Genomic DNA, 56449 nt, shown 5'->3' on the forward strand with positions numbered 1-56449 from the left:
GCAGCAGCGGCAGGCCCACGACGTTCTTCTCGGTCTTGCCCGGACCGGGGAACTGGGTGTGCTTCTGGTAGAAGACCAGGATCAGGTGGACGGTCACCAGACCGACCATGATCGCCGGGATCAGCAGCACGTGGATGGTGAACAGGCGCGGGACGATGTCCTCGCCCGGGAACTCCCCACCGAACAGGAAGAACTGCACGTAGGTGCCGACCAGCGGGATCGCCAGGACGACGCCCTCGGCGATGCGCAGACCGGTACCGGAGAGCAGGTCGTCGGGCAGCGAGTAGCCGGTGAAGCCGTTGACCATGGCCAGCACGAGCAGCAGGAAGCCGAACAGCCAGTTTATTTCGCGCGGCTTGCGGAACGCCCCGGTGAAGAAGATCCGGAACATGTGCACGAACAGCGACGACACGAAGATCAGCGCCGCCCAGTGGTGGATCTGACGCATCGCCAGACCACCGCGGATGTCGAAGCTGATGTCCAGCGTCGAGGCGTACGCCTGCGACATGTGGATGCCCTGCAGCGGTACGTAGGAGCCGTCGTAGACGACCTCCTGCATGCTCGGCTTGAAGAACAGCGTGAGGAACACGCCGGTCAGCAGCAGCACGATGAAGCTGTACAGCGCCACTTCACCGAGCATGAAGGACCAGTGGTCCGGAAAGACCTTGCGCAGGTTCTTCTTCGCCGCGCCGTAGATGCCCAGCCGGCTGTCCAGCGCGTCGGCCGCGCGAACGGCCGCGTTGTCCGGGATCGGGGTGCTCTTGTCGGCCCCGCCCTTGGGTTGTTCGCTCGACATCAGCCACGCTCCCAGAAGCTCGCGCCGACCGGTTCCGCGAAGTCCTGCGACGCGGCGAGGTTACCCGCCTCGTTCACATGGATCTTCAACTGCGGCAGCGAGCGAGCGGCCGGGCCGAATACGACCTTGCCGTCGTCCGCCAGGTCGAAGGTGGACTGGTGGCACGGGCACAGCAGGTGGTGCGTCTGCTGCTCGTACAGGCCGATCGGGCAACCCACGTGGGTGCAGATCTTCGAGTACGCCACGATGCCCTCGTGGCCCCACGCCAGTTCCTTCTTGGACTTGACGTCCTTCGGCTCCAGCCGGACCAGCAGGATCGCGGACATGCCCGCCTTCTCCAGCCAGCCGTGCGAGAGCTCCTCCTTCTGACCGGCCGGGCCGTACTTCTCGACCAGACCCTCGGGCAGCGCCATGGTGAGCGAGCCCTTGACGATGTCGTCCGGCTTGATCGGCAGGCCGGTCGCCTCGTTGATCAGCTCCTTGCCCGGCTTCCACTCGGTGTGCCGGAGCTTGGTGCCGGGCATCGGGCCGAGGTCGCGCAGCAGCACGACGCCGGACAGCGGCACCAGGGCCATCGCGCCGATCATCGTGCGCCGGATCAGCGGCCGACGGCCGATCACCGAGTCGGAGGCGCCCTGGGTGAACTCGCGGATCGCGTACTCGCGGGTCTCCGGGTCCGAGGTGAACTCGTGGCGCTCCTGGACGATCTCCTCGTCCGTCATCAGCGTGCGCGCCCAGTGGATCGCGCCGGCGCCGATGCAGAACAGCGCGATGCCGAGGGTGCCGCCGAGGGCGGCGTTCTGGGCACCGATCTTCCCGAAGAAGAAGATGTCGATGATGCGGTCTTTGTCGATGCCGACGTACGACCAGATGAAGCCGATCGTGGCCAGCATCGAGATCACGAAGAGGAACGCGACCTGACGCTCGGCGCGATTGGCCGCCTTCTCGTCGATGTCGGTACGGCGCGGCTCGTGGGCCGGCAGGCCGGGGTCGGCGAACGGGTCGCTTTCCGCCGGAACATGTGCCGAGGCGGGAACCTCGGGCAGGTGCTCTTCGGGCACTTCGGATTTGTCCTGGCTACTCATTTGGTCCTGGCCTTGGGGGTCCGGGCGGCAATCCAGATCGCACAGCCGATCAGCAGGCCGAGCGCGATGATCCAGCCGAAGAGGCCCTCGGAGACCGGGCCGAGGCGGCCGAGACCGAGACCGCCGGGGTTCGGCTCCTTGTGCGTCGTCTCACGCACGTAGGTGACGATGTCCTTCTTCTGCTGCTCGGGCATCGTGCTGTCCGGGAACGAAGGCATGTTCTGCGGGCCGGTGAGCATGGCCTCGTAGATGTGCTTCGGGTCCACGTTCTTCAGCGGCGGTGCGAACTTGCCCTGGGTCAGGGCGCCGCCCTCACCGGAGAAGTTGTGGCACTGCGAGCAGTTCGTGCGGAACAGCTCGGCGCCGTTGACGATGTCGCCGTCGGGGGCGTACATGTTCGCCGTCGGGATCTTGGGGCCGACGCCGAGGGAGGCCACGTACGCGGAGAGCTGCTCGATCTGCGCCGGGGTGTAGACCTCGGGCTTGCGCGGCGCCTGGGCGCCGGGCTGCTGGAGGGGCATCCGGCCGGTCGACACCTGGAAGTCGACGGCGGCCGCGCCGACGCCGACCAGAGGGGGACCGTCCGAGGAGCCCTGGGCGTCGAGCCCGTGGCAGGTCGAACATCCGCTCAGGTAGAGCTTCTTGCCCGCTTCGACCGCGATGGAGGCAGAGTCGTCGGCCTCCGCCTTCTTGGCGGGCGCGAACGCGGCGTACAGCCCCCCCGTGGCCGCGAGCGCAAAAATGAGTACGACGATCGCCGCCAAGGGGTGGCGTCGCCGCGCGGAGAGCTTTTTCACGGATAACCCCGGTCCAATGTCGTCTGCGTAGGAAGTGTCGGACGTCTACCTGATGACGTAGATCGTGAAGAACAGACCGATCCAGACCACGTCGACGAAGTGCCAGTAGTACGAGACGACGATTGCGGCCGTGGCCTGCTCGTGCGTGAACCGTCGGGCCGCGTAGGTGCGTCCGAGGACCAACAGGAAGGCGATCAGACCGCCCGTCACGTGCATGCCGTGGAAGCCGGTGGTCAGGTAGAAGACCGAACCGTAAGCCGACGACGAAAGAGTCGTGCCCTCCTTGACCAGCTCCGTGTACTCCATCACCTGACCGCCGACGAAGACGGCGCCCATGATGAAGGTGATGATGAACCACATGCGGAGCTTCTTGACGTCACCGCGTTCGGCCGCGAAGACGCCGAGCTGACAGGTGAGCGAGGACAGCACGAGGATCGTCGTGTTGCCCGTCGAGAACGGGATGTTCAGCTCACCGGCGTGCTCGCGCCAGGCGTCCGAGCCGGTGACCGACCGGATGGTGAAATACATCGCGAACAAGGCCGCGAAGAACATCAGCTCCGACGCCAACCAGACGATCGTGCCGATGCTGACCAAGTTGGGACGGTTGAGTGTCCCGTGTGTCCCGTGTGAGGGGGGCCCGGTTTCTAGTGAAGTTGCTGTCGCCACGGCGGCCATTATTGCGGTCGCCGGATCTGCCCACACTTCGGGGGGTAACCCTCGTTGAACGTGTCGGGGTTAGGCTCTGGTTCCGTGAGTGGCTCCGCAGGCGATGCCGGGATGTTCCTGGCACACGCGACCCCAGGGAACGTCCCGCCCGAACTGACCCCCATTCGGCTCCTGACCGGGTGGGTGTTCGAGCCGATCCCGATCCTGGTCGCGATGGTGTTCGGCGGGCTCTATCTGTACGGGGTGCACAAGCTCAGGGCCCGTGGGGACGCGTGGTCGCGGTGGCGCACCTTCTCGTTCCTGGGGTTGGGTCTCGGCACGTTCCTGATCGCGACCGAGTCGGCGCTGGCCGCCTACGACACCGTGTTGTTGAGCGTGCACATGGTGCAGCACATGGTGCTGGCGATGATCACGCCGATCTTCCTGGCGCTGGGCGCGCCGATCACCCTCGCATTGCGCACCCTGCCGACCAAGTGGCGTAATCGGCTCAACGCCCTCCTGCACAGCAGATTCTCGAAGGTGGTCACCTTCCCGGCCTTCGCCGGCTTCGTCTTCGTGCTCAATCCGTTCGCGCTGTACTTCACGCCCTGGTACGAGCTGACGCTGCGGAACACGTTCATGCACGACATGAATCACGTGCACTTCGTGATCATCGGCTGCATGTGGTTCTGGCCACTGCTCGGGCTCGACCCGATGCCGCGCGCGAGTCATCCGATGCGGTTGCTGGCGGTCTTCGCGACACTGCCGTTCCATGCCTGGCTGGGCATCGCGATCATGAGTTCGTCCACCGTGCTGGCCGGTGACTGGTACAACGACCTCGGTCGCGACTGGGGCGCGAGTCCGCTGTCCGACCAGGGCACCGCCGGCGGGATCCTGTGGGGCAGCGGCGACATCATCGGACTGCTCGTCTTCCTCGTGTTGTTCGTGCAGTGGGCCAAGGCGTCCGAACGCGAGGCGGTGCGCGAGGACCGGCGGCTCGATCGACTCGAACTGATCGAGGCCGGGCGCAAGGCCCGGGAGGAGCGGTTGGCGCGTGAGGCGGCGGCGGGCGGCGAAGGCGCCGAGGGCGCCGAGGGCGCCGGAAAATCCGTCGCGAAGAGCACTCTTGCGGGTGACTCTGCCCGAACGGAGGACGGCGATTCGGCCGTCCGGGTGGCCCGCGGGGTCGAGCCGAGGCCGGCGGGCGCGGCCGAGTAGCGTCGCGACATGATCCTCGAACGGTTCCTCCGCCGGCGGCGTGCCGAGCCGGTGCCCGCGCTCGTCGACGACGGCACGCTGGTCGTGGTCGGCTCCTGCTTCGATCCGGCGCGTGCCGACTCGGCGGTGGTCGCGGAGATGCGGGCGGCCGGAGTGGCGGTGGAGACCGGTCCGTTCGTGATGCGGCACCTGGTGACCCTGCCGGATCACGACGCGGTCGCGGAGGCGACCCGGATCCTGGCAGCGGACGGGTGGGCGGTCACGGTCGTGGCGGCCGACGAGCGGCCGCTGCGGGTGCGGATCGCGCGGCAGCAGGTGCTCACCGGCCTCGAACCGGCCCGCGAACGCACCCGCATGGCGGGGCTGGCGCAGCGGTTGGGCGGGGACGCCGAGGGCTACGAGGTGCTGGCGCGCGGGTGAGTCGGGCGGAGCCGGGTGGTCGGGCCGGGATCGGAGCGTGACGAGCCCCACATTCGCGCCGGGAAAAGCGCTAACATCCTGGGCGGATCCAAGTTGTCGTCCCGTACCCGGACTCAGGCAGGTGGACATGACGCGCGGCGAGACCATGACCGTCCTTGTGTACAGCGACGACCGCAACACCCGTCGGAAGGTCACCCTCGCGCTCGGGCGCAGGCCCGCCGTCGACGTACCGTTCGTGGAATACCTGGAGTGCGCCACCGAGCCCGCCGTGATCGAGGCGATGGACAAGGGCGGCGTGGACCTCGTGATCCTGGACGGGGAGACCGCCCCCGCCGGCGGCATGGGCGTGTGCCGGCAGCTCAAGGACGAGATCTACAACTGCCCGCCCGTACTCACCCTGGTCGGTCGCCCGCAGGACGCGTGGCTGGCCACCTGGTGCCGGGCCGACGCGGTGGTCGCGCATCCGCTGGACCCGCGCACGCTCGCCTCGGCGGCGGCCGACCTGATCCGCGGGCGGATCGCGGGACGTCAGCCGGCCTGACCGCATCGCGGATAACCGTCGGGCAGCGGCGGCCGCGGTCGGTACGCTGGCGCCGACTCATCCGATGACACTGCGGGAGCGGACCATGGGCGCCTCGGCCTCTACGTACCAGAGCGGCGGCAACCCGGCGGCCCGTTCCTGGCGCGACCTCCTGGCCTCGCTCATGCGGGGTGACGACCTGCCGGCGGATGCCACGGCGTGGGCGATGGACCACATCATGACCGGCGAGGCCACGCCGGTGCAGGTGGCCGGGTTCGTGATCGCGCTGCGGGCCAAGGGCGAGACCGTGGACGAGGTCTCGGGCCTGGTGCGGGCGATGTACGAACACGCGTCGACCATCGAGGTGCCCGGCCGCACGGTGGACATCGTCGGCACCGGCGGCGACCTCGCCCGCACGGTGAACATCTCGACCATGTCCGCGATCGTGGTCGCGGGCGCGGGCGAGACCGTGGTCAAGCACGGCAACCGGGCGGCGTCGTCGGCCAGCGGCGCGGCCGACGTGCTCGAAGCGCTCGGTGTGGTGCTGGACCTGACCCCGGATCAGGTGGCCCGGACGGCCCGGGAGGCGGGCATCACGCTGTGCTTCGCGCAACGTTTCCACCCGTCGCTGCGGCACGCGGCGCAGGCGCGGCGCGAGCTGGGCGTGCCGACCACGTTCAACTTCCTGGGTCCGCTGACCAATCCGGCACGGGTCCGGCACCACGCGATCGGTGTCGCGGATCTGCGGATGGCGCCGATCGTGGCCGGTGTGCTGGCCGATCGTGGGGCCACCGCGCTGGTCTTCCGCGGTGACGACGGGTTGGACGAGTTGACCGTGACCACCACGTCGCAGGTGTGGATCGTGCGGGACGGCGCCGTGCGCGAGGACCGGGTGGATCCGCGTGATCTGGGCATCGCGTTGAACGGGATCGAGACGCTGCGCGGTGGCGACGCGACGTTCAACGCGGAGGTGGCCCGGAAGCTGCTCGCGGGGGAGAAGGGCGCGGTGCGCGACGCGGTGTTGTTGAACTCGGCGGCGGCGCTGGCCGCGCTCGGCCCGGGAGACGGATCGCTGACGCAGCAGTTGGCGGCCGGGATCGAGCGAGCGGCGGAGGCGATCGACTCGGGGGCGGCGCAGGCGGCGCTCGATCGATGGGTGGGCGTGACGCGGTCGTTCGCGCGGGAGTAGCCGGAGGCGGATGTACGCCGGGTGGGCCGAGGGCGGCCTGCCCGGCGTCGTCGTGTTCGGGCTCCGTCGGGCGTCCGGGCGGTGTCCAGCATGTGGAACCGGTGGGGTGGTCGTTGCGCGCGGCGATTCCTGCGGTAATAATTCTGCGCAGGTCACGAGTGACAGTGGAAAGCCCCGGCTTGCTGTCCGGCAACCCTCGCTCCGCGGTGGGGTGCCCCGGGTGATGACACGGTCGGGCGTCGTCAGGCGTCCCGGCAAGCGCGGACCCCTGGTGTGGCGGCAGGCAATTGCCCTATGCGAACCGGGTCCTGTACCTGGGGAGCATGTGATGGCGTGAAATCTCTTTCTCGAAACGGGCTGATCGGCCCATTCCGTACGCGCTGATTCGTCGCGCGTCGCTTTTCCGAGACCACATCTCATCCGGGGATCACTCCGCGCTGCTCAGATGTCGACTTCTCGACATGGCATTGCGCGAGCCGGTCTCCGTCTGCCGAGGAGATTTCCCATGACCGCCGGTACCACTTCCGCTGCTTCCGTCGCCTTCGACGCCGATGTCGCCATCGCCGCCCCGCTGCCCGTGGTCGGGCGGGATGTGCTCGTTCCGCTGGTCACCGGGGGCGAGGTGGAGTACGCGGCGCTCGACTACGGGGCCAGCGCGCCGTGTCTGCAGCGGGTGTGGGACGACGTGGCCGGCTATCTGCCGTACTACGGCAGCGTGCATCGCGGCGCCGGCTACCTGTCGCAGTTGTCCACCGATCTGTACGAGCAGAGCCGGGCCACGGTCGCGGAGTTCCTCGGGCTGCGGGGCGACGACACGCTGCTGTTCACCCGGGGCACCACCGACTCGCTGAACCTGCTCGCCTCCGTACTGCCGCGCGGCACCCGGGTGTTCGTGTTCGAGACCGAGCACCACGCGGCGCTGCTGCCGTGGCGTCGGCATGCCGGGGTGACCCAGTTGGCGGCGCCGTCCTCGCCGGCGCAGGCGGTCGCGGCGCTGGAGGCCGCGCTCGAAGGCTCCGGCGACGGGCCTCGTTTGGTGTGTGTGACCGGTGCCTCGAACGTGACCGGCGAGCTGTTCCCGGTGGCGGAACTGGCCGAGGTGGCGCACCGGTTCGGGGCGCGGATCGTGCTGGACGCGGCGCAACTGGCGCCGCACCACCCGGTGTCGGTCGCGGACCTGGACGTGGACTGGATCGCGCTGTCGGCGCACAAGCTGTACGCGCCGTTCGGCTCGGGGGTGTTGGCCGGGCGCGGGGACTGGCTGGACGCGGCGGAGCCGTACCTGGCGGGCGGCGGGGCGAGCAAGGCGGTCTCGCGCGACCACGTCGAGTGGCAGAGCGGCGCGGCCCGGCACGAGGCGGGGTCGCCGAACGTGATCGGCGCCTACGCGTTGGCGTCCGCGTGCCGGGCGATCACCGAGGCGGGGCCGGCGGCGCTGGTCGCGCGCGAAGAGGCGTTGTTGGCGCGGTTGCGGGCGCGGTTGGCGGAGATTCCCCAGGTGCGGACGCTGGAGCTGTTCGGGCCCGAGTCGGCCCGGGTGGGCGTGCTCTCGTTCGTGGTCGAGGGGTGGAACAGCTCGCGGTTCGCGGCGGTGTTGTCGGCGGAGTACGGGATCGGCGTGCGGGACGGGCTGTTCTGCGCGCACCCGCTGGTGCGGCACCTGTTGGGCGGGCGGGCCGATCAGCCGACCGAGTGCGGGTCGCCGGATGCGCCGGAGGGGCAGCAGAACCTCAACGCGATCCGGGTCAGCTTCGGTCTGGGAACGCCCGTCGAACACCTGGACCGCTTCGCGGCGGCAGTGCGGGAGTTGGTGGAGCGCGGAGCCGTCTGGAACTACACGGTGGATGGCGGGCGGTGTGTCCCGGACGCGGACCCGCGCGGCGAGCGCTCGTTGCCCGCGGCATAGGGCTTTGCCGCCGGCTCGACGGGTGGCGGAACAGGTGAGCCTCGAGGCACCCGTCGCCGTAAGGCCCGTTCGAGCCGTCCTCAAACGCCGGACGGGCTGGGGCGGTTGGCCGGGCGGGGTCGGTTGCGGTGTGGGTGATGTGGCCCGGGTGGGTTGTCCTCAAGCGCCGGACGGGCTGGGATGGTTGGCCGGGCGGGGTCGGTTGCGGTGTGGGTGATGTGGCCCGGGTGGGTTGTCCTCAAGCGCCGGACGGGCTGGGATGGTTGGCCGGGCGGGGTCGGTTGCGGTGTGGGTGATGTGGCCCGGGTGGGTTGTCCTCAAGCGCCGGACGGGCTGGGGCGGTTGGGTGAGCGGGGTTGACTGCGGTGCGGCCTGATTTGGCCACGGGCCGTCCGGCTTCGTTGTTCCCAGGCGCGTCAGCGCCCGCGAACCGGGCCGCCCACGCGATCGACGCGCGCAGCGCGGAGAGCGGCGGAGCCGCCGCTTGTCTTTTGGGCTGGGCGACCCGGAGCGAAGCGGAGGGGCGCACAGCCGCGAGCGGGGTGCCGCTTTTCTGCGGAGGAGCGAAGCGGGGGAGCAGAAAAGCGGTGCCTCGCGAGCCGGCGCGAAGCGCCCAATAAAAAGCCGCCGCCGCCAACACGACCCCGGCCCCACCCTCGGCTCGCGTCGCGTCTCGGGCCCCGCCCTCCGCTCCCGTCACGACCCCCGCCCCGCCCTCCGCTCCCGTCGACTGCGGCCCAGCCCAGTCGTCCTCAAGCGCCGGACAGACTGAGGGGATCGTCCGTACAGGCCGGAGTGGTTGCCGGACGGGCCTCGGGCTCGTCCGGCTTCGGGTTATTCGAGGCCGATGGCGAAGGCTGCTTCGAGGTCGTGTTGGGAGTAGGTGCGGAAGGCGATGTGGGTGGTGGTGGCCTCTACTCCCGGGACCTTGTTGAGGCGGCCGGGGATGACGTCGGCCAGGTCGTCGTGGGCGCGTACGCGCACCATGGCGATCAGGTCGAACTCACCGGTCACCGAGTAGACCTCGCTCACACCCTCGATCGCGGCGATCGCCTCCGCGATTTCCGGGGTCTGGTCCACACGCGTCTTGACCTGCACGATCGCGGTGATCACGGGGTAGTCCTCCGGCTGTCGACGACAAGGTGCCCGAGCTTAGTCGGCGCGCCCGTCGGTGCGGGGTCGCCGGCGCGACCATGTGTACTCGAATCCGGGTCACGGGTCACCCGATCGGAGTGGTTTGGCGCTCGCGGACGCCCGGTGCCGGGGGCGGCCCAGGGCCAGGAGGTCGGCCAGTTCGTGGCGGCCGCTCGCGTGCATCCGGTCGATGAACGCGCCCAACACGTGTGCCGTCGCGCGTGCGTCGGCCAACGCTCGGTGGGTCGGGTCGGTGGGCGCCTCGAAGTAGCGTGCGAGGGTGCCCAACCGCAGGTTCGGCAGTGTCCCGGCGGGCAGCAGCGCGCGGGCCAGGGCGAGGGTGTCGACGACCCGGAAGTCGGGCCAGGCGTGGTCGCACGCGATGCTCGCGGTACGCAGAAAGCCCACGTCGAAGGGGGCGTTGTGGGCGACCAGGATGGCGTCCTCGGCGAAGTGGGTGAACGCCGGCAGCACCAGGCGCAGCGGCGGCGCGTCGGCCACCAGGTCGTCGGATATCCCGGTCAGGTCGGTGATGAATTCCGGGATCGGCACCCCGGGCGCGACCAGGGTCGCGAACTCGCCCAGGCGGTCCGCCCCACGCACCCGGACGGCGGCGATCTCGGTGATTCGGGCCTCCCGCGGATCCAGGCCCGTGGTCTCCAGATCGACGACCGTGAACACCTGTCGCTCCACCTCGTCACGAATCGCTCGGGATCCGGGCATGGTTCGCAACTCGTGGCCCGGGGCGATACTGTCCGGCGGGCGGGAACGCCGCGGCGGGTCGGCCGCCGGCAAGCCCTGTCCCGCCGAACCTCGTGACCGGCAATCCCGGTGCGCGGTGCTGCTCATGTACCGGACGGTACGTTTCCGGCCCGACACGGCCGCGCCCAGGTACCTCTCGCAGCCCGGCATCATGGGGTGTACGCGGCCGACGGTGAACGGGTAAGGCTTCGCGGACCGAACCAGGAAAGGAACACGCATGTCGATCCAGGCCCCCACCGAGGACACCCGGTGGCGTTGCACGCTGTGCGGCAACCTGACCCGGTTCGACGTGACGCGGACCACCAAGGCCGTGGAGTTCACCCACCTCGACCTGGCGGGCGCCCCCGGGTCGAGGAGCGCGAGATCGTCTCGGACGAGATCGAGTCGGTGCGCTGCCGCTGGTGCAACGCGACCGATTCCGTCGAACTGGTGGCGCGCCCCGACGCGACCTGAGCGCCGAGACCGGCCGGGGACAATGGGACTGTGCATCGTTTCGGCATCGGGGCGGCCCGGCGCGACCGTCGGCGGTGCGGAACACGCCATGATCAAGGCGTCGGCGTCCCGGCAACGGTGACGCGGGGAGGGGCCTCGAGGGAACGGGAAGGACCGGAGGAGCAGTGAGCGGACCGGATACCCGCGCGGACGAGGTCACGCCTGCGCACGCCGCCGACGCCGCCGAGGCGGTGCCGGCCGCCGAGCCCGACCTCGACGCGCAGTCCGGGACCGCGGCGGCGACCGATGCGGTGACCGATGCGCAGCCCGTCGAACCGGGTCGGCAGGCCGGGGCCAACGGGCTCGTCGAGTCCGCGACGGGTTCGCCACGGTCCGCGGAGTCCGAGGGGGCCGTGCATCACGCCGTCGCCTCGGAGGCGCACGGGGCCGCCGAGCCGCCGGCCGGTACACATCCCGCCGGTGACGTTCCCGCCGGGGCCGTCGAGGCGGCCGCGAGCGTCGAGGCGGCCGTCGGCCCCGAGGCGGAGCGCCCTACGTCCGAGGCGCCGGTCGTCGAGCCCGAGGTGTTGACCGGGCCGTTGCCGGAGGCGGTTCGGGTTCGGGTGATCTCGGTGGCCGCCGACGCGCTCGGCACGATGACCGCCGACGAGGTCCCGGGACCGCTGCGCCGGTTCGCCCGGTTCACCCACCAGCGCCGGGCCAAGTTCGCCGCGACGCCGCTGGCCGCCGCCCTCGAGAACGATCCGGTGTTCCGCCAGCGCATAGCGGAGCGCTTCCGCAAGGGCCTGCCGGAGATCTCCGAGGCGCTCGAAGCGGGCAAGGTGCCCGCCGCGGCCGACCCGCTCGACGTGGCCGCCGCCGCCTACCTGCTGCGTCCGCGCGGCTGGGTCCGGCTGATCGAGACCGCCGGCGACGCGGCCAAGGAGGCCGCCGCCGACCGTGCCGAGGCCGAGGCCGCCGAGACGTTGTCCCGCCTGGAGCACGAGGTCGGCGTACTGCGCGCGGCCTCGAAGACCGAGCACGAACGGCTGCGCGCCGAGTTGGAGACGGCCCGCAAGGAGGCCGACCACCTGCGCCGCCAGGTGCGCGGCCTGCAGGGCAGCGCCAAGCACGAGGAGAAGGAGGCCCGCCGGGCCCGCTCCGAGCTGGACGCGGTGCGGGTCGAGGCGCAGGCCGCGATCGCCGCCGCGGAGAAGGAGGCGCGCCGGCTGCGCGGCCGGGTCGCCGAGGTCGAATCGGCCCTGGAGGCCAGCCGCCGGGCGGCCCGCGAGGGACGCAGCATGGAGGACACCCGGGTCCGGCTGCTCCTGGACACCGTCCTGGAGGCGGCCCAGGGCCTGCGTCGCGAGCTGGCGCTGCCCCCGGTCGGGATCAGGCCGGCCGACATGGTGGACGCGGTGGTGCCGGGCGCGTCCGGGATAAAGGACATCGCGCAGCGCGCGCTGGAGGGTGACGACCCGGCCCTGCTGGATCAGTTGCTCGCGTTGCCCCAGGCGCACCTGGTGATCGACGGCTACAACGTGACCAAGACCGGCTATCCCACGCTCGCGCTGAACAAGCAGCGCGATCGGCTGGTCGGCGGGCTGACCGGGCTCGCCGCGCAGACCGGCTGTGAGGTGACCTGCGTATTCGACGGCGCGCAACTGGACGCGCCGGTACTGCTCGCTCCCGCGCGCGGTGTGCGGGTGATGTTCAGCAAGCCGGGGGAGACGGCCGACGAGCTGATCCGCCGGCTGGTCCGGGCCGAGCCGCCGGGCCGACCGGTCGTGGTGGTCTCCACCGACCGTGAGGTGGCCGAGGGCGTGCGCAAGGCGGGTGCCCGCCCGGTGCCCTCGACGATGTTGCTGCGCAGGCTCACCCGCGGTTGACCGCACCGTGTGTCGGTAGTGCTCCCTACCGTTGACAGGGAAGGTCGACGAGGGAGAGGAGTCACATGCGCATCGCCTGTCGTACACACCGCGGCCGAGGACGCGCCGCCGCCGCCGGCTGCGCGATCCCGGCTTCGATCGGGCCGGCCCTGGTCGGCGCCCGAACCATCGGCATCGACATATCGCCCGAATTATCGAATACCGCTTCTTTCGGCGAGTTCGGCGACTTCGACTTCGGTGATCCCGGTGCTTCCGGCGACTTCGGCGATCCCCCCGACCCAGGGTCGCCCCCCGACCCCGCCGGCCGGCCCGACTACATCGAGTTGGACGAGGAGACGCTGAGCGCACTGCGCCTGTTCGCGGCGGAGGGGATGTTCGCGGCGCCGAGCGGAGCGGCGCGGGAGAGCGGCGAGCCGCCGGGCATGCGGCGCCCGGCCGACCGCCGGGGGTGAGCCGGGCGGCGGGACCGCTCCGGGGCGGGTCGGCGGTACCCGTTCGCCGCAGCCCCGGTCCCCGTTCCGGGCGGGGAGCGCGCGGGCCCACGTTACGATCGACCGGTGGATGACCCGAATCGGGCCGCGCGCCGGATCCGCAGCCTGCTGCCCGTCCTGGTCGTGGTGTGCGCCCTCGCCCAACTCGGGGCCGTCCTCGGGGTGACCCGATTCGTCGCCGACACGGTGACCCACACCCCACCCGGCGTCCGCGCCGGCCGCTCCGCCGGCCCCGGAGCGAGCGGCGACGGCGAGCAGCACGCGAACGCCCGCCGGACAGCGATCGGCGCCCTCCTGGAACGGCGCGCGAACGCGTTCCGCACCCGGGACCGCGAGGCGCTCTCGTCCACCCTCGACCCGCAGAACCCGACGTTTCGGCAGAACCAGATCGGCGTCTTCGACAACATCGCCGAGGTGCCGTTCGCCGCGTGGGAGTACGAGATCGTCACGCCCGACGCGTTCGACCTCTCCGCCGCACGCAAGAGCGCGCTCGGCGCGCCCGTGTTCACCGCCCAGGTGGACCTGCTCTACCGGATCACCGGACACGACGTGGCGCCGGTGCGGGTGCCGCAATTCCTGACCTTCGTACTGCGCGGCGGCACCTGGTACCTCGCCGCCGACGGCGACGGCGCCGCGACCGGGATGCGCACCCCCGCCCAGGTGTGGGACCTGGGCCCGGTCACCGTGGTCCAGGGCACGCACAGCATCGTGCTCGGCATCGGCACCCGCGCCGCGCTGCGCGAGTTCGCGGACACCACCGACAAGGCCGTGCCGCAGGTGAGCGCGGTGTGGGGCGAGTCCTGGCCCGGGCGGGCGGTGGTGGTGGTGCCCGGCACCCAGGCGGAGATGGCCCGGCTGCTCGGCGCCGAACCGAGCAAGTACGCCAAGATCGCCGCGGTCACCACCGGCGAGCGCGGCGCGGCGGCCGACGCGGCCGCCGCCGACCGGGTGATCGTCAACCCGGACGCGTTCCGCGAACTGGGCGACCTGGAGCGCCGGGTGGTGATGACGCACGAGATCACCCACGTCGCGAGCCGCGCGTTCACCCGGGCGTGGACGCCGACCTGGCTGTCCGAGGGGTTCGCGGACTACGTCGGCTACCTGGAGTCGGCGCAGACGATGCGCACCGCCGCGCCCGAACTGCGCCGCGACGTCAAAGCGGGCAAGGTGCCCGTACAGCTGCCCGCCGACGCGACCTTCGAGACCACGCAGGAGGACCTGCCCCAGGCGTACGAGATGGGGTGGCTGGCCTGCAAACTGATCGCGGAGCGGTGGGGCCGGGCCAAGCTGGTCGAGCTGTACCGTACGGTCGGCGCCGAACGGCCGCCCGGGGTCGGCGCGCCCGACGCGGCGTCGGCCCTGTCGTCGGCGATGGTGTCCGTCCTGGGCACCGGTCCCGACGCGTTCACCAAGACCTGGCTCGACTACCTGCGGACGCAGGCCGAATGACGGGGGCACGGCGGGCATGTCGGTCCAGAGGTTGTTGCTGATCTGCCTGATCTGCACGGGTGTGGTGCTGCTCGTGGCGGTCGCGGTGACCACGCCGTGGCGCCCGCTGCCGGAGCCGCCGGGCGGGTTCACCCACCCGGATGCGGCGCGGGACTTCACCGCCGCCGAGATCGCTCGCGGGCAGGCGCTGGCGCGGGCCGCGCGCCCGCCCGCCTACCTGTCCATGGCGCTGTCCCTGGTGGTGTCCCTCGTGCTCGGGCTCACCCCGGCGGGGGCGCGGATCATCGAGGCGGTCGCCCGTCCCCTGGGCGGCGGCTGGGCCTGGCGGATCCTGCTCGGCGGGCTGGTGCTCGCGCTGATCGGCCGGCTGGCCACGTTGCCGTTCGCGGCCCGCCTGGAGGTGGTCCGGCGGCGCTATGGGCTGTCCGTGCAGAGCTGGGGGAGTTGGTGGGCCGATCTCGGCAAGGGCTTCGCGATGTCCACGGGGCTGCTGCTGGTGGTGGCGCTCGCCCTGTACGCGCTGATCCGGGCGCTGCCCCGGGCCGGCTGGCCGATCGCGGCCGGCGGGGGCGCGCTGCTCGTGGTGGCGGTCTCGTTCCTGTACCCGCTGCTGGTCGAACCGGCCTTCAACAAGTTCCACTCGATGCCCGACGGGCCGCTGCGCACCTCGCTGTTGCAACTGGCCGAGCGGGACGGGGTGCCGGTACAGGACGTGCTGGTCGCGGACGCGTCGCGGCGGACCACCGCGCTCAACGCGTACGTGTCCGGGTTCGGCTCGACCCGGCGGATCGTGGTCTACGACACCACCGTGCGCGACGCGGATCCGCGCGAGGTGGAGTTGATCGCGGCACACGAACTGGGCCACGCCAAGCGCGACGACGTGCTGCACGGCACGCTGATCGGCGCCGCCGCGATGGCCGCCGGCGTCTGTGGGCTCGGCCTGCTGATGTCTTGGTCACCGCTGCTGCGTCGGGCCGGCGCGGACGCCGCGGGCGACCCGCGCTCGCTTGCCCTGCTGCTCGCGGCGGTCGCGGTGATCGGCACGCTGGCGGGCCCCGGCGAGATGCTGATCAGCCGCCGTCTGGAGGCTCGGGCGGACGTGCACGCCCTCGATCTGACCCGCGACCCGGAGGCGTTCATCCGCATGCAGCACAACCTGGCGGTGACCAACCGCTCCAACGTGACCCCGAATCCGATCCTGCAATTCCTCTTCGCCTCCCACCCGTCCGCCCCCGAACGCATCGCCTCGGCAAGAGACTGGGAACGCCTGCACGGCAAGGGGTAGCGGCGCGGCCGCTCAGGGGCCGGGTTGTATGCGAACGACGGTCACGAGCAACTGTCCCGCAGATACCTGGTAGACGACGAAGATGCTGCGGCCGAGCGTCGCCTCGCGCCGGTCCCTGGAGTAGGTCGCGCTCGACCCGCATCCATACGGGTCGCGGGCGATCGCCGCCATCCCCGCGTCGAGGTCGCCGCGCTGTGCGGGAGTGAGTTGTCCACGGACCTTGTCGCAGTCCGGGGTGTACTCGACGCGAAAACTCATCCCGATTCACCCGCTTCGGCTTCCCGGCGCTTTTGCTCGACGAATTCGCGTTCGCGGCGCTCCAGCATCTCGAAGACGGCGCGGTCCTCCTCCTCGGCCGTGGTCGGCTTGAGCGCCCACTTGGCCAGGAGCGCGAACAGTTCGTTCGCCGGGCAGTCCTCCACCGCCTCGTTGAACTCCTTGTGCCACTCCTCGGGCAACGATTCCCGGATGGTCCGCACAGTCGCGGGCAGTTCCACGACGGCACCACCGATGTGCGTCTTGAATGTCGCCGGCATGGCACACACCTCCGTCGAGAGTCGTTTCGGTCGTCGTGTTCCAGTGTGCTGTGGTCGGTGCGTCGTGCACAGGCGTGTAGCCGGTGCGTTGGGGGCTTGTGATGGTGTCGAAGGGGCGTGGCGTGCCTACACGGTGGACTTCGCCACCGGGCGGTGCGGGTCCGGCGGGGTCGGAGGCCGCTTCGTCGGGGCCGCCGTGGTCGGCTCGTCGATGGCGCGGCTCGCCTGCCACAGTCGTCGGGCGGACCACACCGTCGCCGTCACCAGCAGGGTGTTGCGGGCGGTCAGGGCCAGGACCGCGTGCGGCTCGCCGCGGAGGAGTTCGCCGAACCAGATCGGGAATTCCAGGGTGGTCAGCGGCGTCGCGCACAGCAGCAGTAGGGCCGGCGGGCGCTGGGTGGTGTCCGGCCGCAACAGACACACCGCCGCCAGGCCGATCAGCCACACCAGATATTGCGGGCTGATCACCCGGCTCGTCGTCACGAAGATCAACATCGCGCACAGCGCCGCGTCGGGCGCCGTGGTCGCGGTGAACCGGCGGGCCCGCACCCGCCACAGCAGCAGCCAGCCGAAGCCGAGCACGCTCGCCAGGAGGCTGAGTCGGCCGACCGCGGTGATGTAGGGGCCGTGGAATTCGAGCGATCCGTAGCTCTCCCGGACCTGCCCGCTCCACCCGCACCACGAGGCGAGGTGGAACGGCACGGCGAACACCGACTCCACCTCGATGCCGCGTTCGCGCTGGTAGCCCAGGAACGCGAAGGCCCCCGGCAGCGCGGCGGCGAAGCCGAGCACCACCACCGCGGCGCCGAGCAGGGTCCACGCGTACACCCGGGCCGGCCCGCGCCGCCCGCGCAGCCCCACGAAGATCAGCGCCGGCCACAGCTTTATCGCCGTCGCGAAGCCCGCCAGCAGCCCCGCGAACCGGTGCCGGTCGGCGCGCCGACCCGTGATCAGGATCAGCGCCGCCACCGTCGGCGCGGTCACCGCGAGGTCGTACCGGGCCAGGATCATCGGCCCCAGCAGCGGCACCGCCACCACCCACAACGCCGCGCCGTACGGCGGGACCCCGCGCGGGATGCCCCGGGCCAGCAACCACACCACCGCCGCGTCGGCGACGAGCATCAGCACGTACACCGACGTCGCGTAGTCGAACGGCAGCAGCCCGGGCAGCAGCAACACCCCGGCCGCGCCCGGCGGGTACTGCCAGCGCACGTCGTCCACCGGAAAGGTCCCCGAGCGCAACACGTGGAACCACTCGCGGTAGATCGCCCGTGCGTCACCGGTGACGAACGGCCAGGGATTGGGCACCACTTCCATCGCCGTCAGCAGCAACACCGCCCGGGTCGCGGCCCAGACGAGCACGACGGCCCAGAGCGCGCCCGACGGCGTCCGGAACGGGTTCCGGGCGTGGTGCCACGAGGGAAGGCTCACCGAGGGATCGTACAGAGAGCGCCCGCCTCGACCGGATCCTTCCGCGGGACGGCGCGTCGGGTCTGGGATCCTCGTTCGTGATGAAGACCTTGATCGTCACCAACGACTTCCCGCCCCGCCCCGGCGGCATCCAGTCCTTCGTGCACTCCATGGCGCTGCGTCTGCCCGCGGACGGCGTCGTGGTCTACACGTCCTCGTGGCGGGACCGGGCCGAGACAGTCGCGTTCGACGCGGCGCAGCCCTTCCCGGTGGTGCGGGATCGTACGTCGATGCTGGTGCCCACGCCGGGCGCGGTGCGCCGGGCCCGGGAGATCGCCCGGGCCGAGGGGTGCGACACCGTCTGGTTCGGCGCGGCGGCGCCGCTGGGCCTGATGGCGCCGAGCCTGCGGGCGGTCGGCGTGGAGCGGCTTGTGGCCACCACGCACGGGCACGAGGCGGGCTGGGCCGTACTGCCGGGCGCCAGGCGGCTGTTGCGGCGGATCGGCGAGGGGGTGGACACGGTCACCTACCTGGGCGAGTACACCCGGGGCAAGATCGCACCGGCGCTCACCCCGGCCGCCGCCGCGCGCATGGTGCAACTGCCGCCCGGCGTGGACGAGAACGTGTTCCGCCCGGACGTCGGCGGCGCCGAGGTGCGGGCCCGACACGGCCTGAGCGATCGGCCGGTCGTGGTCTGCGTGTCGCGGCTCGTGCCGCGCAAGGGCCAGGACGTCCTCGTGCACGCGTTGCCGAGGATTCGCCGCCGGGTGCCGGACGCGGCGCTGCTGATCGTCGGCGCCGGGCCGTACCGGGACCGCCTGGAGACGATGGTCGACCAGGTCGGCGTGCGCGACTCGGTGGTGTTCACCGGCGCGGTGCCGTGGGCCGAGTTGCCCGCGCACCACGAGGCGGGCGACGTGTTCGCGATGCCGTGTCGCACCCGGCGTCGGGGCCTGGACGTGGAGGGCCTGGGGATCGTCTACCTGGAGGCGTCGGCGGTGGGCCGGCCGGTGGTGGCGGGCGATTCGGGCGGCGCGCCCGACGCGGTGCTGGAGGGGGAGACGGGCCATGTGGTCGACGGCCGCTCGCCGGCCGCCGTCGCCGATCGGGTCGCGGGCCTGCTGGCCGACCCGGAGCGGGCCGCGCGGATGGGCGCGGCGGGCCGCGGCTGGGTGGAGCGGGCCTGGCGGTGGGACCTGCTCTCGGAACGACTCCGGGGACTGCTCGACCCGAAGGCGGGCTGAGGGCGGACGCGCCGAGGGCGGGCGGCCGGGACCCCGGAACCGCCCGCCCTCGCTCGGGTGTGCCCGATCCCGCCCGCCGGCGGGTGCTCAGCCCTCGTAGATCTTCTCGATGTCCTGCTCGAAGTCCTTGAGCACCAGATTGCGCTTGAGCTTGAGGGACGGCGTCACATGGCCGCTCTCCTCGGTGAAGTTGATGGTCAGCACGCGGAACCTGCGCACCCCCTCGGCACGCGAGACGGCCTTGTTGCCCTCGTCGACCGCGTCCTGCACGGCGGCCAGCAGGTCCGGGTCGTCGGCGAGATCGGCGACCGTCGCGTCGGCGGGCTTGCCGTTCTGCTCCTTCCAGGTCGGGAAGGCCTCCGGGTCGATGGTGATCAGCGCGCCGACGAACGGGCGGCGGTCGCCGACCACCATGCACTCGCTGATCAGCGGGTGGGCCCGGATCCGGTCCTCGATCAGGGCCGGCGCGATGTTCTTGCCGCCCGCGGTGACCAGGATCTCCTTCTTGCGCCCGGTCACGGTCAAAAAGCCCTCGTCGTCCAGGACGCCGATGTCGCCGGTGCGGAACCAGCCGTCGTCCTCGAACGCCTCGGCGGTGGCCGCGTCGTTCTTCCAGTAGCCGGTGAACACGTTCGGACCCTTGGCCAGGATCTCGCCGTCCTCGGCGATCCGGACGGCCGAGCCCGGCACCGGCCGACCGACCGTGCCGATCCGGATGCCGTCGGCGGGGTTGACCGTGTGCGCGGCGCAGGTCTCGGTCAGGCCGTAGCCCTCCAGGACGGTGAAGCCGATGCCGCGGAAGAAGTGGCCGAGCCGGGTGCCCAGCGGCGCGCCGCCGGAGATGGCGTGCGTTGCCCGGCCGCCGAGCGCGGCGCGCAGCTTGCCGTAGACCAGCTTGTCGAACACCTTGTGCTTGATCCGCAGGCCCAGACTGATGCTCGCGCTGTCCATGCCCTCGCTGTACGCGATCGCCGTCTCGGCGGCCATCTCGAAGATCTTGCCCTTGCCGTCGGCCTGAGCCTTGGCCGAGGCCGCGTTGTAGACCTTCTCGAACACGCGCGGCACGGCGAGCACGAAGGTCGGTTGGAAGGTCTGGAGTTCGCCGGTGAGCTGCTTGACGTCCGGACAGTGCCCGATCCGGACCCGGGCCATGATGCAGCCGATCTCCAGGATCCGGCCCAGCACGTGGGCGAGCGGCAGGAACAGCAGGCAGCTCGACTTCTCCGGGACGAACAGCCGGTTCAGCAGCGCGACCACGTTGCCCAGCTCGGCCTGGAAGTTGCCGTGCGTCAGGACGCAGCCCTTGGGCCGCCCGGTGGTGCCGGAGGTGTAGATGACGGTGGCGACCGAGTCGGCGCGCAGGCCCGCGCACCGCTCGTCGACCACCGCGTCGGCCACCTCGCGCCCGGCGGCGGTGAGCGCGGGCACCGCGGCCTCGCCGTCGCCCTCGTCGATCCGCCACACGTGGGCCAGCTCCGGCAGCCGCTCGCGCGCCCGGTCGACCGCGCCCAGGTGCGCCGCGTTCTCCACGACCACCGCCCGCGCCCCCGAGTCGGACAGGATCCACTCGATCTGCTCGGCCGAGGAGGTCTCGTACACCGGTACCGAGATCGCGCCGGCGCACCAGATGGCGAAGTCGAGCAGCGTCCACTCGTAGCGGGTGCGCGACATCAGGCCGATCCGGTCGCCGGGTTCGATGCCCGCCGCGATCAGGCCCTTGGCCACCTCGTACACCTCGGCCAGGAACCGGGTCGAGGTCACGTCCGTCCAGCGTCCGCCCACCTTGCGGGCCAGCGCCGCGGCATCCGGTGCCTCTGCGGCGTTGCGCTTGATGAGGTCGGTCAGGTTGCCCTCGGCGGGAACCTCGGCCAGGGCCGGGACGCTGCACTCGCGCACTGATGCTCCTCGTTGCGGTCTCGGCGCCGGAGGTCGGCGCTGCCGGTGCCGGTGTCGGTGTTGCCGGCCGTCTCGGTGGCTGTCCATCTTGCCGACTCGGTGACGGGGGCAGACGTTACTGGCAAGTAGGTCTGGGGGACAGGGGTCGTGAGGATCCTGTGCCCGGTCTCACGCTACGGACAAGCCCACATCCGTATCGACTCGGAATTCGTGGCGGGGCCGACGAGCATCCGTCCCGATTCGACCGGGCATGTCGAGAGTATCGATTCGGCGTGCGAGGCGGGTGTGACGGAGGCAACCCCCCGGTGTCGTCGGTTTCGCTTCGGAGCCGTCAGTACAGTGACCGACATGCGGGTCCACGTGGTGAGCGACGTCCACGGTGCCGCCGAGGCGCTCGCCCGCGCGGGCGACGGCGCCGACGCCCTGGTGTGTCTGGGCGATCTGGTGCTCTTCCTCGACTATCACGACCTGGACCGGGGCATCTTCACCGACCTGTTCGGCGTGGAGAACACCCGCGAACTGCTCGCCCTGCGCAACGCCCGCCGCTTCGCCGAGGCCCGGGCCTTCTCCGGCTCGTTGTGGGCGGGTGTGCCGGGCGGCGCCCGACAGGCGATCGAGGCGGCGGTGCGCCGCCAGTACGCCGCGCTGTTCGCGGCCTTCCCCACCCCCGCCTACGTCACCTACGGCAACGTCGACGTGCCCGAACTGTGGCCCGACTACGCGCGCGAGGGGGTGACCGTGCTCGACGGCCAGGTCGTGGAGATCGGCGGTCGCACCTTCGGCTTCGTCGGCGGCGGGTTGCGCACCCCCATGCACACGCCGTACGAGATCTCCGACGAAAAGTACGCGGCCAAGGTCGCCGCGGTCGGTCGGGTCGACGTGTTGTGCTGCCACATCCCGCCCGCCGTGCCGGACCTGACCTACGACGTGGTCGCCCGCCGGTTCGAGCGCGGCAGCGAGGCGGTGTTGCGGGCGATCCACGAGACCGAACCCGACCTGGTGCTGTTCGGACACGTGCATCAGCCGCTGCGCGCGCGCATGCGGATCGGGCGCACCGAATGTGTCAACGTGGGGCATTTCCAGGCCACCGGGAAACCGTACGTCCTCACCTGGTGAGCCGGTGCCGCGTCCTCGCAGGTCGGGCACGATAACCTTCGAGCGGATCGGCTGTACTCGACCGTCCCAGCGGTTGTCGAGACGGCCAACAACGGCTACGCGAGCTTCCGGAGGACTCCTCACGATGGCTGAACGGACCAGCTCGACCATCACGATCGACGCCACGCCGGCCGAGGTCATGGCCGTCATCGCGGGGTTCGAGGGCTATCCCGAGTGGACCGGCGAGGTCAAGGAGACCGAGGTCCTGGAGATCGACGAGTCGGTCGGGCGCGCGGTGCGGGTGCGGTTCAAGCTCGACGCGGGCGTGATCAGCGACGAGCACGTGCTCGGCTACACCTGGGAGGACGACCGCGAGGTGCGGTGGACCCTGGTGACCAGCCAGATGCTCAAGGCGCTCGACGGTCGCTACGCGCTGAGCCCGATCGCCGGCGGCACCGAGGTCACCTACGAACTCACCGTCGACGTCAAGATCCCGATGCTGGGCATGCTCAAGCGCAAGGCGGAGAAGGTCATCATCGATCGGGCCCTGACCGGGCTCAAGAAGCGCGTCGAGAGCTGATCCGGCGGTGACGCGGGTCCTGCTGGTCACCGGTCTCCCGGGTGCCGGGCGCACGACCGTCGCGGCGGCGACGGCGGTGGCCGCGGCGCGGGCCGGGCGGCGCACGCTGCTCCTCGCCGCCGACGGCACGCGCGACGTGGACACGGTGCTCGACGTGCCGGTCGGCGCCGATCCCTTCGACGTGCTGCCCGGGCTGACCGTGCAGCGGGTCGCGGTCCGGGCCGAGTTCGAGCGCGAGTTCCTGCTGGTGCAGGGACAGCTGGGCGCGGCTCTCGGGGTGGTCGGGGTGGAGCCGCTGGACCCCGAGGAGATCACCGTGCCGCCGGGCGCGGGGGACGTGCTGGCGCTGCGCGTGCTGGCGCGGGCGGTGGACGCGCGGCGCTACGAGTTGATCGTGGTGGACCTGCCCGCCGCCGAGCGGGCGGTGCCGGCGCTTGCCGTGCCGGAGGGTCTGGCCCGCTACGTGGACCGGCTGCTGCCGGTGGAGCGGCAGGCGGCGCGCGCGTTGCGGCCGGTGCTCGCGGCGGTCGCCGGGGTGCCGATGCCCGACGACTGGGTGTACGACACGGCCCGGAGGGTGGCCGCCGAGCTGGAGGTGCTGCGCGCGCTGGTGGCGGCGCCGACCACGACCGTGCGGCTGGTGGTGCGGCCCGGGACGGTCGCGTTGGCGGCGGCGCGGCGGGCCGCCTCGGCGCTGGCGCTGTACGGGCATCGCATCGAGGACGTGATCGTGAACGGGGTCGGCGCGGCCGACTCGCCCGATCCGGCGGTGCGGGCGCGGGCCGAAGTGGCGCGCGAGACCGTGGACGCGCTGTGCGCGCTGTTCCCGCGCGTGCCGTTGGCGCAGGTTCCCACGCTGGCCGCCGAGCCGCTGGGTGCGAGCGAACTCGCCGACGTGGCGGCGCACTTCGGCCCGGTGGGCCCGGGCGGCGCGGCCGACGACGACGGGCACACGATCGAACGCGACGGCGAGCGGCTGCTGTTGCTGCTGCCGCTGCCGGGTACCGATCGCGACGACCTGGACCTGCTGCGCCGCGGCGACGAACTGGTGATCACGATCGGCCCGCACCGCCGGCTGATCCGCCTGCCCTCGGCCCTGCGCCGCTGCCTCATCGAGGGCGCGGGCCTGCGCGACGGCGTCCTGCGCGTCCGCTTCGTCCCGGACCCGTCCGTCTGGATGCGCACGCCGCGGTAGCGCCGGCGGCCCGCCGGAGTTCGGCGCCGAACGCGGTCGCGCCGGGTCGATCCGGCCGTGCCGGTCGGAGCCTGGTCCGCGGCCCGGGACCGCCCGTTGTCGTCGTGGATCGGGGCGGAGTGTTCGCGTCGGGCGTTCGAAGCGCGGAGAATGCGTCGGGTGGATCCTGATGAGCGGGTGACGGGCAAGGACGCGGCGGACGCGTGGGCGGGCAGTACGGATGAGGTGCCGCCGGCCGCGGATGCGAAGGCCGAGGGGGACGGCGGGCGGGAGCGGGTCGATCCCTGGGCGCGGCTCGGGGAGGAGGCTCGGCGGTTGGCCGATGCGGTGACCGGGGCCGATCGTGGGGACGGGGCGCCGGCCGCGCGGTTGGCGGAGGAGGCGCGACGGCTGGCCGAGACGCTGGTGGAGCAGGCCGGGGCGGTGCGCGAGCAGGTGGCGCGCAGACATCCGGAGGCGGCCGCGCACCTGGCCGCCGCCGGGACCGAGTTGGCGTCCGCGTACCGGGCCTTCGTCGGCGATCGGGAGCGCCGGTGGGCCGCGAAGCCGGCCGAGAGCGAGCGGATCCGGCTCGACGACGACGAGTAGCCGAGCGGGTGGGCGGTCGGCCGAGCGCAGGGACCGACGCCGGTTCGCGTCGCCCGCGGGCCCGCCGCCTGCCGCGCGCCGCCTCTCCCGTGCGGGGACCCGTCTCTCGGACCCGGGGCTGTCTGCGGACCCCGGCCCGGCCTCTTCGGGGCAGGGTCTTCGCGTGGACCGGCCCGCGGTTGCGCCCGCGGGCCCTCGGGAACGAGTCTTCGACCGGGCCCGCCCGCCGGCCTCCGGGACGTGCGGTGGTCCTCGCGACGTGGCGGCGGGCGCTCGTGGGCGGCCGGGCCGTGGCCGGCGGGCGTACGCGTGGGGTGGGGGCGGGGAAGGGACCAGTACGATCCGTTGCGGGCAATGCACGCGAACGAGCTTGGGACGACATGGGACTCACGATCGGTGTCGACATCGGTGGCACCAAAATCCTCGCGGGTGTGGTCGACGCCGACGGGGTGATCCTCGATCGGCTCAAGGTCGCCACCCCCAAGGACGCCGATGGCACCGCGCAGGTGATCGCCGAGGCGGTCAACACCCTGCGGCGCAACCACGTCGTGGAGGCGGTCGGGCTCGGCGCGGCCGGATTCATCGGCGCGGACCGCTCGACCGTGCTGTTCTCGGCCAACGTCGGCGCCTGGGTCGGCGAGCCGCTCCGGGATCGGATGGAGGCGCTGATCGGCCTGCCGGTCGTGGTCGAGAACGACGCCAACGCCGCGGCCTGGGGCGAGGTGCGCTTCGGCGCGGCCGCCGGGCACACCAACGTGATGTGCGTGACCGTCGGCACCGGCATCGGCGGCGCGATCGTGTTCGGCGGCGAGCTGTACCGCGGCGGCGGCGGGATAGCGGGTGAGCCCGGCCACATGCGGGTGGTGCCCGACGGCCTCGCCTGCCCGTGCGGCAACTACGGCTGCTGGGAGCGGTACGCCAGCGGCAGCGCGCTGACCCGCTACGCCCGCGACCGGGCGGCCGGCCTGCCCGAGGCGGCGGAGAAGCTGCTCGCCCTCGGCGACGGCACCCCCGCGGGCATCCAGGGCCCGCACGTCACCCAGGCCGCGCTGCTCGGCGACCCCGTCTCGCTGGCCGCCTTCCGCGAGCTGGGCACCTGGCTCGGCCAGGGCCTGGCCGACCTGTCCGCCGTGCTCGACCCCGCCGCGTTCGTGATCGGCGGCGGCGTCTCGGACGCGGGCGACCTCCTGCTCGTCCCCGCCCTGGAGACCTACCGCAGCGTGCTGCGCCGCGGCCACCGGCTCGGCGCCGAGGTCGTGGTCGCCACCCTGGGCAGCGACGCGGGACTGGTCGGCGCGGCGGACCTGGCCCGCCACTGACGACACCACCGCCACGCGCGGAACACACCGCCTCCCGGGGACCGGGTGGGCGTACACAGCTGGTCGATCGTGGTTCGGGCCGGGAGCTCCGAACCGGCAAGGGGGCATCGGTGGCCGTCGCCAACGGAGAGATCCGGGTCATGTCGTACAACGTGCGCTCGCTGCGCGACGATCGGGACGCCCTGGTGCGGATCGTCCGGCACGCCGCGCCCGACCTGCTCTGCATCCAGGAGGGCCCCCGCTTCGTGCGCCGTCGGCAGGCGGTGGCCCGGCTCGCGCGCGACTGCGGCCTGGTGGTGATCGCCGGCGGCGGCACCGCGTCGGGGCTGCTCGTGCTCGGCGGACTGCGGGTGACCGTGCGGCGGGCGTACGACGAACTGCCGCCGGCCACGCCCGGGCGGCGTGCGCTCGGGCCGGCCGGAGCGGTGGTGACGGTCGGCGGCGCCGAATTCGCGCTGGCCAGCGCGCAGTTCGGCCCGGATGCGGCCGAACGGCCGGCGCAGGCCGACGAGTTGCTGCGCCGGCTGTCCGGCCTTCGAGTCGAACACCGGGTGCTGGCCGGGGACTTCCGCGAGTCGGCGGGCCGTCCCGGCTGGGACCGCCTGGCCGGGGAACTCCGCGACGGATATCCGACGGCGCCCGGCGGCTCGGAGTTCACCGCGCCGCGCCGCGACCCCGGCCGTCGCCCGGACGCCGTGTTCGTCTCCGAGCACGTCGAGGTGCTCGGCTGCGGCGTCCCCGACGACGTCACCGACGCCGACTACGCCGCCGCCTCCGACCACCGCCCGGTGCTGGCCACGCTGCGGATACCCGTCGGCTGACCGGGTGGCTCGGGATCAGGGCTGGAAGCTCGCCTTGAAACCGGCCAGCAACTCCTGCGTGGCCGGGTCGTTCCAGACCGCCTCCGGGGTGTCCATGTAGAGCGAGTAGCCGCGCCCGGACGGCACCGTGAAGCCGAGGTTGAGCACGTGGTGCCGGGTGCCGCTGCCGTAGGTGAAGTGCCAGGCGGCGGCGGGGTAGTCACGGTAGTCGGCCTTTTCGATGCTCACCTTCTGGTAGTTGGTGAATCGACGGCGGACGTCGGGCTCGGCCTGCTTCCAGTCCTCGACCGGGTCGGTCGGTGAACTGGCGACGGTGTCCACGTTGAGCTTGAGGGTGCCCTCGGCGTTGGCGAAGAACTCCTGGCTGTCCTCGGTCTTGACCTTTCGCCACCCGGGCGGCAGGCCGATCCGGTAGCGGGTGGTCGCGCCGGTGTACGGCGTCCAGCCCGCCGGCAGGCCGTCGACGCCGGTCGGCGGCGGCGTCGAGCCCTGGGTCGGCGGCGTGGTCCCGGCCGGTGGCGGCGCCGAATCGCTCGGCGGGGGCTCGGTGTTCGGCGGCGGGGTGGGCTGTCCGCCGACCGGGGCGGTCTCGGCGGCCGGCCCGGGGCTCGACGGTGGCGTCGAACCCGACTGCGGCGCGGGCGAGCCGGAGTCGGCGGTGCCCTTCGCCCGATCGTTCTTGTCGTCGCCGGGGGCGATCAGGAACAGGATCAGCCCGACCACGATGCCGAAGACCACCAGGGCGGCGATCGCGGCCGGCAGCGGCAGCCACGGGAAGGTTCGGGCGGGGCGGTCCTCCCGAGCCGGCTTCGGGGGCTTCGCGGGTGGGGCGACGAGCGGGGAGACGATCTCCGCCTCGCCCCCGGATATCGCGTCGGGTTCGGGCTCGACGGTCCGCGGCGCGGGTACGACCACGGGTATCGGCTCCGCCGCGGGCAGCGGCGTCGGCGGCAACGCCCGGGTGGCCGCCTGTTCCTCCCGGATCTCGCGCAGCGCGTCGCGCAACATCGCCTCGGTCTCGGCCGCGTCCGGCCGCCGGGCCGGATCGCGTGCCAACAGCGCGTGCAGGACGGGGTCGAGCGGGCCCGCGTGCTTGGCCGGCACCGGGTCCTCGCTGACGATCGCGGTCAACGTGGCGAGCGGCGTGGAGCGTTCGAACGGGGCCTTGCCCTCGACCGCCGCGTACAGCGTCGCGCCGAGCGACCACAGGTCCGAGGCCGCGGTGGGGCTCAGGCCCTTGGCCCGCTCCGGCGGAATGTACGCGGGGGCGCCCAGCACCACGCCCGACTGGGTCACCGACGAGTCGCCCTCGACCACCGCGATGCCGAAGTCGCTGAGCACGGCCCGGCCGTCGGGGGTGATCAGCACATTGCCGGGCTTGACGTCACGGTGCAGGATCCCGGCCGCGTGCGCCGTGCGCAGCGCGTCGATCATGGCCAGACCGATCTCCACCACCGCCTCGGCGGCCATCGGCCCATCGCCCCGGATCACCTCGGCGAGCGAGCGCGAGGGCACCAACTCCATGACGATCCACGGCCGATCGTCCTCCTCGACGACGTCGTAGACGCGCACCACCGAAGGATGACTCAGCCGCGCGGCGGCGCGCGCCTCACGGGCGGCACGCTCGCGCAGCCGGGCCCGTTCGGTGTCGTCGGCACCCGGTTGCGGCAACATCTCCTTCACCGCGACCTCGCGTCCCAGGACCTGGTCCCGAGCCCGCCAGACCGCACCCATACCCCCGCGCCCCAGTCGCTCGGCGAGCAGATAGCGCCCGCCGACCAGGCGTCCCTCGTTGTCCGCGTCCACGCAAGGAAGGTACCCGGCCGGGGACTTCCAATGTGGCATGACGCCTCGTCAGAACCGGTCGGGAACAAGCCGAATCATGCCGAAAAGGGTCATCCGACGTCGTCCGACCCGGCGGTCCCGTCACCGGCTCGGATCCCGCGCCCTCGCCGGCCCGACCACCGTGCCCTCGCCGGCCCGACGACCGCGCCCTCGCGGGTCAGACCACCGCGCCGTCGTCGGGGTCGTCCTCGTCCCGATCCCGGCGCATCCGCGCCACCAGCGCGACGAAACCGCCGGTGAACGCGGCGAACGCGGCGAACGAGGTCCACGGCCCGACCGCACGGCCCAGCAGCACCGACACGAGGAGGTAGAGCGGTCCGCCGACCAGCGCGATCCAGGCGATCTTGGTCGCCGCGTCGGTCTTGGGCAGCGGAGGCGGCGGAGGCGGCACGAAGTGCTCGTCGGGGTCCTCGTCCAACTCGTTGATCACCGGCGGCCCCGGCGGCGCGAGCGAGTAGTCGCGCGGCCCCGCCGCGGCGGGCAGGCCGACCTTGAACGAGCCGTCGGCCGGCCCCTCGGGTCCCGACCGCTCGCCGCCCAGGTCCTCGGCCACCGGCCAGCGCGGCACCGGGTCGGCGACCTCGTTGTCGAAGGACGCGACGATCTGCGCCCACACCTCGTCGTCGCCCGGCCGCTCGGCGGGTGCCTCGGCGTCGTTGCTCGCCGGTTCGGCCGACTGCGCCCGGGGCGGCTCCACCGACGGGATGTCGGCGGGTCCGGCCGTCGGCTCCTTGGCCCGCGCGCGCGGCGAGGACGGCTCGGTCAGCGAACGCAGGATGGCCCGCGCCCGCGACGTCGCCGCCGCGTCCACCCACAGGCGCTCGATCTGCTCGGGCTCCTCGTCCGGTTCCCGGGGCTCCAGCGTCGAGACGTACGCCGCCACCCCCGCGTCCCGCAGGGCGTCCAGCATCACGTCGGCCGCCTCGGGATCGAGGTCGGTCAGGGGCTTGAAGGACTCCGCGTCGAGTCCGTTGCCACGTCCGCGCACCGTTCGTTCAGTCCCTCTCGGCCGTCTCCGGGATCCGCGCGTCCGGCGCGAGCCGGCGTACGAACTCCAGGCTGGATGCGAAGATCCGTTCCGCGTCGTGATCGAGCGTCGCCACGTGATAGCTGTCGTTGAGCAGGACGTCGGTGACGTCCGTGGAGGAGATCCTGGCCAACACCGTCTCGGAGTTGGCCGGCGAGACCACGTGATCGTGCGGGCTGTGCAGGAGCAGCACCGGCTGGGTCACCTGCGGCAGGTCGGCGCCGACCACCCGCCAGAACCGGGACAGCGAGTAGGCGGCCTTGACCGGGGTGCGCGCGTAGGCGAGCTCGACCGAGCCCTCCTTGCGGATGTCGGAGGCGATGCCGGCCACCGACGGTATGACGTGCCGCAACACCGGCAGCAGGCGCACCTTCGGATCGTCGGCCTGTACGGACGGATTCACCAGGACCAGCCCCGCCACCTTGTCGCCGTGCTGCTCGGCCAGCCGCAGGGCCAGTCCGCCGCCCATCGACAGACCCATCACGAACACCGTGTCGCAGCGCTCGCGAAGCCGGTCGAACGCGCGGTCCACGGCGGCGTACCAGTCGTGCCACGTGGTCAGGTTCATGTCCTGCCACCGGGTGCCGTGACCGGGCAGCAGCGGCAGCGACACGCTCAGCCCGGCCGCGGCGAGGTGTCGGGCCCACGGCCGCAACGACTGCGGCGTGCCGGTGAACCCGTGACACAGCAGGACGCCCACCGGACCGCCGTCGTGGTGGTCGGGCTCGGCACCGGGCAGGATCGACACCAACGGGCTCCTTCGGGCGACGGGCTGGGCGGGTCGACCGGATGGGCGCCACGTGGGGTGGCGACCGCCGGCCGACGGCGGTACAGGTTCCATAACGGGGTCGGGAGGCGAGTGGTTCCGCCCCTCACCCCCAACACCTGGGCGCTCTCGAATCGTCCCACGGGCGTGCGCGATGCGTACAGCGGCGTAATGCCGGTCCGGGACGGCTCGCCGGCTCGCGCCGAGGCGCGGCCCGCCCCTCGCGCCGGCCGGGGCGCGGGCGCCGGCGACAACTCCCGTACCCCGGTCCCGGCCGGGAGCGATGCTCTAGGGTTCGTCCTGTTCCCAGGAGGAGGTCAGGGTTGTTCTACCGGCTGATGAAAATGATCGTCGGCCCCGTATTGAGGCTCTTCTTCCGCCCCTGGGTGGAGGGTCAGGAGCACATCCCGGACCGGGGCCCGGCCATTTTGGCGAGCAACCACCTCTCGTTCTCGGACTCGTTCTTCCTGCCCGTGGTCGTCCCGCGCCGGATCACCTTCCTGGCCAAGTCGGACTACTTCACGGGCCGAGGGGTCAAGGGTCGGCTCACCGCCGCGTTCTTCAAGGGAGTGGGCCAACTGCCCGTGGACCGCAGCGGCGGCCGGGCGAGCGAGGCCGCGCTGAACGCCGGGCTCAAGGTGCTGCGCGAGAACCACCTGTTCGGCATCTACCCCGAGGGCACCCGCTCGCCGGACGGCCGGCTGTACCGGGGCAAGACCGGGATCGCCCGGCTGGCCCTGGAGTCGGGCGCGCCGGTGATCCCGGTCGCGATGATCGACACCGAGAAGATCCAGCCACCCGGCAAGATCGTGCCGAAGGTCATGCGGGTGGGCATCCGCGTCGGTGAGCCGCTGGACTTCTCCCGCTACGAGGGCATGGAGGACGACCGCTTCATCCTGCGCGCGATCACCGACGAGATCATCTACGCGCTGATGGAGCTGTCCGGCCAGGAGTACGTCGACATGTACGCGGCCGACGCCAAGAAGCGGATCGACGAGGCGCGCAAGCAGGCGGCGGCGGCCAAGGCCGCCGAGAAGGCCGCGGAACAGGACGCCGAGCAGGATCCGGGACAGGACACCGGGAAGGGCACGGACCGGGCCGCCGACCCCGATGCCGCGTCCGGGGCGAACGACGACTCGGGCGGCTCCGGCCGACCCGCCGGCTGACCGGGTCCGCCCGGCACCTCTGGGGGTTCGGATGGGGGTCGAACAGTCGCTGTGGCGGGCGCTGACGGTCTATCGCACGCTCGCCCTCGTCTACGCGATCGCGCGCTACGCCCAGGTCGCGGACGAGTACGACCACCCGGTCGGCGGGTGGGCCGTCATGGCGCTGCTCGCGGTGTGGACGGCGGTGACCGCGTACGGCTTCCGTGATCCCAGGTTTCGCGAGCCGCCCTGGTTGATCGTCGACCTCTGTGTCGCGGCCGGATGCCTGCTCGCCACGCGTTGGCTGGACGATCCCGAGCGGGTCGCCCAGGGCACGATGACGCTGCCCACGGTGTGGGCCTCGGCGCCGGTGCTGGCGTGCGCGATCAAGGGCGGCTGGAAGACGGGCTCGGTGGCGGCGCTGACGATAGGCGCCGCCGACATCCTCGAACGCGGCGCGCTCACCGCCGACAACCAGCACAACATCGTGTTGTTGCTGCTCGCGGGCGGTGCGGTCGGCTACGTCGTCGAGATCGCCCGGGTGAGCGAGAAGGCGTTGACCCGGGCGCTGCAACTGGAGGCCGCCACCCGCGAACGCGAACGTTTGGCGCGGGACATCCACGACAACGTGCTCCAAGTGCTCGCCCTGGTACAGCGCCGGGGCGCCGAGCTCGGCGGCGAGGCGGCGGGACTCGGCCGGTTGGCCGGCGAGCAGGAGGTGGCGCTGCGGCAGTTGATCTCGGCGACACCCGCCCGGGTCGAGTCGGCCGACCTGCCCGGCTCCGGTGCGGACGGCGACCCGGCCCGGCAGGACCTGCGGGTGCTGCTCGGCGGCTTCGCCGGGGCGCGGGTGACGGTGTCCTCGCCGGGCACGCCCGTGCTGCTGCCGACGCCCGCGGCGCGCGAGGTGACCGCGGCGGTCGCCGCGGCCCTGGACAACGTGCGTCGGCACGCGGGTGAGCGGGCTCAGGCGTGGATCCTGCTGGAGGACGAGCCGGACGAGATCGTGGTCAGCGTCCGGGACGACGGTCCGGGCATGGAACCGGGGCGACTCGAGGCGGCCCGGGCCCAGGGGCGGTTGGGCGTGGCCCAGTCGATCGAGGGCCGGGTGCGCGATCTCGGCGGCACCGTGGTGTGGTCGTCGGTGACGGGAGAAGGCACCGAACTGGAGTTCCGGGTGCCGAGGCAGGGGAGCGGATGAACGACACGAACACGGGCACACCGACCGAGGAGACACCGGCCGCCGCACTGCGCGTCCTGGTCGTGGACGACCACCCGATGTGGCGCGAGGCGGTGGCGCGCGACCTCGCGGCGGCGGGCTACGACGTGGTCGCCACCGCCGGGGACGGCCCCGAGGCGGTCCGCCGGGCCCAGGCCACCTCGCCGAACGTGGTGATCCTGGACCTGAACCTGCCCAAGCTGCCGGGGGTCGAGGTGGCCCGCGAACTGGTCCGCCACGACCGGGCGGTGCGCATCCTGGTGTTGTCCGCCAGCGGTGAGCAGGAGGACGTCCTGGAGGCGGTCAAGGCCGGCGCGACCGGATACCTGGTCAAGTCCGCGAGCCGCGAGGAACTGGTCGACGCGGTGCGCCGGACCGCCGTCGGGGACCCGGTGTTCACCCCCGGGCTGGCCGGCCTGGTGCTCGGCGAGTTCCGCCGGATGGCCACCGATCCACCGCGCCGGGACGCGGCGGGCGGCCCGACCGCGCCGCGGCTGACCGACCGGGAGACCGAGGTGTTGCGCATGGTCGCCAAGGGGCTGTCGTACAAGCAGATCGCGGAGCGCCTGTTCCTGTCCCACCGCACGGTGCAGAACCACGTCCAGAACACCTTGAACAAGCTGCAACTGCACAACCGGGTCGAACTGGTCCGCTACGCGATCGAGAAGGGCCTGGACGACTAGGGCGTGCCCCACGCGCGATCAAGCCGACGCGATCAAGTCGGGTACCTCGAACGGGTGGTGGGAAGAGTCGAGGTGGCTTCTCGCACCGGTAGCGTGGGCCGCGAATCGTGCCGGACGGAAGAAATCGGAGATTTCGATGCGTGTCGGAGTACTGACCGGCGGCGGCGACTGCCCGGGCCTCAACGCGGTGATCCGGGCGGTCGTCCGCAAGGGCGTCCAGGACTACGGGTACGAATTCATCGGCTTTCGGGACGGCTGGCGCGGTCCGCTCGAAGGCGACACCATGCCGCTCGACATCAAGGCGGTACGCGGGATCCTGCCGCGCGGCGGAACCATCCTCGGCTCGTCCCGGACCAACCCGATCAAGGTCGATCGCGGCATCGAGCGGATCCGGGAGAACCTGGGCAAGTTCGAGGTGGACGCGCTCGTGGCGATCGGCGGCGAGGACACCCTCGGCGTGGCGACCCGGCTGCACGAGCACGACGTCAAGGTCGTCGGAGTGCCCAAGACCATCGACAACGACCTGAACGCGACCGACTACACGTTCGGTTTCGACACCGCGGTCAACATCGCCACCGAGGCGATCGACCGCCTGCACACCACCGCCGAATCGCACCGCCGGGTGCTCATCGTCGAGGTGATGGGCCGGCACGCGGGCTGGATCGCGATCCACTCCGGCATGGCCGGCGGGGCCAACGTGATCCTGATCCCCGAGCAGAACTTCGACGTCGAGGAGGTCTGCGCCTGGGTGGACAGCCGGTTCCGGACCAACTACGCGCCGATCATCGTGGTCGCCGAGGGCGCCATCCCGCTGGCTGGCCAGATGGTGACCAAGGACCAGACGCTGGACGCGTTCGGCCACGTCAAGCTGTCCGGGATCGGCGACTGGCTGGCCTCGGAGATCGAGAAGCGCACCGGACACGAGGCGCGCACCACCGTGCTCGGCCACGTGCAACGCGGCGGCACGCCCACCGCGTTCGACCGCTGGCTGGCCACCCGGTTCGGGTTCCACGCGATCGACGCGGTCAACGCGGGCGAATGGGGCAGGATGGTCGCGCTGCGCGGGACCGACGTGGTGACCGTGCCGCTGGAGGCCGCCACGCGCGAGCTGAAGACCGTGCCGCCGGCGCTGTACGAAGAGGCGAAGGTGCTGTTCGGCTGATGCCGTGACGGCGCGCCGGAGTCGGGCGTCAGGCGTCGGGTCCCAGCGGGGTCCCGGCGCCCTGCCGGCGGTTCTTGCGGGCGAAGTGCACGATGGTGGCGCCGAGGACCGCGAGGGTGACCCAGATCGCGACGGTGGCGAAGGTGAACGTGTCGTCGTGGTCCTCCCTGCGCTGCCCGGCGGCCGAGTCCGGCGCGGTCGGCGGCAGTTCGGGCCGCAGCGTGGGCGCGCGCGTGGGCCCGCCGGGGTTGGGCACGTGGAGCACCTGGTAGTCGCTGCGCGAGGAGAGGTCGGGGCCCACCCCGTTCGGGGCCGCGCCGCCGGCGAGTACGGCGAGGTCGCCGCCCGCCACCGGCGAGCCGGCCGGGATCGAGACCCGGAGCGAGATGGTCGCGAACTCGCCGGGCGGCAGCTGCCGTTGGCCGTCCCACGGCTTGGGCGTCAGCGCACCGGCGAGGTGCGCGTCGCGGCCGTTGGCGGGGTCGGTGAGCACCTGGAGCGACACCGGACTCCAGCCCCGGTCGTAGGAGTCGTACACCTCGACCACCAACTGCCCGGGGGTGATCGGGGACTGGCCGCTGGTGAACACCACTTCCGGACGCACGCCGGGGATGATCCGGCCGGTGTCGTTGGAGAAGGTGACCTTGAACTCGGCCGCCCCGCCGCCGGCCTGGAGCCGACCGGGTACGCCGACGAGGTTGAACGTCGGCCCGTCCCCGCGCCGCGCGGTGGGGAACGTCTTCGCCATGCCGCCGGACCGATCCGGGCCCGCGTCCGGCACGGACGGCGAGCGGGTCTCGTCCGGCAACGGTGGGCGCGTGGGCGCACTGCCGTCCGGCCCGAGCAGCGCGGCGTCGAACGCGAGGGCCCTGGTGAAACGCGGCTCGTCGCCGGTGCTCGGGGAGTGGCTTCGTCCGCGCATGGAGACCTGCACGAACTGCGTCGGAACGTTCGCCGCGATCGTGAATCGCAGTCGGAACTCGACCGTCGCGCCGGGCGCGAGCCGGCCCGAGGTCTCGGGAACCGCGGACGTGCCGGGCAACGGCAGCGACGTCGAGCCGAGCGTGCCCAGGGGCCTGAGCACCCAGGCGCCGCGGACCGGGTCGAGGACTTCCAGGCGCACCTGCTCCGGGGCGATCCCCCGATCCCCGCCGATCGACACCTCGGGCTCCAGGAGCAGCGGGGTCGGACCGGTGTTGCGCATCCTCGCGGTGACCTCGACGGGAACGGCCGGCCGGATCCGGTCCGGCGCCCCGGTCAGCTCGACCTGCTGCCCGTCGGCCGCCGGGACCTCCGCCGCCGGAGCGGTGGGGGCCGGCGCCGCATCGGCCGTCGGCGACCCGAGCAGCACGAGGAACGCCGTCGAGGCGAGACAACGACGCAGACGCATGCGGGGTACCCGTCGTAGGAAGGAGCCTGTTCGACCGAATGTGCGAACGGCCGGAGCCTACCGGGCGGTACACCCCGGGCCCCAGGGAATATCCGGGCAGCCCCGGCGTGCGGCCGCGCCGGCGGGCGGTGTGCCGGCGGGGCGGGGCTCAGTCCAGCGTCGAGCGGCGGCGCGAACCGACGGGGCGGGCGGGGCAGGCGCGGCGGTGCGTTCGGGCGGCGCGGGCCTCGGCCAGGGCGGTCAGGCGGGCGTTCCAGGGGGCCGCGTCGGCGGCGCCGATGCCGCGCGAGCACTGGTTGGTGGCGGCGAACACGAAGGTCTCCATCGCCTCCCGCGAGACGGTGCGCCAGCACGCGAAGCGGTCCGCCCAGGAGGCCGCCTGTTCCGCGGTGTGGCCCTCGTCCATCAGTCGGCCGGCGACCATGGTGACCTCGATCCAGGCCGGACCGCGGGCCGGTTGCGCCCAGTCGACCAGGTAGGCACGCGGCCCCCGGTCGCCGATCAGCACGTTGTGCGGATGCAGATCGGTGTGCAACAGGCTGTCCCCGCGCAGCAGTTCGAGCTGACGGTGGGTCAACAGCGACCGCCAGCGCTCCTCGATCCGCGGCAGCGGCAGGTCCCGTACGGCGACCCGGCCGAGCCGGCGCAGCGCGTCGGCGATCAGCGGCAGATCGGCGGTGCCCGGCGCGAAGTCGGCGTGCCGACCGGTGATGTGGTCGAAGCCGAGCAACACCCAGTCGTCCAGCCGCACCTCCCAGCGCAGCCGGGGCGCGACGGTGTGCACGTGCGGCGCGACCCGGACCTCGACCCGCTGCTGGCCGGCGGCCGGATGATCGCGCGGAACACCCTTGACGAAGAAGCGTGATCGTTCGGTGGTCACCGTGGCGGCGAACTCGCAGTTGAATCCGGCCCACACCGTGGCGACCCCCAGCACGCGCCCCGCACACCGTTCGACCGCGGCACGCGCGTCGGTGGGCAGTGCGTCCCACGGAGTGCGCGGCGCCGTATGGAAGTTCGGCGGCGGGGGCGGCGAATCAGCCATCTGCGTCCGGTGGCGAGGGGGGCAGCGGGCGCGGTCCGCCGAAGGTGACTCCACACTTGCGACAGCGCTTGCGACCGCTCCAGTCGACGGGGTCGTGCGGCGGACAATCGGAGCCCACGGGAACCCCCTCCACTGGGATCGGTCAACGAACGGGGTCGAGCATCCTCCGTCGTACCGCGGCGAGCAACGCGATTATGGTCGCACGCCGGTGCGACGCCGGAGGGCTCCCCGCCGGATCCGCGCCCCCCGCGGGCGACCCGGCGCACGACCGCGCGCCGCCCGGCGCGGGCCGGGTGCCCACCCGGCCCGCACCCGCCGGCAGCGCCGATCCCCGGCGCCCACCCGGGGCGCTCACAACCCGGCGAGCAGTTCCCGCACGATGGCCAGGCCGTTGTGGGTGAGGACCGACTCGGGGTGGAACTGCACGCCCGCCAGCCGCATCCGGCTCGACCGCAGCGCGTGCACCCGGCCGCTGAACGGGTCTGCGGCGAACTCCACGTTGGGCACCCCGGCAGTCGGCCGCAGCGCGGTGAACGCGTTGTAGAAGCCGACCCGTTCCGGCCGGCCGAACAGGTCGATGGTCTCCTGCTTGCCCTGGTACGGCCGTTCCTCGCGGATCAGTTCCAGGCCCAACTCGCGGGCGAGCAACTGGTGTCCCAGGCAGACCGCGAGCAGCGGGCCGCTCGCGTCGAGCCGGGTCCGCAACAACGCGCCCATCAGCCGGATCTTGCGGTGCGCGGTGTCCCGGGGGTCGCCCGGTCCGGGGCCGAGCACCACCAGGTCGGCGGTGCGCACCCGCCGTGAGGTGACGTCGTCGTGCGACCTGACCTCGACCCGCAGGCCCAGCGTGCGCAACACGTGCGCGAGCATCGCGGTGAAGGTGTCCTCGCCGTCCACCACCAGGACGTGCCGCCCCGCCAGCTCCGGCGCGCGCAGCGCGTGCCCGTCCCGCGGTCGCAGCCAGAACGGGGCGAGCGTGGCATTGCGCTCGGCCAGTACGGCGTGCACCTCGGGATCGGCCGCGAGCGCCGTGTTCCCGGCGACCCCGGCGGCCGGCACCACGCCGAGCGCGGCCAGCACCCCCGCCGCCTTCGCGTGCGTCTCGGCCACCTCGTTCTCGGGGGTGGAGTGCCGGACCAGGGTCGCGCCCGCGGGCACCCGCAGGCCGCCGTCGGGGGTGATGTACGCGGTCCGGATCAGGATCGGCGCGTCCAGCGTGCGTCGCCCCTGCCCGTCGCGCCCGATCAGGGCGAGGACCCCCGAGTAGTAGCCGCGCCCGGTCGGCTCGTGCCGGCGGATCACCCGGCACGCGTTCTCCAGCGGGCTGCCGGTCACCGTCGGCGCGAACATGGTGCCGCGCAGCACGGTCCCCACATCGTGCGAGGTCACCCCGCGCAGCAGGTATTCGGTGTGTGTGAGGTGGCCCATCGGCTTGAGGAAGGGGCCCTCCACCGCGCCGCCGAGGTCGCACACCTCGCTCATCATCTTCAGTTCCTCGTCGACGACCATGAACAGCTCGTCGATCTCCTTCGGATCGCGCAGGAAGGCCAGCAGTCCCTCGCGCGAGGGCCCCTCGGCGGGATGCCGATAGGTTCCGCTGATCGGATTCATCACCACCTCGCCGCCGATCGAGCTGACGTGCCGCTCGGGACTGGCGCCGACCAGGGTCAGCTCGCCGGTGTGGATCAGGTAGGTCCAGTACGCGCCGCTCTCCCGGGTCAGCAGCCGGTGCAGCAGGGTGCCCGCCGAGGCCGGCGTGTAGTCCTCGATGTGGTCGCGGTAGTCGCGCCGGATGACGAAGTTGGCGCCCTCGCCCCGGCCGATCTCCTCCTCGATCACCCGCTTGACGATCACGGCGTAGCTCTCGTCGTCCACGTCGAAGCCGCCGCCGCGCAGCGCGACCGGCACCCGCGGCAGCGCGGCCAGCACCTCGTCCAGGGGCAGTTCGTGCTGCTCGGTGACCCGAAGGCAGCGCAGCGGCGTGCCGTCCTCGCGGTACTCGAACCCGCGCTCGCGGATCTGCCCGTACGGCACCAGGGCGAGCAGTTCGTGCCCGGGCCCGTCGCCGGCGGCCGGCAGCGGCAGCGCGTCGAGGCCGGGCGCGTCGACGATCTCGCCGGTCAGGAGTTCGACCACGGGCGAGTTCTCGCGCCGGATCAGCGCGAACGGCGGCGGGGCGGCACAAAAGAGCGGGGACAGGGCGTCGGCGGTGCGCATGGGTGCTCCTCGGTCGGAAGAGACGCCCTCCCGACCGGGCGATCCGCCGGTTGTCCGTCCGGTCCGGGCGGGTGCGCCGCCGGGTCCGGGACAAACAAAGGGCCGCCCTGCCGGGCGGCCGTCGGATCGTGGGGTGATCGCGAAGTCAGTGGGCCGCCGCAGGGACGGGCCACCAGGAGTGTCGGTGGAAGCTGATCGCGATCACGCCCCGCATCCTAGTGCCTCGACCGCGCCGGGGCACCGCTTTCGGCGGGCTTCGCCGGTTCTCGGGGGTTCGTGCCGCGCTCGCCGGACGCCGGACGCGCCGGCGCCCGGTCTTCCGCGTCTCGCTCTCCGGGCGCCGGCCCCAATCGGGTTGCCACTCCGCTTAGTCTTGAGCGGTGACCCTGAACGACATCGAATCCTGGCGAACCCTCCCGGCGGCGCAACAGCCCGAGTGGCCGGACAACGAGGCCCTGGGCTCCGCCCTCGCGGACCTCCGTTCCTATCCGCCGCTCGTCTTCGCCGGCGAGTGCGACCAGCTTCGTGGTCGGCTCGCTTCGGTGGCCAAGGGCGAAGCGTTCCTGCTCCAGGGCGGCGACTGCGCCGAGACCTTCGTCGGCAACACCGCCGACGCGATCAAGAACAAACTCAAGACGCTGCTGCAGATGGCCGTCGTGCTGACCTACGCGGCCTCGGTGCCGGTGGTCAAGGTCGGCCGGATGGCCGGGCAGTACTCCAAGCCGCGCTCCAGCGGCACCGAGACCCGCGACGGGGTGACCCTGCCGTCCTACCGGGGCGACGCGGTCAACGAGCTGGCCTTCACCGAGGCCGCCCGCATGCCGGATCCCGAGCGGCTCAAGCGCATGTACCACTCGTCCTCGGCGACGCTGAACCTGGTGCGCGCGTTCACCACGGGCGGCTACGCCGACCTGCGCCAGGTGCACGCCTGGAACCAGGACTTCGTCGCGCTCTCCCCCTCCGGCGAGCGCTACGAGCGGCTCGCGGCCGAGATCGACGGCGCGATGCGCTTCATGCACGCGTGCGGGACCGACCCCGAGGAATTCCGCACCGTCGAGTTCTACGCCAGCCACGAGGCGCTGATCCTGGACTACGAGGACGCGCTGACCCGGGTCGACTCGCGCACCGGCGACCTGTACGACGTGTCCGGCCACATGGTGTGGATCGGCGAGCGCACCCGGCAGCTCGACGGCGCGCACATCGAGTTCGCCTCCCGGATCCGCAACCCGATCGGCGTCAAGCTCGGCCCGACCACCTCTCCCGAGGACGCGCTCGCGCTGATCGACAAGCTCGACCCGAACCGCGACCCGGGCCGGCTGACCTTCATCGTCCGCATGGGCGCGGGCAAGGTCCGGGACAACCTCCCGGCCCTGGTGGAGAAGGTGGCCGCGGCCGGCGCGCAGCCGGTGTGGGTGTCCGACCCGATGCACGGCAACACGTTCGAGGCGTCCAGCGGGCACAAGACCCGCCGCTTCGACGACGTCCTCGACGAGGTCAAGGGCTTCTTCGAGGTGCACCGCGCGCTCGGCACGCACCCGGGCGGCATCCACGTCGAGCTGACCGGCGACGACGTCACGGAGTGCGTGGGCGGCGGCGACGAGATCTTCGTCGACGACCTGCACCAGCGCTACGAGACCGCGTGCGACCCCCGGCTGAACCGCAGCCAGTCGCTCGACCTGGCCTTCCTGGTCGCGGAGATGTACCGCAAGAGCTGATCCGGCCCGATCGACGCGCCCCGAGGGCGGACCCTCCGACCGGAGGATCCGCCCTCGACGGCGTCTGTAATGCTGCCGCCATGACCTTCACCGACCTGCGCAGCGATACCGTCACCAAGCCCGGCCCCGCGATGCGCGCGGCGATGGCCGCCGCCGAGGTGGGCGACGACGTCTACGCCGAGGACCCGACCGTCCGGGCCCTGGAGGAGTACGTCGCCGACCTGTTCGGGCAGCCGTTCGCGCTGTTCACGCCGACCGGCGTGATGGCCAACCAGCTCGCCGTGCGGCTGACCGTCCCGGCGGGCGGCGAACTGGTCCTGGACGCCGACGCGCACATCGTCGCGCACGAGGACGGCGCGGCGTCGGCGCAGGGCGGTGTGCAGACCCGGACCACGCTCAGCCCGCGCGGTCTGCTCGACCCGGCCGACCTGGCCCGGTTGATCCGGGTCGGCAACCCGTACACGGTCGGAACCGATCTGGTCGCGGTCGAGCAGACGCACAACCGGGGCGGCGGCTCGGTGTACCCGCTGGAGCGGTTGACGGCGATCCGTGAGCTGGTGAGCGGATACGGACTGCCGCTGCACTGCGACGGTGCGCGGATCTGGAACGCGCACGTGGCCACCGGCACCCCGCTGCGCGGCTACGGGGCGCTGTTCGACTCGCTCAGCGTGTGTCTGTCCAAGGGGCTCGGCGCGCCGGCCGGGTCGGTGCTTATGATGCCCGCGGAGTACGAGGCCGAGGCACGGCGGATGCGGCACCGGATGGGCGGCGGCATGCGCCAGGCGGGCATCCTGGCGGCCGGCGGCCGGTACGCCCTGGAGCACCACGTCGAGCGGCTGGCCGAGGACCACGAGCACGCGCGGGAGTTGGCCGTGCTGCTGCGCGACGCGGGCTTCGCGGTGGCCGACCCGGAGACCAACATCGTGCTGGTCGAGCTGGGGGAGCGGCAGCCGGACGCGGCCGCGATCGCCGAGCGCTGCCGGGCGGACGGGGTGCTGGTGTCGGCGTTCGGGCCGAGGCTGGTGCGCCTGGTCACGCACATGGACGTGGACGCGGCCGGTTGCGCGCGCGCCGCGACGGCGATCGCGCGGGCGGCGAAGGGCTGATCAGGCGGCGGAGTGCCGGCGCAGCGGGACCACGTTGTCGGGCAGGGACGCGGCGGCGACGACGGTCGGCGTCGGCAGCGCGACGGGCTCGGCGGTCGGGCCGGTGCTCTCGCAGGCGGTCGCGCAGGTGTCCGCCTCGCCGCACAGCTCGCGCCGCCGGCGTCGGGACTCGTCGCGGGGCAACATCGCGGTGATGCTCTTGACGCACCGGCCGCAGTCGGTGCCCGCGCCGCCGCAGGACTGGGCGATCTCGCGCATGGTGCGGGCGCCGTCGGCTATCCGGTCGTTGACCTGACGGTCGGTAACACCGAAGCACATGCAGACGTACACGGAGATTTCCCCCCAGCGGCGAGGCTACTTAGGTAAGGGTAACCTCAGCGATCGCCGGGGGGAATACCGGGTGATCGGTGACACAAGCCCCGATCGGTCGTGCGCTTTCGGCCGGGGCTCGGTCGGCTCGCGCTCGGCGCTCGGCCGGCGCTCGGTCAGCTCTCGTTCGGCTGCTTGAGCAGGCCCGCGATGTAGAGCTGCTCGCCCACCTCGGAGAGCAGGCCGAGCTGCGTCTCCAGGTAGTCGACGTGCTCTTCCTCGTCGGCCAGGATGTCTTCGAAGATGTTGGCCGACGTCACGTCGCCCTTCTCGCGCATCAGCGGGATCCCGCGCCGCAGCCGCTCCACGGCCTCCATCTCCACCGCCAGGTCGGCGCGGAACATCTCCTCCAGGTTCTGGCCGATCCGCAGCGCGTTCAGGCGCTGGTAGTTCGGCAGGCCCTCCAGCATCAGGATGCGGTCGGTGAGTCGTTCGGCGTGCTTCATCTCGTCGATCGACTCGTGGCGGGTCCAGGCCGCGAGCTTGATGTAGCCCCGGTGCTCCTGCATCTTCGCGTGCAGGAAGTACTGGTTGATCGCGGTGAGTTCCGCCGTGAGCTGTTCGTTCAGGAGCTCGATGATCTGCGGGTCACTGTGCATCGCGACGCACCTTCCGGTGTGGGACGGACTGTGTACATGGGAGACGTGGGAGAACCCCGGGCACACATGGGGCAGGAGTTCCTCCGAATCCTGTCACTTTTGGTAGCACTTCCGCCACGAAGGGCAGCCTTGCCTTCCAATGTCGAACATGTCCCGCCGCGCGCCGCCCGCAGTCCTCCCGGGCGGCGCCGGAAAACGGGTCGGTCCGCGGCCTGGGCGCCGGCAGGGGCGGTCGAGAGTCGGTCGGGGCGTCTGGGACCATGTGAGGTATGGGGCATACGGAAGCGGCACAGGGTGGGACCGAGGCTCCGGATCGCGATCCGCGACTTCCGCCGGGCCAGCGGATCCAGCGCGGCTGGCCCGTTCTGCACTACGGGCCCGTCCCGCGGTTCAAGCCCGAGATCTGGGACTTCCGCGTCTTCGGCGCGACCGCCTCGGGGGAGAAGCACTGCTGGAACCACGACGAGTTCTCGGCGATGCCGCACGAGACCGTGGTCGCCGACTTCCACTGTGTGACCAAGTTCAGCATGCTGGGCAACGAGTGGACCGGGCTGACCATAGCCAAGCTGATGGAGATCGCCCCGCCGGCGCCCGAGGTCACCCACGCGATGGTGTGGGCGGAGTACGGCTTCAGTTCGAACCTGCGCATGTTCGACTTCGCGAGCGAGCAGACGATCCTGGCCACCCACCACAACGGCGAGCCGCTGACCGCCGAGCACGGCTTCCCGGTCCGGCTGATCGTGCCGCACCTGTACGCCTGGAAGGGTCCCAAGTGGGTGCGCGGGATCGAGTACATGGTCGCCGACAAGCGCGGCTTCTGGGAGGAGCGGGGCTACCACAACATCGGTGACCCGTGGCAGGAGCAGCGCTACTCCTACCAGGAGGAGACCGGCCAGGGCCCCGCGCTGGCCTGAGCCGCGCCCGCCCGGACCCCGAGCACGCCCGAAGGCCCCGCCCGACGCGAGTCGGAGCGGGGCCTTCGGGCGAATAGTCTCGCCGGACCCGAAGGCCCGGCGTGGAGCGCGACTAGAAGTTCGAGATGAAGACCTCGCTGTTGCGCTTGACCATCGAGCCGGCCGCCGGGTCCTGCTTGCCCACGTTGGCCGGGATCAGCGGGATCATCCGGTTGTTGACCCGCAACCCCGCGGCCTGGAGCGCGCGGCCCGCGTCGTCCGGGTTCATCCCTGTCACCGGCGGCACCTGGACCAGGTCCGGACCCTTGGACAGCACCACCACGATCTTGGTGCCGTACGGCACGTTGGTGTTGACGCCCGGCACGAACGACATGATCCGACCCTGCGGCACGGTGTCCGAGAACTGCTGAGTCGGGTCCGCCTCGACGGTGATCCCGGTCGGGGGCTGGAACCGGGCCTTGGCCTCGTCCAGACTCAGCCCGGTCAGGTCCGGCACGACGGTGTCGGGGCCCCGGCTGACCGTCAGGGCGACCACGCTGTCCCGCTGCAACTGCTCGCCGGCGGCCGGCGTGCTGCCCACCACCGTGCCCGGCGGCTTGGGACTGGCCACCTTGGTCTCGGTGCCCGGCTTGAGCGCCGCGTCGGTGAGCGCCTTCTTCGCGTCCTCCAGCTTCAGGTTCGCCAGCGCCGGCACCACGTGCCGCTCCGGACCCTTGGACAACATGACCTTGACGGTCGATCCACTCGTCACGTTCTTGCCGGGGGCCGGGTCGGTGGAGATCACCGAGCCCTTGGCGACGATCTCGTTGAACTCCCCGTCGCCGATGTACTGCACCTTGAGGCCGGCGTTCTTGATGCGCTTCTCCGCGTCGGCCTGGGTCATGTTCAGCACCCCGGGCACGTCGGCGTAGCGGCCCGAGCCGTACCACCACGCGCCGCCGCCGATCCCGGCCGCCACGAGCAGCACGACCGCCAGCACGAGCATGCCCCGCGAGGGTCCCCGCCGGCGCCGTCGGCCGGGCAGCGCAGGCTGGTGGGGATACCCGCCGCCGGTCGCCTGGGCCGGCACCCCCGGGGCGGCGGCCGGCGCGTAGACCTGCTGCTCCTCGGAGTAGGGCTCCTCGTAGTCCCCGCCGTAGCGCGCCTGCTCGTCGTCCATCGAGTCGACGCTCAACCCGAGCGGCGCCAGATGCGGCGGCAGCATCACCTCGCCCGCCCGGAACACGCTGGTGGCGTTGTCGTTGATCGGCTCGGGCGGCGGCGGCAGGCGCAGCGCCGCGCCGAAGTCCAACTCCGCGTCGGGCATCGCGTGCCGGGTCCGGCGGACCAGACCGAGCAGCTCCTCCGCGTCGCTCGGCCGCTGCTCCGGGTCGCGCACGGTGGCCGCGCGCACCAGCGTGTCCAGCGTGGTGGACAGGCCCGGCACCGCGTGCGAGGGCGGCGGCACGTCGGCGTGCACGTGCTTGTAGATGACCTCTACCGCGGTCGCGCCGTGGTGCGGCTGACGGCCGGTCAACATCTCGTAGAGCACCACGCCCGCCGCGTACACGTCGGAGCGCGGGGTGGACTCGCCGCGTTCGACCTGCTCGGGTGCGAGGTAGGCGACCGTGCCGACCAGGACCTTGCCGGTCGCCGCGGTCGCGGTCGTGGTGGTCGCGCGGGCCAGCCCGAAGTCGCCGAGCTTGATCCCGCCGTCGTCGGAGATCAGGACGTTCTCCGGCTTGACGTCGCGGTGCACGAAGCCCGCCCGGTGCGCGGCGGAGAGCGCGGCGAGCATCGGCTCCAGCACCCCGAACGCCTCGCGCGGGGTCATGTTGCCCAGGTCCTGCAGCAGTTCCCGCAGCGTGCGGCCCTCGACGTATTCCATCGCGAGATAGGCGACGGTGCCGTCGGTGCCCTGGTCGAAGACGTTGACCACGTTGGGATGCGACAGCCGCGCGGCGGCCTTCGCCTCCAGGATGAAGCGGCGGGTGGACTCGGGGTCCTGGGCGAGCCCGGCGTGCATCACCTTGAGGGCGACGACGCGATCGAGTCGAGTGTCGAGCGCCCGGTACACCGTGGCCATGCCACCTGCGGCAACTCGGGCATCGACCCGGTATCGACCGTCGAGCAGCCGCCCGACGAGCGGATCATTCAAGGTCGTGTCCATGTTCAGGAGTGTAGGGTCCACTGCCTCGTGGACGCCGACGGTCTTCCCCATGGTTCCCGCGTCGCCGGGCCGACGCGGCGCACGGGCCGGTGGGGCTCAGAAGGCGGGATGTTCGGGGCTTGCGTCCAGCATGCCGGCCATGGGTGACGACGCGTACGCGTGGTGCCGCATCGGAATGCGCCCGGCGCGGTGCGCGAGTCGGCCCGCCTCCACCGCGTGCCGCATCGCCTCGGCCATCAGCAGCGGCGACTGCGCCCGGGTGACTGCGGTCGCCAGCATCACCGCGTCGCAGCCCAACTCCATGGCCAGCGCCGCGTCGGACGCGGTGCCCAAACCCGCGTCGAGCACCACCGGGACGCCCGCCTGCTCGGTGATCAGCCGGATGTTGTGCGGATTGCGGATGCCCAGGCCCGAGCCGATCGGCGAACCCAGCGGCATCACCGCCACACAGCCCACCTGTTCGAGCCGGCGCGCGAGCACGGGGTCGTCGTTGGTGTACGCGAGGACCCGGAAGCCGTCGTCGACCAGCCGCTCGGCGGCGTCCACCAACTCGACCCCGTCCGGCAGCAGCGTACGCTCGTCGGCCACGACCTCGAGCTTGACCCAGTCGGTCTCCAGCGCCTCCCGGGCCAGCCGCGCGGTGAGCACCGCCTCGCCCGACGTGAAGCACCCGGCGGTGTTCGGCAACACCCGGATGCCGAGGCGGCGCAGCACGTCGAGCACCGAGCCCGCCGTCCCCGGGTCCACCCGGCGCATCGCCACCGTGGTGATCTCGGTGCCGGACGCGATCAGCGCCTGCTCCAGCACCTCCAGGCTCGGCGCACCGCCCGTCCCGGTGATCAACCGCGACGTGAAGGACTCCCCGCCGATCATCAGCATGTCGTCGGCCATCGTGGTCACCCTCCCTGCACGGCGGTCAGCACCTCGACGCGGCTGCCCGCGTCGAGCACGGTCTCGGCCCACGCGCCGCGCGGCACCACGGCCTCGTCGACGGCGACCGCGACACCCTTGGCGGCGGTGGTCAGCGTGGCCACCAGATCGGCCACGGTGGTGCCGGTGGCCACATCGCGCCGGTCGCCGTTGACGGAGACCTCGATGCTCCCGATGTCGTCGATGTCGGTCATGCCATCACCTTCCGGGCGGCGCTCGTGGTGAAACGGTCGGGCCCGAAGGGCGCGATGAGGTCGGGGGTGGTGCCGTGCGCGAGCACGTCGGCCACGGTGTCGGCGGTGACCGGGGTGAGCAGGATGCCGTGCCGGTAGTGGCCGGTGGCCACCACCAGACCGGCCAGCGCGGAGCGGCCCAGGATCGGCGCGTTGTCCGGGCTGCCCGGGCGCAGCCCCGCGATCGTCTCGACCAGCGGCAACTCGGTCACGCCGGGGACGAGTTCGTGCGCGTCGCGGAGCAGTTCGTAGACCCCGCCCGCGGTGACCCCGGTGTCGAACCCGAGGTCGTGCTCGGTGGCGCCGATCACCAGTTCGCCGTTTGCGCGCGGGACCAGGTACATGCTGCCGCCCTTGACCACGCCCCGGATGTTGCGGGACAGCAGCGGGCGCAGCGCCGGCGGCACGGACAGTCGCAGGATCTCGCCCTTGACCGGACGCACCGGGGGCACCACCTCGGGCGGCAGGCCCGGGATGTGCGCCGAGCGGCACCCGGCGGCGAGCAGCACCTGATCGGCGGTCAGCGCCCGCCCGTCGCGCAGCCGCACACCGTACGCGCGCTCGTCGGCGACCAGGACGCGCTCGACGCCCTCGCGCACGATCGTCACGCCCGCCCGCGCGCAGGCCGCGAGCAGCGCCGCGACCAGGGCTCGGTTGTCGATCTGGTGGTCGTCCTCGACGTGCAGGCCGCCGGTGATCGCCGGGGACAACATGGGTTCGAGGCGGCGGCACTCGCGACTGGTCAGCCGGTCCGAGCGCAGGCCGAGTCGTTCCTGGTAGGCGTGCAGGTCCTTGAGCACCGCCCGGTCGTCCGCGTCCAGCGCGACCGCGATGGTGCCGCACGCGCGGTAGCCCGAGGGCAATCCTGCGGCGTCGGCCAGTTCGGCGGCGAACTCCGGGTAGCGCCGGGCGGATTCGATGCTCAGCCGGAGCAGGCTCTCCTCGCCGTACTGGAGTTCGGAGACGGGCGTGAGCATGCCCGCCGCGGCGTGCGAGGCGCCGGTGCCGGGGGCGGGGTCGACCACGGTGACGGCGAGGCCGTGCCGGGCGCGGGCGCGCCAGGCGATCGACAGGCCGACGACGCCCGCGCCGACGACCACGACATCGACGCCCGGGGGGCCGGCCGTGCCGGTGTGGGACATGATGAGCAGAACTCCCTTCGCCGGTATGACCCGGATCAGGTTCGGACGGTCGGGGGCTCGCAGCCCCCCTCTCAGCCCGGTCTCACCGGGCTCCCGTGACCTCTCCACACTACGACACGCCCCCGGCGCCACCCGGGGCGCCCGAGTGGCGCCCGTCGATCTCCTTGACTGAGTCAAGACCCTGCCCGCCGGCGACCCGGGCACGCGTCATAGGCTGCCCCGCATGGACAACGTGCTCGTCGTGGGTGCCGGCATGGCCGGCCTGCAAACCGTGGTGGCGCTGCGGGACCAGGGGTACGCCGGGCGCGTCACCCTGCTCGGCGCCGAGGCGCACGCGCCGTACGACCGCCCGCCGCTGTCGAAGGAGGTCCTGGCCGGCAAGACCGACGACACCTCCTTCGAGGCGGACTGGGCCGCGCTCGACACCGAGGTGCTGTTCGGCCGCACCGCCACGGGGCTGCGCGAGGGCGTGGTGGACACCGACGCGGGACCGATCGCATACGACCGCCTGGTGATCGCCACCGGATCGCGCGTGCTGAGCCTGCCCGGCGCCGCCGAGGTGCCCGGCGTGCACGTGCTGCGCACCATCGACGACGCCCGCGCGCTGCGCGCCGCGCTCGTGCCCGGCGCGCATGTGGTGATCGTCGGCGCGGGCTGGATCGGCGCCGAGGTGGCCACCGCCGCGGCTGCCGCGGGCTGCCCGACCACCGTGGTCGAGGCGCTGCACGCCCCGCTCGCCGGACCCTTCCCCGACTCGATCGGCGAGCGCTTCGTGCCCTGGTACGCCGAGGCCGGCGTGGAACTGCTGCTCGGCGCGCGGGTGGATCGCCTGGAGCCGGGCGCGGTACACCTGACCGACGGCCGCCGGCTGCGCGCCGACGCGATCGTGGTCGGCGTCGGCGTGCGCCCGGCCACCGACTGGCTGGCGGGATCCGCCGTCGCCCGCACCGCGCGGGGCTTCGTCGAGGTGGACGAGTACCTGGCCACCTCGATGCCCGGGGTCCACGCGGTCGGCGACTGCGTCGAGTTCCCGTCCGCCCGCTACGGCACCCGGATGCACGTCGAGCACTGGGACAACGCGCTCCAGGCGCCGCGCGTGCTCGTGGCCAACCTGCTCGGCGGCGAGCAGGCCTACGACCCGGTCCCGTACTTCTGGTCCGACCAGTTCGGCCGCATGGTGCAGTACGTCGGCCGGCACGGCGAAGGCGACGAACTGGTCTTCCGCGACGCCGGCGAGGACGGCAAGTGGTCCGCGGGCTGGTTCGCCGGCGACCGGCTCGTGGCACTGCTCGCGGTCGCCCGCCCGCGCGACCTCGCCCAGGGCCGCAAGCTCGTGCAACTGGGCACCCCGGTGGACCGGGAACGCTTCGCCGACCCGGAGAACCCGCTCAAGTCGACGGTTCGGTGACCGGCGCCGGCGGGCGCGGCCGGCCGCGGAACCTAGACTTGGCCGGATGAGCGAGATCGACCCGAAAATCGAAGCCCTCGTCCCCGCCTGGGTGACCCTCCCCGAGATCGCCGAGATCCTCGGCGTGGACATCCTCAAGGTCCGGCAGCAGCTCAAGGAGCGCAAGTTCCTCGCGGTGCGCCGGGGCGAGCACCGGGCACTGCAGGTGCCCGCCGACTTCTTCCAGGACGGCAACATCGTCAAGGGACTCGTCGGCACGCTGACCCTGCTCTCCGACTCGAACTTCTCCGACGAGGAGGCGCTGGAGTGGCTGTTCACCGCCGACGACACGCTGCCGGGCACGCCGGTACAGGCGCTGCAGGAGAACCGGATGACCGAGGTGCGGCGACGCGCCCAGGCGCTGGCGATCTGAGGCCGGGCCGATGACGAGCCGTCAGGAACGGTTGGCCGACGCGCGCCTGTACCTGTGCACCGACGCGCGGGAGCGGCAGGGCGACCTGCCCGCGTTCCTGGACGCGGTGCTCGGCGCGGGCGTGGACATCGTGCAGTTGCGGCAAAAGGGCCTGGAGGCCCGACCGGAGCTGGAATACCTGGAGGTCTTCCGGGACGCCTGCCGCCGACACGGGAAGCTGCTCGCGGTCAACGACCGGGCCGACGTCGCGCACACGATCGGGCCCGACGTGCTGCACCTGGGGCAGGACGACCTGCCGGTTACCGCCGCTCGCGCGATCATCGGCGGCGACGCGCTGATCGGGCGCTCCACGCACGCCGAGGCCGAGGTGGACGCGGCGCTCGTCGAGCCCGGCGTGGACTACTTCTGCACCGGACCGGTGTGGCCGACCCCGACCAAGCCGGGCCGCCCCGCGCCGGGCCTGGACCTGGTGCGGTACACCGCCGCGCTGCGTCCCGCGCGGCCGTGGTTCGCGATCGGCGGCATCGACCTCACCAACCTCGACGAGGTGCTCGCCGCCGGCGCGACCCGGGTGGTGGTGGTCCGGGCCATCACCGAGGCCGCGGACCCGGCCGAGGCGACGGCCCGGTTCGTCGAACGGCTGACCTCGGGCTGATCGGCCGGCCCGAGCGGCGCGTGCGAACGCCGCCGCGGCGCGGCGGCCGTACCCGGTGCGGCGGGTCGACGCGGCCCGCGTCGGTGCCGGACACGCGGCGGTGTACGCGGTTCGGGTGTCGTTCGGCGCGTACGGCTTCGGGATCGGCCCGACGCCGTGGGCGGGCCGGCACGATGCGGGACATGTCCGCTGCCCGGCGCCGCGACCTCCTCGTCGTCACCCTGCTCGCGCTCGTCGCGGCCGTCGCACTGACCTTCGCGCTCATGCGCGACGACGGGGGCGGCTCGTCCCCCGGCACCGGGACGAACCGGACGCCGGCGACGTCGACAGCGGCCGACACGCGCACCCCGGCCGCCGCGTCCGCCGGCAACGCGTCGGTGTCGGGCCGCGGCGACACCGCGTCCGCGCGCCCCACCTGGGTGCCCGCCCGGATGCGTACCGTCGCCGCCGGCGACCTGCCCGCCGAGGCCCGCGAGACCCTGGCCCTGATCGCGGCCGGCGGCCCGTTCCCGTACCCCCGCGACGGCATCGTCTTCGGCAACCGGGAGAAGCTGCTCCCCGGCAGGCCCGACGGCTACTACCGCGAGTACACGGTCCGCACCCCCGGCTCCGCCGACCGCGGCGCGCGTCGGATCGTCACCGGAAGGAACACCGAACGCTTCTACAGCGACGACCACTACGCGAGCTTCGCGGCCGTCCTGCCCTGACCCGCGGCGCGGTGTGCGCCGATCGGGTGGTTGGGCTCGCGGATGGCGCATTCCGGCCGGGTCGGATCGATCCGGCGGCCAGACTGCCGAGATGGACACACCCGACGTCTCCTTCCGTCCGGGGTCCGCAGAGGATGCCCGCGCCCACGACCTGCCGCACCCCGCGACACCCACGACGACGTCCGGCCGATCCCGGATCCCGAGCCCGCGGTTCGCGGCCGGCGCACCCGGGACGCCGGCGCCACGGCCGAGCGCGACACCGGACAACGGGGGCGCGCTGCTGTTTCCGCTGCTCGTACTCGCCGCCGTGATCGGCGGGATCTACCTGGTCGGTCGCAATCCGCCGCAGGCGCTGTCCGAGGACGGGGACGAGCACACCACGCACCCGCACCGGGGACGGGTCGCCGAACCCGAACACCACCGGCCCGCCGTCCTCGGCACGCCGTTCGCGCTCGGTGCGAACCTCCCGGCCCTAGACGCTGCGCACCGTGGCGGCGTCGACCAACTCGCGCAGGACTTCGCGCGCGTCCTCGGCGATCGGCGCGCCGGCCAGGGCGGTCAGGGCCCGCTCGGTCAGGTCGCCGATCATCGTCTCGACGTCGGCGAGCGCCCCGGTGTCCTCGATCACCGCGCGCAACTCCTTGACCCCGGTGTCGCTCAGCGCCGGATCGCCGACCAGCGCGGTGAGCACCTCGTTCTGGGCGGCGTCGGCCCGCTCGCCGGCCAGCGCGAGCAGCACGGTCCGCTTGCCCTCGCGCAGGTCGTCCCCGGCGGGCTTGCCGGTTCGCTCGGGGTCGCCGAAGACGCCGAGCACGTCGTCGCGCAGTTGGAAGGCCTCACCGAGGGGCAGCCCGTAGGCGGAGTAGGCGGCGAAGGCGGCCGGGTCGGCGCCGGCCAGGGCGGCCCCCACGTGCAGGGGGCGCTCGATCGTGTACTTGGCGGACTTGAACCGCATCACCCGTCGTGACCGCTCGACCGAGCCGCCGCCCATCGCCTGCTCCAGCACGTCGAGATACTGGCCCGCCATCACCTCGGTGCGCATCACGTCGAACAGCGGCTTGGCCGCGCGCAGCGCCCGGTCGTCCACCCCGCTCGCGCCGAACATCTCGTCGCACCAGGACAGACACAGGTCGCCGAGCAGAATCGCCGCCGCGGAGCCGAACGACTCGCCCGAGCCGACCCAGCCGCTCTCCCCGTGCAGCCCCTCGAACCGGCGGTGCACGGCCGGCTTGCCGCGCCGGGTGTCGCTGCTGTCCATCAGGTCGTCGTGGATCAGCGCGCTGGCCTGGAGCAACTCCAGCGCGGTGGCCGCCCGCACGATGGCCTCGTCCGCCTGCCCCGGACCGGCGATCCCGCGCCACCCCCAATAGCAAAAGCCCGGGCGCAGCCGCTTGCCGCCGTCGAGCACGAAGTCGTTCAGCGCCGCGGTGACCGGGACCATGCCCTCGCCCACATCGGCGAGCACGCGCGCCTGCCGGTCCATGAACTCGCCCAGCGCGGCATTGATCCGCTGCCGGAGGCCGTCCCGGTCCAGGGGGTGTACGGGGAAGGATTCGGCAGCCATGGAGTCTTCCGTCGAAGGCGGGAAACGAACAGGAAATACGGGGCAGCCTAACTTGCGCCGGGTGCGAGTCCCCTGGTCGCCCGCCGCGAAGCCGGGGTCGCGCGCTCGTCTCGCGGAGTGGAAGGCCTACCTCACCGCGCGGAACGCCCGATAACCTGCGTGCATGTCTCTCGGTGCGGCAGCCACCCGAATCAGTCGAACTCCGGCCATTCGCGATCTCCTCGCGGACGGCACCCGGTCCTTCTCCTTCGAGTTCATGCCCCCACGCACGGAGGCGGGCACCCGCACCCTGTGGGAGGCCATCCGCCGCGTCGAGGCACTGGCGCCGACCTTCGTCTCGGTCACCTACGGCGCGGGCGGCTCCAGCCGGGGTCTGACCGTCGACACGACCGAGCGGATCGCCACCGAGACCACGCTCACCCCCGTGGGGCACCTCACCGCGGTCGGCCACTCGCGCGCCGAGCTGCGCAACATCATCGGGCAGTACGCCAACGCGGGCGTGCGCAACGTGCTCGCGCTGCGCGGCGACCCGCCGGGCGACCCGAAGGGCGAGTGGATCGCCCACCCCGACGGCTTCACCTACGCCGTCGAGCTGGTCGAGCTGCTGCGCGCGTCCGGCGACTTCTGCGTGGGCATCGCCGCGTTCCCGGAGATGCACCCGCGCTCGAGCAACTGGGACGAGGACATCCGGCACTTCGTGGCCAAGTGCCGCGCGGGCGCCGACTACGCGATCACCCAGATGTTCTTCGACGTCGAGGACTACCTGCGCCTGCGCGACCGGGTCGCGGCGGCCGGCTGCGACATCCCGATCATCCCCGAGGTGATGCCGGTGACCAGCCCGACCACGCTGGTGCGGGCCGACGAGCTGAGCGGCTGCTCGGTGCCGGCCGACCTGTCGGCGGCGGTGGCGGCGGTCGGCGACGACCGGGCGGCGGTGCGCGCGATCGGGGTGGAGTACGCCACCCGGATGTCCGAGCGGCTGCTCGCCGAGGGCGCGCCGGGCCTGCACTTCATCACCTTGAACCGGTCGACCGCGACCACCGAGATCTACCAGAACCTCGGGCTGGACGGGGACGCCGGCGCGGCGCGGGGGGCCGGCTCGACCGAAATCGGCTGACGTGCTTTCCTCCCGACGACCGGTTCACCCTCTAGGGTGAGGCCACGAACCGGTAACGGAGGGATCGACCGTGCAGTTCGGCCTGGTGATGCTCTACATCCTGTTCGTGCCGATCGGTCTGTGGCTGCTGACCGAGGTGTTGTGGCAGCACGGCGCCCCCTTCCGCTACCGCGTGCTGGCCTTCGTCGGCTTCGTCGGCGTGGCCGCCGGTGTGGGCATCAAGAACCCGGTGGTGGTCGGCATCGGCGCGTTCTGCTTCGCGGTCGGCCAGTTCCTGACCACCCGCTATGTGCGCAAGGCGTACCACCACGGCTGGACGGTCAGCGGTCGCCGCCCGAAGGGCCGCCGCGCCAAGGCCCGCTAAACCCGGCCCGGTCGAAATCCCCGACCGGAATTCTCGGCCCCCGCGGACGCCTCGGCCCCGGCCGGACACCGCGAGCCACCCCCTACGCGCGCCCGATCAGCTCCGCCACCAGTGCCGCCGACATGCCGACCCGGGGCAGCCCGCCGCCCGGATGGGCACTCGCGCCGACCGAGAACAGACCCGGTACGGCCGACCGGTTCGGCACCCGGCGCGGCGCGTTGCGCGGACCGTCGGCGCCCGCGCCCGGCGCCGCGCCGCCCGGGGCACCGGTGGCCGCCGCCACGTCGGCCGGGGTGCGCAACTCGGACCACAGGACCCGGTCGCGCACGTCGAGGCCGCGCCGGGCCAGCAGGTCGAGCAGGGTCGCGGGGTAGGTGTCCCGGACGGCGGCCGAGGCCCAGTCCACGACGCCGTGCGGCGGCACGCGCAGCTGTACCGTCCACGCGCTGTGCCCCTCGGGGGCCAGTGTCGGGTCGTCGGGGGCGAGCACGCACAACGTCGGATCGCTCGGCGGCGCGGGGCGTCGGGCGAACAGCGCGTCCGGCTCCCGGCCCGGATCGTCCGCGAACAGATAGGTGCGGTGCGGCATTTCCGGGGTGTGCCCGCGCAGCGCGAGATGCAGTTCGAGCGTCGCGGAGGCGGCCGGCACCCGCCGCGCCCCGGCGGCTCCCGGGCCGGACACCAGCCCCGCCGCGTGCGGGTCGGTGGGCAGGTCGGTGATCACGATGTCGGCGGCCAGGCGCCCGCCGTCGGCCAGGCGCACCCCGCCGACCCGGTCGCCCTCGCGTTCGATCGCGACGACCTCGGTGTCGGTGCGCACCTTCACCTTCCGCTGCAGGCAGCGCGCGTGCAGCGCCTCGGTCATCCGGTGCAGGCCGCCGCGCACCCACCACACCCCGAAGGTCTCCTCCAGGTAGGGCAGCGTGGCCAGCGTCGCGGGCGCCTTGCCCGGATGGCAGCCCGCCTCGGCGGCGAAGCGCTCCAGGTGGGCGCGCAGCCGGGGATCGCTCAGCGTGGCCCGGCCGAGCGAGCGCAACGACCGCCACGGGGCGGTGACGCGCAGGTCGGCCCGCCCGCTCCCGGCACTGCGCAGCCGCTCGGCCCGCCGGGCCGGGTCGGCCAGGAGCGGTGCCTCGATGAAGCTCTTCCGGGTGACCCCCCACATCTCGCCGGCCCGGTGCAGCAGCCGCTGCCAGTCGTCGCCCGCGCCCGGCCCGAAGCCCGCCTCGAACGCGTCGTGGGTCCCGGACCGGGAGGCGTTGGGGAGGTCGACGACGGTACGCGCCCCGGTCGCGGCGGCGAACGACTCGCGGGTGGGGGAGGCGAGCGGGACCAGGTCCACCACGTCCTCGATCGCCGCGCCGGTCTTGAGGAACAGGTCGCGGTAGACGGCCGGCAGCGTGAGCAGCCCGGGGCCGGTGGTGAAGGTGAAGCCGTCGCGGACGATCGACCCGGAGGCGCCGCCGGTCGAGGACGACCGTTCGCAGATCGTCACCTCGTGTCGAAGCGTGGCCAGCCGAGCGGCCACCGCCAATCCACCGATACCTGCGCCGACGATCACAATGCGAGCCACGTCGGTAGAGCGTATATGCGGAAGCGGGGGACCAGGCCCGCCCCCCGGGCCTGGTCCCCCGCTCCGTCCCGCGACCGCTCCCCACGGTCTACGGGCCCACCCCCCAGCGGGTCACGATTGGTAAGACTCGCGACCCCCGTCCAGGGTTGTACGCGCGGGGAAGATTTCTTTCCACGAATCCGCGGCGCCCCGAAAACCACGATCGACGGGGACAAGGGTCCCGGTACTCGGTGCGTTTCTGAGTATCCGTACGGATGTCGCGCCCCCGGGCCGACCGCCAGAGTTGTCGGCACG

At 72.5% G+C, this 56449-nt stretch carries 53 protein-coding genes, 1 pseudogene and 2 riboswitches (1 of these 56 only partly in view); of the genes and pseudogenes, 30 read left to right on the forward strand and 24 right to left on the reverse strand.

Annotation, left to right across the window (positions count from 1 at the left end; translation table 11 throughout):
• The 4 genes in view from B4N89_RS21920 to B4N89_RS21935 are tightly spaced (at most 45 nt apart) and all read right to left on the reverse strand, a layout consistent with a single transcriptional unit that may run on beyond the window.
• Window positions 1-796, reverse strand: the 5' end (the start) of a protein-coding gene (locus tag B4N89_RS21920) for a cytochrome b (protein ID WP_101897139.1). 848 nt of this gene lie to the left of the window's left edge; the window shows 796 of its 1644 coding nt (coding positions 1-796); it begins with the start codon at window positions 794-796; its stop codon lies beyond the left edge, outside the window.
• Window positions 796-1881, reverse strand: a complete 1086-nt coding sequence (locus tag B4N89_RS21925) for a ubiquinol-cytochrome c reductase iron-sulfur subunit (protein WP_201260881.1) — start codon at window positions 1879-1881, stop codon at window positions 796-798. Before B4N89_RS21925 ends, B4N89_RS21920 begins: the two co-directional genes overlap by 1 nt.
• Window positions 1878-2678: a c-type cytochrome gene (locus B4N89_RS21930; protein ID WP_078977535.1), complete on the reverse strand. Its 801-nt coding sequence runs from the start codon at window positions 2676-2678 to the stop codon at window positions 1878-1880. The genes B4N89_RS21925 and B4N89_RS21930 overlap by 4 nt, the downstream gene beginning before the upstream one ends.
• Before the next feature lie 45 nt (window positions 2679-2723).
• Window positions 2724-3353 carry a cytochrome c oxidase subunit 3 gene (locus B4N89_RS21935; protein WP_078977536.1) on the reverse strand — a complete coding sequence of 210 codons (630 nt, stop codon included), beginning with the start codon at window positions 3351-3353 and terminating at the stop codon, window positions 2724-2726.
• Window positions 3354-3428: 75 nt separating this feature from the next.
• Between B4N89_RS21935 and B4N89_RS21940 the strand changes: the two genes are divergently transcribed.
• The 5 genes from B4N89_RS21940 to B4N89_RS21960 all read left to right on the forward strand — a co-directional run bounded on the left by B4N89_RS21940 (window position 3429) and on the right by B4N89_RS21960 (window position 8576).
• On the forward strand, window positions 3429-4541 hold the full coding sequence (locus B4N89_RS21940) for a cytochrome c oxidase assembly protein (protein WP_235618725.1): 1113 nt from the start codon (window positions 3429-3431) through the stop codon (window positions 4539-4541).
• Between the two features lie 9 nt (window positions 4542-4550).
• Window positions 4551-4961, forward strand: coding sequence for a ribonuclease E inhibitor RraB (locus B4N89_RS21945; protein WP_078977538.1), 411 nt, complete (start codon window positions 4551-4553; stop codon window positions 4959-4961).
• Window positions 4962-5088: 127 nt separating this feature from the next.
• Window positions 5089-5502: a response regulator transcription factor gene (locus tag B4N89_RS21950; RefSeq protein WP_078977539.1), complete on the forward strand. Its 414-nt coding sequence runs from the start codon at window positions 5089-5091 to the stop codon at window positions 5500-5502.
• Window positions 5503-5587: 85 nt separating this feature from the next.
• Window positions 5588-6670: an anthranilate phosphoribosyltransferase gene (trpD, locus tag B4N89_RS21955; RefSeq protein ID WP_078979527.1), complete on the forward strand. Its 1083-nt coding sequence runs from the start codon at window positions 5588-5590 to the stop codon at window positions 6668-6670.
• A 150-nt stretch (window positions 6671-6820) separates the two neighbouring features.
• Window positions 6821-6937, forward strand: a riboswitch (SAM riboswitch).
• 238 nt (window positions 6938-7175) lie between these two features.
• Entirely contained in the window at window positions 7176-8576 is a 1401-nt protein-coding gene (locus tag B4N89_RS21960) for an aminotransferase class V-fold PLP-dependent enzyme (RefSeq protein WP_078977540.1), read from the forward strand.
• A gap of 834 nt (window positions 8577-9410) precedes the next feature.
• On the opposite strand, the gene B4N89_RS21965 is transcribed toward B4N89_RS21960, so the two are convergent.
• Both B4N89_RS21965 and B4N89_RS21970 read right to left on the reverse strand, forming a co-directional pair.
• Window positions 9411-9689 (reverse strand): Lrp/AsnC ligand binding domain-containing protein, encoded by a 279-nt coding sequence (locus B4N89_RS21965; RefSeq protein WP_078977541.1) that lies wholly within the window; start codon window positions 9687-9689, stop codon window positions 9411-9413.
• A 99-nt stretch (window positions 9690-9788) separates the two neighbouring features.
• Window positions 9789-10433, reverse strand: a complete 645-nt coding sequence (locus tag B4N89_RS21970; protein WP_078979528.1) for an exonuclease domain-containing protein — start codon at window positions 10431-10433, stop codon at window positions 9789-9791.
• A gap of 256 nt (window positions 10434-10689) precedes the next feature.
• Between B4N89_RS21970 and B4N89_RS51560 the strand changes: the two are divergent.
• The 5 genes and pseudogenes from B4N89_RS51560 (at window position 10690) to B4N89_RS21995 (ending at window position 16018) form a co-directional block, all read left to right on the forward strand.
• Window positions 10690-10925: pseudogene (locus tag B4N89_RS51560) on the forward strand (hypothetical protein).
• A gap of 563 nt (window positions 10926-11488) precedes the next feature.
• The gene (locus tag B4N89_RS21980) at window positions 11489-12793 is read left to right on the forward strand and encodes an NYN domain-containing protein (RefSeq protein ID WP_235618963.1); all 1305 of its coding nucleotides are present in this window, start codon (window positions 11489-11491) and stop codon (window positions 12791-12793) included.
• Between the two features lie 65 nt (window positions 12794-12858).
• Window positions 12859-13245, forward strand: coding sequence for a hypothetical protein (locus B4N89_RS21985; RefSeq protein ID WP_078977542.1), 387 nt, complete (start codon window positions 12859-12861; stop codon window positions 13243-13245).
• Between the two features lie 105 nt (window positions 13246-13350).
• Window positions 13351-14733, forward strand: a complete 1383-nt coding sequence (locus B4N89_RS21990; protein ID WP_235618726.1) for a hypothetical protein — start codon at window positions 13351-13353, stop codon at window positions 14731-14733.
• 16 nt (window positions 14734-14749) lie between these two features.
• Window positions 14750-16018, forward strand: coding sequence for a M48 family metallopeptidase (locus B4N89_RS21995; RefSeq protein WP_078977543.1), 1269 nt, complete (start codon window positions 14750-14752; stop codon window positions 16016-16018).
• Window positions 16019-16030: 12 nt separating this feature from the next.
• On the opposite strand, the gene B4N89_RS22000 is transcribed toward B4N89_RS21995, so the two are convergent.
• The 3 genes from B4N89_RS22000 to B4N89_RS22010 all read right to left on the reverse strand — a co-directional run bounded on the left by B4N89_RS22000 (window position 16031) and on the right by B4N89_RS22010 (window position 17985).
• Window positions 16031-16276, reverse strand: a complete 246-nt coding sequence (locus B4N89_RS22000) for a hypothetical protein (RefSeq protein ID WP_078977544.1) — start codon at window positions 16274-16276, stop codon at window positions 16031-16033.
• Complete coding sequence (locus tag B4N89_RS22005) at window positions 16273-16554, reverse strand: hypothetical protein (protein ID WP_078977545.1); 282 nt, start codon at window positions 16552-16554, stop codon at window positions 16273-16275. The genes B4N89_RS22000 and B4N89_RS22005 overlap by 4 nt, the downstream gene beginning before the upstream one ends.
• A 126-nt stretch (window positions 16555-16680) precedes the next feature.
• Window positions 16681-17985, reverse strand: a complete 1305-nt coding sequence (locus tag B4N89_RS22010) for a glycosyltransferase family 87 protein (RefSeq protein WP_235618727.1) — start codon at window positions 17983-17985, stop codon at window positions 16681-16683.
• Window positions 17986-18062: 77 nt separating this feature from the next.
• Here B4N89_RS22010 and B4N89_RS22015 point away from each other — a divergent pair, with 77 nt between their 5' ends.
• Window positions 18063-19208, forward strand: a complete 1146-nt coding sequence (locus B4N89_RS22015) for a glycosyltransferase family 4 protein (RefSeq protein WP_078977546.1) — start codon at window positions 18063-18065, stop codon at window positions 19206-19208.
• Between the two features lie 87 nt (window positions 19209-19295).
• Here the strand turns inward: B4N89_RS22015 and B4N89_RS22020 are convergent, their stop codons facing one another.
• The gene (locus B4N89_RS22020) at window positions 19296-21104 is read right to left on the reverse strand and encodes an AMP-dependent synthetase/ligase (RefSeq protein ID WP_078977547.1); all 1809 of its coding nucleotides are present in this window, start codon (window positions 21102-21104) and stop codon (window positions 19296-19298) included.
• Window positions 21105-21452: 348 nt separating this feature from the next.
• Between B4N89_RS22020 and B4N89_RS22025 the strand changes: the two genes are divergently transcribed.
• The 6 genes from B4N89_RS22025 to B4N89_RS22050 all read left to right on the forward strand — a co-directional run bounded on the left by B4N89_RS22025 (window position 21453) and on the right by B4N89_RS22050 (window position 26702).
• Window positions 21453-22220, forward strand: coding sequence for a metallophosphoesterase family protein (locus B4N89_RS22025; protein WP_078979532.1), 768 nt, complete (start codon window positions 21453-21455; stop codon window positions 22218-22220).
• Between the two features lie 124 nt (window positions 22221-22344).
• Entirely contained in the window at window positions 22345-22779 is a 435-nt protein-coding gene (locus B4N89_RS22030; RefSeq protein ID WP_078977548.1) for an SRPBCC family protein, read from the forward strand.
• 7 nt (window positions 22780-22786) lie between these two features.
• Window positions 22787-23974 (forward strand): ArsA family ATPase, encoded by a 1188-nt coding sequence (locus B4N89_RS22035; protein WP_078977549.1) that lies wholly within the window; start codon window positions 22787-22789, stop codon window positions 23972-23974.
• A 159-nt stretch (window positions 23975-24133) separates the two neighbouring features.
• On the forward strand, window positions 24134-24562 hold the full coding sequence (locus B4N89_RS22040) for a DUF5304 family protein (protein ID WP_078977550.1): 429 nt from the start codon (window positions 24134-24136) through the stop codon (window positions 24560-24562).
• Window positions 24563-24942: 380 nt separating this feature from the next.
• The gene (locus B4N89_RS22045; protein ID WP_078977551.1) at window positions 24943-25881 is read left to right on the forward strand and encodes an ROK family glucokinase; all 939 of its coding nucleotides are present in this window, start codon (window positions 24943-24945) and stop codon (window positions 25879-25881) included.
• Window positions 25882-25991: 110 nt separating this feature from the next.
• On the forward strand, window positions 25992-26702 hold the full coding sequence (locus tag B4N89_RS22050) for an endonuclease/exonuclease/phosphatase family protein (RefSeq protein WP_078977552.1): 711 nt from the start codon (window positions 25992-25994) through the stop codon (window positions 26700-26702).
• A gap of 15 nt (window positions 26703-26717) precedes the next feature.
• Here the strand turns inward: B4N89_RS22050 and B4N89_RS22055 are convergent, their stop codons facing one another.
• From B4N89_RS22055 to B4N89_RS22065, 3 genes are all read right to left on the reverse strand, one after another.
• Window positions 26718-28508: a serine/threonine-protein kinase gene (locus B4N89_RS22055; RefSeq protein WP_161500783.1), complete on the reverse strand. Its 1791-nt coding sequence runs from the start codon at window positions 28506-28508 to the stop codon at window positions 26718-26720.
• Window positions 28509-28704: 196 nt separating this feature from the next.
• Window positions 28705-29535: a hypothetical protein gene (locus B4N89_RS22060; protein WP_078977554.1), complete on the reverse strand. Its 831-nt coding sequence runs from the start codon at window positions 29533-29535 to the stop codon at window positions 28705-28707.
• 7 nt (window positions 29536-29542) lie between these two features.
• Window positions 29543-30322: an alpha/beta hydrolase gene (locus tag B4N89_RS22065; RefSeq protein WP_078977555.1), complete on the reverse strand. Its 780-nt coding sequence runs from the start codon at window positions 30320-30322 to the stop codon at window positions 29543-29545.
• A 341-nt stretch (window positions 30323-30663) separates the two neighbouring features.
• On the opposite strand from B4N89_RS22065, the gene B4N89_RS22070 reads away from it, so the two are divergent.
• From B4N89_RS22070 to B4N89_RS22085, 4 genes are all read left to right on the forward strand, one after another.
• Window positions 30664-31506: a lysophospholipid acyltransferase family protein gene (locus B4N89_RS22070; RefSeq protein WP_078977556.1), complete on the forward strand. Its 843-nt coding sequence runs from the start codon at window positions 30664-30666 to the stop codon at window positions 31504-31506.
• A 31-nt stretch (window positions 31507-31537) separates the two neighbouring features.
• Window positions 31538-32686: a MacS family sensor histidine kinase gene (gene macS / locus B4N89_RS22075; protein ID WP_078977557.1), complete on the forward strand. Its 1149-nt coding sequence runs from the start codon at window positions 31538-31540 to the stop codon at window positions 32684-32686.
• Window positions 32683-33387, forward strand: coding sequence for a response regulator (locus B4N89_RS22080; protein ID WP_078977558.1), 705 nt, complete (start codon window positions 32683-32685; stop codon window positions 33385-33387). Before macS ends, B4N89_RS22080 begins: the two co-directional genes overlap by 4 nt.
• A 136-nt stretch (window positions 33388-33523) precedes the next feature.
• Window positions 33524-34549, forward strand: a complete 1026-nt coding sequence (locus tag B4N89_RS22085) for a 6-phosphofructokinase (protein ID WP_078977559.1) — start codon at window positions 33524-33526, stop codon at window positions 34547-34549.
• Between the two features lie 28 nt (window positions 34550-34577).
• Here B4N89_RS22085 and B4N89_RS22090 read toward each other — a convergent pair whose 3' ends face one another.
• The 3 genes from B4N89_RS22090 to B4N89_RS22100 form a co-directional block, all read right to left on the reverse strand.
• The gene (locus tag B4N89_RS22090) at window positions 34578-35939 is read right to left on the reverse strand and encodes a hypothetical protein (protein ID WP_078977560.1); all 1362 of its coding nucleotides are present in this window, start codon (window positions 35937-35939) and stop codon (window positions 34578-34580) included.
• A gap of 148 nt (window positions 35940-36087) precedes the next feature.
• Entirely contained in the window at window positions 36088-36981 is an 894-nt protein-coding gene (locus tag B4N89_RS22095) for a phosphotransferase family protein (RefSeq protein ID WP_078977561.1), read from the reverse strand.
• A 351-nt stretch (window positions 36982-37332) separates the two neighbouring features.
• On the reverse strand, window positions 37333-39198 hold the full coding sequence (locus B4N89_RS22100; protein WP_078977562.1) for an anthranilate synthase family protein: 1866 nt from the start codon (window positions 39196-39198) through the stop codon (window positions 37333-37335).
• Window positions 39199-39578: 380 nt separating this feature from the next.
• Here B4N89_RS22100 and B4N89_RS22105 point away from each other — a divergent pair, with 380 nt between their 5' ends.
• Both B4N89_RS22105 and B4N89_RS22110 read left to right on the forward strand, forming a co-directional pair.
• Window positions 39579-40913: a class II 3-deoxy-7-phosphoheptulonate synthase gene (locus B4N89_RS22105; RefSeq protein WP_078977563.1), complete on the forward strand. Its 1335-nt coding sequence runs from the start codon at window positions 39579-39581 to the stop codon at window positions 40911-40913.
• Window positions 40914-40993: 80 nt separating this feature from the next.
• Complete coding sequence (locus B4N89_RS22110; RefSeq protein WP_078977564.1) at window positions 40994-42019, forward strand: threonine aldolase family protein; 1026 nt, start codon at window positions 40994-40996, stop codon at window positions 42017-42019.
• On the opposite strand, the gene B4N89_RS22115 is transcribed toward B4N89_RS22110, so the two are convergent.
• Together B4N89_RS22115 and bfr are read right to left on the reverse strand one after the other, a co-directional pair.
• Entirely contained in the window at window positions 42020-42349 is a 330-nt protein-coding gene (locus B4N89_RS22115) for a (2Fe-2S)-binding protein (protein WP_078977565.1), read from the reverse strand.
• 155 nt (window positions 42350-42504) lie between these two features.
• Window positions 42505-42987 (reverse strand): bacterioferritin, encoded by a 483-nt coding sequence (gene bfr / locus B4N89_RS22120; protein WP_078977566.1) that lies wholly within the window; start codon window positions 42985-42987, stop codon window positions 42505-42507.
• Window positions 42988-43256: 269 nt separating this feature from the next.
• Here bfr and B4N89_RS22125 point away from each other — a divergent pair, with 269 nt between their 5' ends.
• Window positions 43257-43901, forward strand: coding sequence for a sulfite oxidase-like oxidoreductase (locus tag B4N89_RS22125; protein WP_078977567.1), 645 nt, complete (start codon window positions 43257-43259; stop codon window positions 43899-43901).
• A gap of 112 nt (window positions 43902-44013) precedes the next feature.
• On the opposite strand, the gene pknB is transcribed toward B4N89_RS22125, so the two are convergent.
• The 4 genes from pknB to thiO all read right to left on the reverse strand — a co-directional run bounded on the left by pknB (window position 44014) and on the right by thiO (window position 48355).
• Window positions 44014-46050, reverse strand: coding sequence for a Stk1 family PASTA domain-containing Ser/Thr kinase (gene pknB, locus B4N89_RS22130; RefSeq protein WP_161500784.1), 2037 nt, complete (start codon window positions 46048-46050; stop codon window positions 44014-44016).
• Between the two features lie 96 nt (window positions 46051-46146).
• Window positions 46147-46941 carry a thiazole synthase gene (locus tag B4N89_RS22135; RefSeq protein ID WP_078979533.1) on the reverse strand — a complete coding sequence of 265 codons (795 nt, stop codon included), beginning with the start codon at window positions 46939-46941 and terminating at the stop codon, window positions 46147-46149.
• A 5-nt stretch (window positions 46942-46946) separates the two neighbouring features.
• Window positions 46947-47174 carry a sulfur carrier protein ThiS gene (gene thiS, locus B4N89_RS22140; RefSeq protein WP_078977569.1) on the reverse strand — a complete coding sequence of 76 codons (228 nt, stop codon included), beginning with the start codon at window positions 47172-47174 and terminating at the stop codon, window positions 46947-46949.
• Window positions 47171-48355: a glycine oxidase ThiO gene (gene thiO / locus B4N89_RS22145; RefSeq protein ID WP_078977570.1), complete on the reverse strand. Its 1185-nt coding sequence runs from the start codon at window positions 48353-48355 to the stop codon at window positions 47171-47173. Before thiO ends, thiS begins: the two co-directional genes overlap by 4 nt.
• Window positions 48351-48462, reverse strand: a riboswitch (TPP riboswitch). It overlaps the preceding gene by 5 nt.
• Window positions 48463-48578: 116 nt before the next feature.
• Here thiO and B4N89_RS22150 point away from each other — a divergent pair.
• The 4 genes from B4N89_RS22150 (at window position 48579) to B4N89_RS22165 (ending at window position 51537) form a co-directional block, all read left to right on the forward strand.
• Window positions 48579-49763 (forward strand): NAD(P)/FAD-dependent oxidoreductase, encoded by a 1185-nt coding sequence (locus B4N89_RS22150; RefSeq protein ID WP_078977571.1) that lies wholly within the window; start codon window positions 48579-48581, stop codon window positions 49761-49763.
• Window positions 49764-49809: 46 nt separating this feature from the next.
• Window positions 49810-50175, forward strand: a complete 366-nt coding sequence (locus tag B4N89_RS22155) for an Rv2175c family DNA-binding protein (protein ID WP_078977572.1) — start codon at window positions 49810-49812, stop codon at window positions 50173-50175.
• 10 nt (window positions 50176-50185) lie between these two features.
• Window positions 50186-50830, forward strand: a complete 645-nt coding sequence (gene thiE, locus B4N89_RS22160) for a thiamine phosphate synthase (RefSeq protein WP_078977573.1) — start codon at window positions 50186-50188, stop codon at window positions 50828-50830.
• 182 nt (window positions 50831-51012) lie between these two features.
• Entirely contained in the window at window positions 51013-51537 is a 525-nt protein-coding gene (locus B4N89_RS22165; RefSeq protein ID WP_235618728.1) for a ribonuclease domain-containing protein, read from the forward strand.
• 472 nt (window positions 51538-52009) lie between these two features.
• Here the strand turns inward: B4N89_RS22165 and B4N89_RS22170 are convergent, their stop codons facing one another.
• A complete protein-coding gene (locus B4N89_RS22170; RefSeq protein WP_078977574.1) occupies window positions 52010-53101 on the reverse strand; it encodes a polyprenyl synthetase family protein in 1092 nt (363 codons plus the stop codon).
• 163 nt (window positions 53102-53264) lie between these two features.
• On the opposite strand from B4N89_RS22170, the gene metF reads away from it, so the two are divergent.
• Both metF and B4N89_RS22180 read left to right on the forward strand, forming a co-directional pair.
• Window positions 53265-54218 (forward strand): methylenetetrahydrofolate reductase [NAD(P)H], encoded by a 954-nt coding sequence (gene metF / locus B4N89_RS22175; RefSeq protein WP_078977575.1) that lies wholly within the window; start codon window positions 53265-53267, stop codon window positions 54216-54218.
• A 70-nt stretch (window positions 54219-54288) separates the two neighbouring features.
• Window positions 54289-54582, forward strand: a complete 294-nt coding sequence (locus B4N89_RS22180; protein ID WP_078977576.1) for a hypothetical protein — start codon at window positions 54289-54291, stop codon at window positions 54580-54582.
• 82 nt (window positions 54583-54664) lie between these two features.
• Here B4N89_RS22180 and B4N89_RS22185 read toward each other — a convergent pair whose 3' ends face one another.
• Entirely contained in the window at window positions 54665-56155 is a 1491-nt protein-coding gene (locus B4N89_RS22185; RefSeq protein WP_161500785.1) for a phytoene desaturase family protein, read from the reverse strand.
• Between the last annotated feature and the right edge of the window lie 294 nt (window positions 56156-56449).

The sequence above is a fragment of the Embleya scabrispora genome (genome assembly GCF_002024165.1).
In the GTDB taxonomy this organism is placed as follows: Bacteria; Actinomycetota; Actinomycetes; order Streptomycetales; family Streptomycetaceae; genus Embleya; species Embleya scabrispora_A.

Bases quoted from the DNA above. Each gene is read 5' to 3' on its own strand.
- B4N89_RS21925 (WP_201260881.1), bottom strand. From the start codon at position 1,881: ATGAGTAGCCAGGACAAATCCGAAGTGCCCGAAGAGCACCTGCCCGAG.
- B4N89_RS21935 (WP_078977536.1), bottom strand. From the start codon at position 3,353: ATGGCCGCCGTGGCGACAGCAACTTCACTAGAAACCGGGCCCCCCTCA.
- B4N89_RS21945 (WP_078977538.1), top strand. From the start codon at position 4,551: ATGATCCTCGAACGGTTCCTCCGCCGGCGGCGTGCCGAGCCGGTGCCC.
- B4N89_RS21950 (WP_078977539.1), top strand. From the start codon at position 5,089: ATGACGCGCGGCGAGACCATGACCGTCCTTGTGTACAGCGACGACCGC.
- trpD (WP_078979527.1), top strand. From the start codon at position 5,588: ATGGGCGCCTCGGCCTCTACGTACCAGAGCGGCGGCAACCCGGCGGCC.
- B4N89_RS21960 (WP_078977540.1), top strand. From the start codon at position 7,176: ATGACCGCCGGTACCACTTCCGCTGCTTCCGTCGCCTTCGACGCCGAT.
- B4N89_RS21970 (WP_078979528.1), bottom strand. From the start codon at position 10,433: ATGCCCGGATCCCGAGCGATTCGTGACGAGGTGGAGCGACAGGTGTTC.
- B4N89_RS21985 (WP_078977542.1), top strand. From the start codon at position 12,859: ATGCGCATCGCCTGTCGTACACACCGCGGCCGAGGACGCGCCGCCGCC.
- B4N89_RS21995 (WP_078977543.1), top strand. From the start codon at position 14,750: ATGTCGGTCCAGAGGTTGTTGCTGATCTGCCTGATCTGCACGGGTGTG.
- B4N89_RS22000 (WP_078977544.1), bottom strand. From the start codon at position 16,276: ATGAGTTTTCGCGTCGAGTACACCCCGGACTGCGACAAGGTCCGTGGA.
- B4N89_RS22005 (WP_078977545.1), bottom strand. From the start codon at position 16,554: ATGCCGGCGACATTCAAGACGCACATCGGTGGTGCCGTCGTGGAACTG.
- B4N89_RS22025 (WP_078979532.1), top strand. From the start codon at position 21,453: ATGCGGGTCCACGTGGTGAGCGACGTCCACGGTGCCGCCGAGGCGCTC.
- B4N89_RS22030 (WP_078977548.1), top strand. From the start codon at position 22,345: ATGGCTGAACGGACCAGCTCGACCATCACGATCGACGCCACGCCGGCC.
- B4N89_RS22045 (WP_078977551.1), top strand. From the start codon at position 24,943: ATGGGACTCACGATCGGTGTCGACATCGGTGGCACCAAAATCCTCGCG.
- macS (WP_078977557.1), top strand. From the start codon at position 31,538: ATGGGGGTCGAACAGTCGCTGTGGCGGGCGCTGACGGTCTATCGCACG.
- B4N89_RS22080 (WP_078977558.1), top strand. From the start codon at position 32,683: ATGAACGACACGAACACGGGCACACCGACCGAGGAGACACCGGCCGCC.
- B4N89_RS22085 (WP_078977559.1), top strand. From the start codon at position 33,524: ATGCGTGTCGGAGTACTGACCGGCGGCGGCGACTGCCCGGGCCTCAAC.
- B4N89_RS22090 (WP_078977560.1), bottom strand. From the start codon at position 35,939: ATGCGTCTGCGTCGTTGTCTCGCCTCGACGGCGTTCCTCGTGCTGCTC.
- B4N89_RS22095 (WP_078977561.1), bottom strand. From the start codon at position 36,981: ATGGCTGATTCGCCGCCCCCGCCGCCGAACTTCCATACGGCGCCGCGC.
- B4N89_RS22100 (WP_078977562.1), bottom strand. From the start codon at position 39,198: ATGCGCACCGCCGACGCCCTGTCCCCGCTCTTTTGTGCCGCCCCGCCG.
- B4N89_RS22110 (WP_078977564.1), top strand. From the start codon at position 40,994: ATGACCTTCACCGACCTGCGCAGCGATACCGTCACCAAGCCCGGCCCC.
- bfr (WP_078977566.1), bottom strand. From the start codon at position 42,987: ATGCACAGTGACCCGCAGATCATCGAGCTCCTGAACGAACAGCTCACG.
- B4N89_RS22125 (WP_078977567.1), top strand. From the start codon at position 43,257: ATGGGGCATACGGAAGCGGCACAGGGTGGGACCGAGGCTCCGGATCGC.
- pknB (WP_161500784.1), bottom strand. From the start codon at position 46,050: ATGGACACGACCTTGAATGATCCGCTCGTCGGGCGGCTGCTCGACGGT.
- B4N89_RS22135 (WP_078979533.1), bottom strand. From the start codon at position 46,941: ATGGCCGACGACATGCTGATGATCGGCGGGGAGTCCTTCACGTCGCGG.
- thiS (WP_078977569.1), bottom strand. From the start codon at position 47,174: ATGACCGACATCGACGACATCGGGAGCATCGAGGTCTCCGTCAACGGC.
- thiO (WP_078977570.1), bottom strand. From the start codon at position 48,355: ATGTCCCACACCGGCACGGCCGGCCCCCCGGGCGTCGATGTCGTGGTC.
- B4N89_RS22150 (WP_078977571.1), top strand. From the start codon at position 48,579: ATGGACAACGTGCTCGTCGTGGGTGCCGGCATGGCCGGCCTGCAAACC.
- B4N89_RS22155 (WP_078977572.1), top strand. From the start codon at position 49,810: ATGAGCGAGATCGACCCGAAAATCGAAGCCCTCGTCCCCGCCTGGGTG.
- thiE (WP_078977573.1), top strand. From the start codon at position 50,186: ATGACGAGCCGTCAGGAACGGTTGGCCGACGCGCGCCTGTACCTGTGC.
- B4N89_RS22165 (WP_235618728.1), top strand. From the start codon at position 51,013: ATGTCCGCTGCCCGGCGCCGCGACCTCCTCGTCGTCACCCTGCTCGCG.
- B4N89_RS22170 (WP_078977574.1), bottom strand. From the start codon at position 53,101: ATGGCTGCCGAATCCTTCCCCGTACACCCCCTGGACCGGGACGGCCTC.
- metF (WP_078977575.1), top strand. From the start codon at position 53,265: ATGTCTCTCGGTGCGGCAGCCACCCGAATCAGTCGAACTCCGGCCATT.